The sequence below is a fragment of the Caldicoprobacter faecalis genome (assembly GCF_900115765.1).
Lineage (GTDB): Bacteria > Bacillota > Clostridia > Caldicoprobacterales > Caldicoprobacteraceae > Caldicoprobacter > Caldicoprobacter oshimai.
This window is the reverse complement of the sequence record NZ_FOXR01000016.1, coordinates 1-46913: the sequence shown is the minus strand read 5'-3', so window position 1 is coordinate 46913 and position 46913 is coordinate 1. Positions and strand designations below refer to the sequence as shown.

The window sequence follows — 46913 nt, the reverse complement described above, 5'->3', positions numbered from 1 at the left end:
TGGTAGTTGATTAGGAATTTAGCATGTCGTGTGGATTTGTAGGTATTCATTCTAAACCAACCTTCTTAATTCCAAGATTTGGTTTAATTATATCATACTTGGTTCTCAGTTTCAACCCTTGCATTCATCCCCGCCCTACAAGGACGAGGCTTTCTGCAGAATTCTTGTAATTCAAAGACGTATCAACTTCCTGACGGAACGTATAAATGGGTAGGTTATGCTGATAACATTCATTACCGGGACCAAAATGGTTATTATCAAGACATTAATAATACAATCATTACGGAAAATAAAAAAATAGGTGACGTGGATTATATATATAAAAATGCCTCTAACTCATATACTGTAAGATTTTCTAATAATGCTGCTGATAATTATTTTGTAATAATGGAGTATCAAGGTAAAACATTGGCTTTTGGTTTGAAGGATAGCAATGCTACAAATGCAGTTAAATTGGAAAAGATTGACAGTGTTGATAGCAAAATATTATCGAATACAGTTGATGCGCAAAGTTGTATTGCTTATAAGGATGTATATCAAGATATTGACTTGATATACGAATCAAAAACATACGGGCTAAAAGAGTATATTGTTCTGAAACGACCGACAGGTAAAAATGAGTTTTATTTCAATATTAAAATGGATGGACTAAAAGTAAAAGAAGAAAATGGTAGTATAGTTTTTGTTGATAAGGATGATAACGCTATATTTTATATTGAACAACCATTTGCCATTGATAATAACGAAGTGATAACTGAAGATGTGAAATATACTATTGTGGAAAGCAATGGAGCCTATCAAATAAAAAGTACTATTGATAAGGCTTATTTAACCGATGCAAGCAGAGCTTATCCAATAGTCATTGATCCATCGGTTATGATCACGGGCGCCTTAACGACATATGATTCTTATGTAAGTTCTAAATATCCTGATACCAACTACTATTTGAATTATTATTTAAGAACGGGCAGGGATAGTGATTATTATATAAGAAGGACATATATAAAATTTGACCTGCCTACTAATATACCTGCTGAGTATGTAACAAGTGCGTATCTTAGGATGGAAAAATACAGCGGTGCGACTCCAAGTATCAAGGCATACAGGGTGACGGGATATTGGGAATCCAGTACAATAACATGGAACAATCAACCAAGTTATACAACCACATACGCCTCTCCAACTGCTTACAACGATAGTGGTAATTGGTGAAGGATGACCGTTACAGACATAGTAAAGAGATGGTTTAACGGGACATATAGCAAGTATGGTTTCATGGTCAGGGATGATACGGAATCGGGAACGACGCAGTGGACAACTTTCTATTCATCCGATGCTTCTTCGCCACATAAGCCAGAGCTTCATATTAATTTTACTGGTTACGGCAGCCGACCATATGAATACGAAACATTTCCATATTTCAACTGTGCAAATTATGCATTAGATTATTACGATGAATGGGGTTTATCTTTTGGCATAACACTAGAAGGATTAAATTCTTGTTCGAATGAAGCTGATTTATGGACATATACTAAGAACTGCGTTAGTTCATGGTTGCAGAACCACATGAGTGGAAAGTATAATAGCTTATCAAGTTATCAATCCTATATAAGTGGGGGTAAATGGAGAGTAGTATTGCGAATGGGGTATGAAGATAGGAATGGCAACGGTATTGTTGATATTGATAATAGAGACCCATCTAAAGACTGTTATGATTTTCATTGGTGGTATCAAACAGATACAGGGCAGTGGGCTGAAAAAATGGGAGCATCGCCTTCAAATTTGGTGAGTGGTACTAATGCAAATACTAATCCATATAATGTGAACTGGCCTAATTCTTACTTTGGTTTTGCTCATTTCTATGATAGCAGCTGCGTATACTACGCAATCTGGGAATAAAAAGAAAGGTGGGATAATTTCATGAGCAAAAAAATGATTATAACTATAACTGTAAGTGCAGTGTTACTGGTGATTGGAGCCGGCGTAACCTATGCTTACTTGTCTGATATATTAGAAAGGCAGCCGGAGCCAAAGGGCGGTTACACTTTGGACTTCTTGAAACAGTATGTGGCTGAAAATCTGGCCGAAGATAACAGCGGTATTTCTGACAGCATTCCGTGCTATAAGGAAGAGGATTTGTTTTTTGGGACAGGTAGAATCTTTCCTTTGGGAGCAGATTCGGGATACAGTAAAGGCTTTAGCTTCAGAACGAATTTTTTTGAAAGAATAGTAAAAATGTTTCCAGAGCCGCTAGTGAGAGAAATAGGCGACTATATCTATCTTGTCTATGACACAGATAATAATACCCGATTGTATCTGTTTTTCTCAAAGAAAAAAAGTCAAGGCATGTTAACTGATGGTTACCCTGTAATCATGAAAAAAAAGCTTGCTTATAAAGATTTTTCCCAATTACAACCGGGTGATAATTTGCAGAAGGTGGAACAGATTGACCCTGTTATACCGTTGTACAGGAGAGTTTTCGATGAAGCAACGGATCACGTGCTTAAGCTGAATAAGGAAATGGGAATATATCTGACCTCTGTGCACCTGCTTGCAGACGGTATACTCAAGATTGAATACGACAGGACCGATGACAGGGAGTATGTTATCACAAATATTGTATATAATGAGGATTTTATTCTTAATGGATTAGACGGGCAAACATGCTATAGAATATACGAAATGGACTATGTGGATTAAATAAAGTTATATAAATGCCAAAACAGGAATAATAACAATAATGATTGAGGGTAAAAACAATACAAGGTAGAGTGTAACACAAATTGTGGGGCAACATAAAACAGAGTGCAGTGCCTAGCAATCCAGCGAAGGGAGCAATTACAACCTACTATGCAAGAGATAGAGCAGGACGCTGAATTTATCATTCAGCTCCTGCTCTTTTTTTGTCATATCCTTTGCTGCAATGCAATAAATTAATAGCAAGGTGTTATAAGCGAGGTGCTGTAGCGTGAGGGTCATATACGTATCCAGAATACAGGCCATACGTACGCTTGTGGTGCTTGTACTGGTTATAATCTCCATAATATACACTCAGACCACACAGTATGACGTCATAAGCGTGTTTTTAAACACCAAGCGTGAACTGCCGATATATTCTGTGGAGACCGATGAGAAGAAGATCGCCATATCCTTTGACGCAGCCTGGGGGGCTGAATATACTGACGAAATATTGGATATATTGAAGAAGAGGAACATCAAGGCCACGTTTTTTCTTGTGGGGTTCTGGGTTGACAAGTACCCCGAAAAGGTGAAGAGGATTGCATCGGAAGGCCATGAGATAGGCAATCATTCTACCACCCACCCGCATATGTCACAGCTAAGCAGCCAGCAAATTCGGATGGAAATTGAGACTACGCAGAAGAAGATAGAGGAGCTGGCAGGTGAGCGGGCGGTTAAGCTTTTTAGGCCGCCTTTTGGGGACTACAACGACAGGCTTATCCTGACGTGCAGAGAGATGGGATACTACACCATACAGTGGGATGTGGACTCGCTTGACTGGAAGGAGTACGGTGTGGAGCACATGTTCAATCAGGTGACCAAGAAGGTGCGTAACGGCTCGATCGTTCTGTTCCACAATAACGCCAAATACATCGTACAGGCGCTGCCTTTGATTTTGGACCACCTTCTCAAGGAAGGCTATACCATCGTCCCGGTATCGGAGCTCATTTACAAGGACAATTATTACATAGATCACACGGGCCGCCAGAGAAAAGTAGGCACATGAAGGGCGAATAAAATGTCCATCAGTTGAATAGCTATAATTTAGATAATGTACTGTTACCGGATTGAAGGTCGAAACGTTACGAATGAAATGATTCTAGGAAGGGAGAGGGATAAAATGGTGGAACACACTTCAGAGAACAACCAGGTTTTGGTGGCCGGCAAAGTAGACTCCCCGCCCACCTTTGCCCACGAGATATACGGCGAAGGTTTCTATAACTTCACTCTGGCGGTGCCCAGGTTGAGCGGATACATAGACCTTTTGCCTGTTACAGTTTCCGAAAGGCTAATCGATATAGGCAAACTTTCGGTGGGTACCGAAGTGGTTGTAAAGGGGCAGTTCCGGTCATATAACAAATACCTCGACGGGAAAAACAGGTTGATACTTACGGTGTTTGCCAAGGACATAGCCATGAAGGACGAAGAGATAAAAAATCCAAACCAGATTTATCTTGATGGGTATATATGTAAACCACCTGTCTATAGGACCACGCCGCTTAACCGGGAGATAGCCGATGTTTTGCTGGCCGTCAACAGGCCCTACAATAAATCTGATTATATTCCTGTTATAATGTGGGGGAGGAATGCGCGGTTTTCACAGAATCTGGCGGTTGGCCAGCGCATCAGGATATGGGGCAGGATCCAGAGCCGGCCTTACCAGAAAAAGCTGCCCAGCGGTGAAATACAGGACAGGATAGCCTATGAGGTGTCGGTTTCAAAACTTCAACTGGTAAACGGGTGAAATAAAGTGTCTTCGGACACTTTATTTCTTTTCTGAGCTTACATGTTGTGCTAAAATAAAAAAGAAGAACCCTTATTGTTCGGGTTCTTCTTGAGCGTTGCTTGTAGGAGCGGGTATAAGCAACCGTTGACCGGGGTAAATCAGGTCAGGACGAGGAATGTTGTTGAGACGGATCAAGGCATCCAGCGGCACGTTAAACTTTTCCGCGATGCTGTAGAGGGTATCTCCAGGCCGTACGATATATACCTTACCGCCCGGTGGTGGCGTTGGAGGCTCGACGCCTGGTATGAATATCCTTTGGCCGGGATAAATGATGTATGGAGGCGGGATCTGGTTTACCCTTATGAGTTCGGTCAGCGATATGTTGTATCTCTGCGCAATCCTGTACAGCGTATCACCAGGCTGCACGATGTAGTAGAATCCTTCTTCGGGTGGAACAGGCCCTTTGGGAATTTCCAGCAGCTGTCCTGGATAGATCAGGTTGGGATTGGGAATGTTGTTTACGGCGAGAATGGCTTCTACCGTGGTGTTGAATTTCCGTGCGATCTTGTAGAGGGTATCGCCTGGCTGTACTATGTACGTCATCAACTTTCCCTCCTTTAGGCGCTGTATTATTATATCTATATGCGGTATGGCGGGAATATGTTACTGTTTTTTTGTGAAATATGAGTGTCTGAAGCTCCTGCCTCTTTTCTGTAAGACGGAGCATGGGCTGTATACGTGACGCGTGATGGTGCACTACGATAATGGTGTTGTGACATTGATGGAAATGTCACTGAACCTGAGGCTGTTCCGAATACCGCCTGTTGGGGTGGGACAGCCTTAAATGGCGGACTACAAATACCCCAACCTTCTAAACTGGTGCGGCTGTTGCACCGTTTAGATGAACGGGCCAGGGAAATGGAATATCGTTCTAAAATCAAGGATGAACTGGTTGACCAGCTGTTTAAGGCCATATTGAGCCTTGAGACCATGGAGGAGTGTTATCGCTTTTTTGAGGACCTGTGTACCGTGAACGAGATCAAATCCCTGGCACAGAGGTTGGAGGTGGCCAGGATGCTCAAAGAGAAGAAGACCTACAGCGAAATAGCTGAAAAGACGGGGGCCAGTACCGCTACCATAAGCCGGGTAAACAGGTTTTTGCTTTACGGATCCGATGGATACAATATCGTGCTGGACAGGATATCCAAAAAGCAATCATGATGAAAAGCGGGTGAAGGTTTTATGTCAGAGGATATGAAAAGCAGATTTCGTGCGCTGAGGGACAGGATAATCGAGCTGCAGTACAGGCATTTGAACGATATGCAGAGGAAGGCGGTGCTGACCACACAGGGGCCTCTGCTGGTGCTGGCAGGTGCCGGTTCGGGCAAAACGACGGTGCTGGTAAACAGGATTGCACACCTGCTTAAGTTCGGCTGTGCTTACGGGAGCGATTATGTGCCAAGAGATTTGACGCCCCAGGATATTGCTTCTATGGAGGAATACATAGCCCGGTGCCAGGACAGCGGTGCAGTAATTCCACTGCCCGAGCGCATTTTTGCGCTGCTGCGCTACCGGGTTGCCTTTCCGGGCAGCATACTGGCCATTACCTTTACAAATAAAGCGGCAAAAGAAATGAAGGAAAGAATAGTTCAGCTGGTGGGGGAAGCGGCCTATGACATATGGGTCAGCACCTTTCATTCCGCCTGTGTCAGAATACTTAGGCGGGAGATCGATAAGATAGGGTACTCTCGAAATTTCGTGATATACGACGACTCCGACCAGTTGACGGTGGTCAAGGATTGCATCAAGGAACTTAACCTTAACGAGAAATACTATGATCCCAAGGAGATCAGAAATTTGATAAGCCGCCTCAAGGACCAGATGAAAGGGCCAAGAGAATACGTGGACGAGGTGAGGGGTCAATTCAGGGAAGAGAATATAGGCCGCATATATCAGCTTTACGAGGCTAAGCTCAAAAAGAACAACGCCCTGGATTTCGGCGATCTCATAAACAAGACCATTGAGCTGTTTCGCTTGAGGCCGGATGTACTGGATTACTACCAGAAGAAATTCCAGTACATACTGGTTGACGAATATCAGGACACCAATATGGCCCAGTACATCCTCATAAAGATGCTTTCGGAGTTTCATGGGAATGTCTGTGCGGTGGGAGATGATGACCAGGCAATTTACGGCTGGCGTGGCGCCGATATAAGAAACATACTGGAATTCGAGAGGGATTTCCCCAGTGCCGCCGTCATCAAGCTGGAGGAGAATTACCGCTCATCCCAGACCATACTGGATGCGGCCAACAGCGTCATTCAGAACAATAGAGGGCGAAAGCCCAAGCGGCTGTGGACCCAGCGCAAGCATGGCGACAAGGTGCGTATATACCAGGCATATGACGAGCACGACGAGGCTGAGTTCATATGTCGCCAGATCAAGGATTTGATGCAGCAAGAGGGACGCAGGGCGGGGGAGTTTGCGGTGCTGTACCGCGTGAACGCGCAGTCCCGCGTGCTGGAAGAGGCCATGATAAAGTACGGTATCCCCTACCGGATATACAAGGGATTGCGGTTTTACGACCGCAAGGAGATAAAGGATATAATTGCATACCTGCGCGTCATTGTAAACCCGGCCGATGACGTTAGCTTGAAGCGCATAATAAACGTTCCCAAAAGGGGTATAGGGCCTGCGACGATAGAAGCGCTTGAGGGAGCGGCGGCAGAGATGGAGGAAAGCATATTTGGCGTTGCCATAGATTTGGATAAGAATGGAGTGCTCTCGGGCAGGGCCGCTGCCAGCGTTAAATCGTTTGTCGACCTCATAATGCGGCTTATAGCCTTGAAGGATACCATGGGCATAGTGGATTTTGTCCACACGGTGCTGGAAGAGACGGGATACCGTAGCGAGCTGGAAAGAGAAGGCACAATGGATGCCCTGGCCCGTTTGGAGAATATAAAGGAGTTTATCTCGGCTGCCAGGGAATTTGAAGAGGCCAACCAGGGGGCTGACCTGGTGGACTTCCTGGAAAACATCGCGCTGGTGTCCGACGTTGACGAGGTAGGAGAGGATGAATCGGCTGTGGTGCTCATGACGCTCCACAGCGCCAAGGGACTGGAGTTCCCGGTGGTCTTTATGGCTGGATTGGAGGAGGGGCTGTTTCCACTTGCAAGGGCGGTGGACAATCCTGATGAGCTGGAAGAGGAGCGCAGGTTGTGTTACGTGGGCCTTACCCGGGCAAAACAACGGTTGTATCTTTCCTATGCCCGGAACAGGACCCTCTACGGCGGTTCGATGCTAAGCATGCCCTCGCGGTTTATAAGCGAGATTCCTGAAGAGCTGGTGGAGCCGGCAATAGGAGGATATGCATTCGAATTTGGCGATTCTGGTGTCAAAAAGGGTACAAGCGTTGACCCGATTGTCAGCTTTAACCTGCCCGGGAAGGTGACAAAGGAGAAAACTGGTCCATCTCCTAGGTTTGCGCTGGGGGACAAGGTTCTCCATCAGAGGTTTGGTGTGGGCACCGTAGTTGCCATGGACGGTGAGGGTGCCGACCTTCGAATTCAGATCGCTTTTGAGCAGGGTGGCATTAAAAAATTTATGGCCAACTTGGCCCCCCTTAAAAAGCTTTAATGGTAAGACGAAATAATTTTAGCTTTAAGATGGTGTGGTGGTGTACATGGATATCAAGCAAGCAAGGGAAGAGATTGAAAAGCTCAGGGAAGAGATAAGGAAGCACGACTATTACTATTATGTCCTTGACCAGCCGGTGATATCGGATGAAGAGTATGATGCCCTGATGAGGCGCCTGATGTGGCTGGAGCAGGTCTTTCCTGAGCTTGCGACCCCCGACTCGCCCACTCAGAGGGTGGGTGGACAACCTTCAAAGGCGTTTGGCACGGTGCAGCACAGGGTACCCATGCTCAGCCTGGCCAACGCTTTCAGCGAAGGGGAGCTTAAAGACTTTGACCGCCGAGTGAGAAATGCTGTGGGTGACGACGTTGAATATGTAGTCGAATACAAGATAGACGGGCTGTCAGTTGCCCTGTGGTATGAAAACGGGGTGTTTGTACGCGGGGCTACACGAGGGGATGGATACACGGGCGAGGATGTAACCGAAAACTTAAAGACCATAAGGAGCGTTCCGCTAAAGCTCAACAAGCCCTTTACCCTTGAGGTAAGGGGTGAGGTCTTTATGTCTAAAAAGGATTTCGAGGTCCTAAATGAGCAGCGGCGCGAGCAGGGGCAGCCTCTATTTGCCAATCCGAGGAATGCCGCGGCAGGGTCTTTAAGACAGCTTGACCCCCGTGTGACGGCTTCTAGGCCTTTGGACATCTTCATATTTAACCTTCAGTACATACAGGATAGTCAAATGCCGGAAACCCACTGCGATGCCCTTGAGCTGCTGCGCGAGATAGGGTTCAAGGTCTCCCCTGTTTTATGCCGTTCACGGCATATAGATGATGTCATCGACATGTGCCTTGAGTGGCATGAAAAGAGGCATTCGCTGTGGTTTGACATCGATGGCCTCGTGATAAAGGTCAACAATTTGAGGCAGAGGGATATGCTGGGGGCCACCACCAAAAATCCTAGATGGGCTATTGCCTACAAGTTCCCCGCCGAGCAAAAGGAGACGGTGATACGCGATATAATCGTGCAGGTGGGAAGAACGGGCGTTTTGACCCCTACTGCGGTGTTTGACCCGGTGCCGGTGGGAGGTTCTATAGTCTCGCGGGCCACCCTTCACAACGAAGATTACATAAAGGAAAAGGATATACGTATCGGGGATACGGTGGTCATCCGAAAGGCTGGGGATGTGATACCCGAGGTGGTGGAGGTCAAGAAGGAAAAGAGGACCGGGAACGAAAAACCCTTCGTAATGCCCAAGCGCTGCCCGGTATGCGGTGCCGACGTCATACGCCTTGAGGGCGAAGCAGCCACCAGGTGTACCGGAAATGCATGCCCGGCCCAGATTAAACGCCTGGTAATCCATTTTGCCTCCAGGGATGCCATGGATATACAGGGCATGGGCCCGGCTGTAGTGAATCAACTGCTTGATAGAGGGATTATCAAGGATGTGGCCGACCTGTACTATTTGAAGTACGAGGATTTAATCGGAATCGAGAGGATGGGAGACAAATCGGTCAGGAACCTTTTAGAGGCCATTGAGCAGAGCAAAGATAGGGGACTTGCACGGCTGCTGTTTGGCTTGGGCATTCCGCTGGTGGGTGCAAGAGCGGCCCAACTGATAGCGCAGCACTTTGGCCATATCGATAGAATAATGAAGGCAAAGAAGGAAGAATTTCTGGAGATTGAGGAGATAGGAAACAAGATCGCTGAAAGCATAGTGGCTTTCTTCAAGGAGGAACAAAATGTCAGGATTATAGAGAAGCTCGAGGCAGCTGGAGTATTGATGGAGCAGCCGGGTTTGTCGCTTCGCGATGAGTCGCTAAAAGGGTTGACTTTTGTTTTAACCGGTACTTTAAGCAGCTATACCCGCGAGGAGGCCACACGGCTCATTGAAGAGAGAGGTGGCAAAGTCTCAAGCAGCGTTAGCAAAAAGACCAGTTACGTGGTAGTGGGCGAAAATCCTGGCAGTAAGCTGGAAAAGGCGCGTGCTCTGGGCATTACTATACTCAATGAGGAGGAGTTCAAACAGCTGCTGAACATAAAATAGGTCTAATTTACTATTCTCGAACCATTGATTTTTTGGCAGATTTATGTTTAAATATGAGATAACAATGGTAAATTTGTCATTTCTTGTTTCAATCTGCAATAATTAAATTTAATGAGGGGAAGGGGGTGAAGTGTTGGGTAGACGGGTTTTGGCGTGTCTGCTGGTTGTACTCATGCTATCAGCACTACTCCCACAGCAAACTTTGGGGGCTACTCTGTTGAGGCGAGGCAGCCGCGGCGCAGCGGTCCAGCAGCTTCAGCAGCAGCTCATTAAGCTGGGTTTTTTGCAGGGTAGTGCTGATGGTATTTTTGGGCCTCAAACCGAAGCCGCCGTGAGAAGCTTTCAAAAAGCCTACGGTCTGAAACAGGATGGCATAGCCGGCCCTGCAACGCTGGGCAAGCTGGCAGAGGTTTTATCCGGTTCTACAGGAAACAGTGGGTCATCATCTGCACCTGCACCAGAGCCGCCGTCGCGAAGCGAAAGCTCAAGCGCCCCAATCACCACGACGTTGAGGCTTGGCAGCAGGGGAAGCCAGGTTGCGACGCTGCAGAGGCGGCTGAACGAGCTAGGATACAACTGCGGCGCAGTGGATGGTATATTTGGTTCAAGGACGCGTCAGGCGGTGATGGCCTTTCAGAGGGACAACGGCCTGGCAGTGGACGGCATAGTAGGGCCCAAGACTATTGCAAAGCTGTTTGCAGTAAATAATCCGCCACAGAATCAAAATCCTGAGCCTTCTGCACCGCCGTCTAATGATGAGCAAACCAGCGGAGGCAGCGAAAATGGCAACCAGAATGCTACTCCGCCAATCACCACGATGTTGAGGCTTGGCAGCAGGGGAAGCCAGGTTGCGACGCTGCAGAGGCGGCTGAACGAGCTAGGATACAACTGCGGCGCAGTGGATGGTATATTTGGTTCAAGGACGCGTCAGGCGGTGATGGCCTTTCAGAGGGACAACGGCCTGGCAGTGGACGGCATAGTAGGGCCCAAGACCATTGCAAAGCTGTTTCCGACAGAGCCACCACAGAATCCGCAACCGCAACCTGAGCCAAAGCCAGAGCCGCAACCACAGCCGGAACCACAACCGAAGCCTGAACCTGGGTTTACGCAGTTCCACGGTACACCGGGGGCGTTGGCCGGCAAGGTCATATTTGTGGATGCCGGGCACGGCGGGACCGATCCAGGTGCCACTAGAAAGCATGAAGGCTATGGCTTGGTGAGAGAAAAAGATTTGGTTCTTGATATGGCTTTGAGGCTCAAACGGATACTGGAAGAAGCCGGTGCCACTGTGATACTTACCAGGCCTGATGATAGGTATTATTCCTTGTTTTACCGGTCGGCCTTGGTAAACACCCATATTCTTCAGACCGAGCTGGCTGCAGTGAAGAAGGATAGGGATGCGGCTTTACAGGCTAAACAGGCTAAGGGAGAGGAGTTGGCCCAAAAAGAGCATGAAAAGACGCAAAAAGAAGCCGAGGTTGTCAGGTATCAAGAAGAATTAGCGTCTGCAAAGGATAAGCTTTCACAGTATGAAGCACAACTGGGCGAACTTCAAACCGAGTTGCAGCAGGCTATAAAGGATTTAGAAGATAAACAAAAGGCCTACGATGAGCAGTACGCGAAATACCAGCCGAAAGAGAAGGAGCTGAAGGATGCAGAAAAGCGACTGGGAGACCTAAGAATGCAAAGAGATGCACGTAAGCGGGAATACGACGCCATCACGATCGACATATCCAAGCTCAGCGAAGACATCATCAAACTGGAGACTGAATTGGCTGGCTTAGAGATGGAGGAGGAGAAGAAAACAGCTTTGCTCGACCAGTTCAATCAAGTAAAGACGGATCTAGAAGCGGTTGACGCAGCTCTAAAAGAAGGTAAACCTGTAGACGAAATACAGAGCGCAATAGAAACGCTCGGTGAAGATATTGACAGCCTGGCAAGGGAGTTGACTGGGTTACTAGCTAAGTTGGACATAGATGAGGCCGAGGAGGAGGCTTTACTTGACCAGCTCGATCAAATTATCAATACGGATCTGCAAGGAGTGGAGGACGCTCTAGAGCAGAAGAAATCCTTGAAGGCTCAGCTGGATCAGCTGGACGTGCAGATTTCGCCCTTGGAAGAACAAGTAGCCCAAATGCAGGAAGAGCTGGACAAACTAGCCGAAGAACTAAAACTGAATGAGCTCAAAGCTGCCGTGGAAGATGCCCAGGCAAAAGTGAATGAAATTAATGCTGATTTGAAGGATGTTGAAGAAAAGATCAATGCATTGAAAGCTGATATAGACAACCTCCAAAAGGCTAAAAAGGATGCTGAAGATGCAATAACACGACTTGGAAATGAGATTGTTGTTCTTGAAGCGGAGATTGAAGCTCTAAAGAAAGACATAGAAGCTAAGGACGAGCAGATTGAGACGCTAGAGACCAGGATCCAGCAGTTTAAGGTGTATTTGGACAATCCTGGTCTCAAAGATAGAGTGGATATATACGCAGGGCAGGAGGTAAACGACAAGAGGTACGCAACTCCCGAGCTGGTTGAGGTGTTTGACCTTACGCGCCAGAAATACCAGGATAACTATCTGTTTATTTCCCTGCACTGCAATTCCACGACGGCCAGCGATCAGACTTCAAGTTCGGGCATCAGCGTATTTTACAGGGATAACGGACCATACGCCTATAACGGTACATACGGCGTCAATGTAGAGTACTACAAGGGGTACAATGCCGCAGAAAGGGAGAAGTTTGCCAAGACTTTACTGCAGCAGCTCAATGCTACTACCAATTTCTCCAAGAAATATACCGTCCCATACAAAGCCGATTTCAGCGTGCTCAGGGAAAATAACGTGATCTCGGTGCTGGTGGAGGTAGGCTTTATCAACAACCCCAATGACAGGGCATTGTTGATCAATGAGCAGACCCGTGAGAACGTGGCTGCCGGCATATACAAGGGAATTGTGGAGTATTATAAGAGGTAGTTTATGAGAGCGGGCTTGATAAAGGCCCGCTCCTTTTTTATTGAAAAATATATGCACAAGAAGGCTCCATCTTCTACAACACGGAATTGCTAAAGATGTGATGCAATGTTTACCAGGTGATGACAATACGCAAAACTTAGAAAAATTATACAGGTTTCTCCAAAAATGTGTACAACTACAGTCTTTGCTCTGGTAGAACATACTTTTTCGGGATATGATAGAAGGATTTCACAGGCAAACGTAGAAAATTTAAATAGGCTTTCATAGGCTTAAGGAGCGCTGTTATGTTGTACTTTTAAAAGCAAATGCATGCAGGCAGGTTGGCCAAAATATGATTTGAATAAGGCGACAAAATATAGTAAAATATTGTAACATAGGCACGATAAAATTTGGGGAAAGGGTGTATGGCTGTGGGGATTACTGTCAAGGATGTGGAGTATCTGGCCGAAGCTGCTAAGTTTGAGTTTACCGAAGAACAAAAGCAGAAATTTGCACAGGCGTTGAGCGATATCATAAATGCCGTGGACAGGTTGGCTGAAGTTGATACAGAAGGTGTACAGCCAACCATTCACGTGCTTTCAGTTAAAAACATCTTTCGTGAGGACGTAGTTTTGCCCTCGATGGATAGAGATATCCTGCTCAAGAACGCGGCCGATGTACAAGACGGCTGCTACCGCGTTCCAAAGGTTGTGGAATAAATTTGGCGAAAAACTCTTTGGGGATATGGAGGGTGAAAAATGGAACTCTACAAGCTCACTGTACACGAGGCTGCTGACCTCATAAACAAAAGAGAGGTTACCTCCCAACAGATTGTTCAGTCTACGCTTCAGCAAATCAATGAGGTGGACAAGGATGTCAAAGCCTTTATCACGCTAGCTGATGAACGTGCTCTGGAAGAGTCCAGGCAGCTGGACGCCTCTGTGGCAGATGAAGAGGGCTTGTCTGTGCTTGCGGGCATTCCGTTTGGTGTGGAGGATAATATATGCACCGAAGGCGTCAGGACCACCTGTGCCTCCAAGATGTTGGAAAACTTCGTTCCACCCTATAGCGCTACGGTGGTTAGCAGAATAGCCCAGCAAAAGGGCATTTTGATGGGGAAGCTTAACACCGATGAGTTTTCGATGGGACTAACTACTGAGTCCTCGTATTTTCATGAGACACGAAACCCCTGGGATCTAAACCGCATTGCGGGAGGAGCCAGCGCAGGCGCTGCTGCCGCCGTGGCAGCCGATGAGGTATTTTATGCGCTGGCCACCGATACTGGAGGTTCGCTTAGAAGAGCAGCGGCTTTTTGCGGCGTGGTGGGGTTGAAGCCTACATACGGAATGGTTTCTCGCTATGGAGTGATATCCTCAGGCTCTTCAATGGATCAGGTAGGTCCTGTTGCCAAGGATGTTAAGGATTGCGCGATCGTATTTCAGGCCATTGCGGGAAGGGATATGGCCGATCCCATGACCGCCAAAGCGATGACCTCAAATTATGTTCAAGCGCTGGCGGATGACGTAAATGGTTTGCGCATAGGGCTGCTCAGGGAGTGTTTCGACCAAGGTGTAGATAAGGATGTTAAAGATGCTGTTTTAAATGCTGTCAAGAGCCTTGAAGGGCTTGGCGCCCATGTGGAGGAGGTATCGCTGCCTAGCATAGAGCATGCACCTGCTGCTTATTGTGTCATCCTATCGGCTGAGGCCAGCTCTAACCTCGGACGTTACGATGGGATTAAATACGGTTACAGGGTGGAGAGGTGTCAGGACCTGGATGAGCTGTATAAGAAAACTAGAACGCAGGGGTTTGGTGATGAGGTCAAATTAAGGGTGATGCTGGGGACCTACGCCTTGAGTGCCGGAAACTATGAGCGCTATTATCTGCAGGCGTTAAAGATAAGGACCATAATAAAGAACGAATTTGAAAAGGCTTTTGAAAAGTTCGACATCATAGTGCTGCCTACCTGTCCCACCACCGCTTTGAGATTTGGCGATAAGGTGGACAACGCTCTTGCAATATTCCTTGCGGATAAATATACAGCGCCGGCCAGCATTGCTGGGCTACCGGCCATCACAGTGCCCTGTGGCTTTGACACCAAGGGTCTGCCCATTGGTATGCAGTTTATAGGTAAGGCATTCGACGAGAGCACCCTGTTTAGGGCAGCGTTCACCTTTGAACAAAACACCGATTATCACATCAAACGCCCGGCCATCGACTGGAGGTGATATAGCCATGAAATACGAAGTGGTTATTGGTCTGGAGGTACACGCAGAACTTTCAACGCAATCAAAGGCTTTTTGTGGCTGCAGCACAAAATTCGGTGCTGCCCCCAACACCCAGTGCTGCCCTGTCTGCATCGGCATGCCCGGGGTACTCCCCGTCATAAACAAAAAGGCGCTGGAGTATACCATTAAGGCGGGTCTGGCTTTAAACTGCAGAATAGCACGGTATACCAAGATGGATAGAAAGAATTATTTCTATCCTGACCTACCCAGAGCGTGCCAGATATCCCAGTATGATGTGCCAGTGTGCCAGAATGGATATTTGGATATAGTGGTCAATGGGCAGACGAGGCGTATAGGCATAAACCGGATTCATCTTGAGGAAGACGCAGGAAAGCTGCTTCACGACCAGTATGCTGATAGTACACTTGTGGATCTCAACAGGAGCGGCGTTCCGCTAATCGAGATAGTTACAGAGCCTGATTTAAGGTCTGCCGAAGAGGCAAAGGTATTCCTGGAGACTTTGAGGTCCATCCTCCGATATATAGATGTATCCGATTGCAAGATGGAAGAGGGTTCGCTGCGCTGCGACGTCAACATTTCGGTAAGGCCGGAAGGGCAGAAGGAGTTTGGCGTGCGTACCGAGATGAAGAATTTGAACTCCTTCCGGGCGGTTTACAGGGCAATAGAGTACGAAGCCAATAGGCAGATATCCATACTGGAGGAAGGCGGGACAGTGCTCAGGGAGACGCGCCGCTGGGATGACAGCGCTGGAAAGAGCTTCTCTATGCGCGCAAAAGAACATGCACAGGATTACAGGTATTTCCCCGAGCCAGATCTTCCACCTATTGAGATAGATGACGAATGGGTGGAAGAGATAAGAAAGCAAATTCCGGAACTGCCTGCCCAGAAGCAGCGCAGATATGTGGAAGAGTTTGGGTTACCTGAATATGACGCCGGCATCCTGACCTCATCAAGGGATCTGGCTGACTATTTCGAAAGATGTGTCAAGCTGTATGAAAATCCCAAGACCATAAGTAACTGGCTTATGGGCGACTTCTTGAGGTTGGTCAACGAGAAAAATATAGAGATATCCGATGTACCTGTGACTCCTGAAAACCTGGTTAAGCTGTTCAAGTTGATCGACTCCAAGGTTATAAGCGGGCCGATAGCCAAAACGGTGTTTGAAGAGATGTTTGATACCGGAAAGGATCCCGAAGCCATTGTTGAGGAGAAAGGCCTCAAACAGATAACCGACAGGGATGAGCTGGTGAAGGTCATAAAGAAAGTTCTGGCGGAGAATCCCAAGTCGGTTGAGGATTACAAGAACGGCAAGAAAAAAGCCCTAGGCTTTTTGGTTGGACAGACCATGAAGGCCACCAAAGGCAAAGCCAATCCACAGCTTGTCAACGAGATACTCCTGGAGGAACTGGAAAAATAAATAAAGGGCGGTCAATTGACCGTCCTTTATTTATTTATGATGAAAGGTACTTTTGGGCTATTGTAAGATGGCCATAACCACTGGTAAAATAAAAACTGTTTGACTTTCGATTAAATAGTGGTACAATATTATAAGCAATATTTAAAGCAATCATGTGCTAAACGGAGGAAAGACGTGAATATAGGTAAAATATCAAATGAATTCTTAAAAAATCAGATTATTTCGAAGTTAACAATTAAACGCAAAGATGTGCTTTTGGGACCGGGTATAGGCAGGGACTGCAGCATATTGGATTTTGGTGAGGAGTTGTGCATAATTTCAAGTGACCCGATAACTGGGGCGTCCAGCCAAATGGGATACATAGGGGTTCACATATGTTGCAACGATATAGTGACCACCGGCGCTGAAGTGGTGGGAGTGACGCTCACCATTTTGGCTCCACCGGATGCTCAGGCTGCAGAGATTGAGCAGGTGGTGGTGGATGCCGAACGTGCAGCCCGGGAGCTTGATATAGATATTCTGGGCGGCCATACAGAGGTTACAGACGCTGTATCCAAAATGGTGTTGTGCCTCACAGCCATTGGCAGAGTTAGGAAGGAAAAGGTAGTCTCATTTGCAAGCGCTCAAGCCGGAGACGATATAGTGGTTACCAAAAAAGCAGGCATGGAGGGCACAGCCATTTTAGCGCATGACAGAGAGGACCTGCTGTTGCGCCATTTTCCTGAGGAGCTGGTTCAAAGTGCCAAGGATTTTATAAACCACATCAGCGTCATAAAAGAAGGCAGGATTGCCAGCTCCTTTGGCGTACACGGGATGCACGATGCAACCGAAGGCGGTGTGCTTGGCGCTATATGGGAAATCAGCGAGGCTATGGGGAAAGGGGTTGAAATAGATGTAAGGCGGATACCCGTAGCTGCTGAGACCAGAGCTATTTGCCGTTTCTTCAATATAGACCCTTTAAAGCTTATCTCGAGCGGCTGTATGGTGATAGTGACGCCGAAAGGGGAGAAACTGGTTGAGCTTCTCAACGCAAACGGCATCGAGGCTGCTGTTGTGGGCAAGGTTATCGATGACAGCGCTAAATGGCTGGTGACCGGGGAGGAGCGCGCCCCTCTTGAACCCCCCGATGCTGATCAGCTATATAAAGCGCTGCGTTTTACATAAATCTTCTTCAAAGCGGAGTAGAAAGTCGGTTTTTAACGGATGTAATTTGTGTTATAATACTGATTGAACCTGCTATGGCTGTATTATACCGCACCAAGCGTCTAAATTTCAAAAATTGGTCTTATAAATCCGTCATAATTTGGGAATTTCATGATTATAATACAAAACGAAGAAATGGAGACGGTAAGCTATGATCTACAGCATGACGGGGTTTGGCAGAGGCAAGATAGAAGAACAGGGCAGAGAGATGTCTATAGAAGTGAAGACATTGAACCACCGTTTTCTGGACATTTATGTCAAACTGCCACGTACTCTGTCGTTCCTTGAAGAGGATATAAGGAGCATGGTTCAGCAGCATCTGTCAAGAGGGAGGGTGGAAGTAACCGTAAATTATTCGAACCAGCGAAGCGATGTGGTGGACGTACAGGTCAACCAACCTCTTGTGGATGCTTATCTTGTATGCTTTAATAAACTGGCGCAGGAGCGTAACCTACCCAATGACATCTCTGTATCGTCGTTGCTCAATATACCAGATGCTTTTGTCGTCAACGAAGTGGAAGAAGACCAGGAAGCGCTAAGGCAGATGGTAAGGGCTCTGATGGAACAGGTACTCCAGGAAGTAAAGGAGATGCGCAGAAAAGAAGGAGAAAATTTAAAGAGCGATCTGCTGGAGCGCTTAAAAAAAGTGGAATCAATGTTAACCTGTATCGAGCAGCGAGCTCCTCAAGTTGTCGATGAGTACCGTGAAAAGCTAAGAAACCGACTCAAAGACCTCCTTCAGGGTTCACACCTGGACGAGAATCGCTTTAATATGGAAGTGGTGTACTTTGCCGAAAGGTGCAACATAACCGAGGAGATAGTAAGGCTCTTCAGCCATCTTGAACAGTTCAGGAAGGCTCTGGAATCTACCGAGCCTATAGGTAGGCGGCTTGATTTCTTGGTCCAGGAGATGATCCGGGAGGTCAACACCATCGGCTCTAAAGCAAATGATTTGACCATCGTTAACCTTGTGGTTGATATAAAGAGCGAGATCGAGAAGATAAGGGAACAGGTTCAAAATATCGAGTAAAGCTGAAAAGGAGAGTGGGGTATGAGTATTAAATTGGTCAACATTGGGTTTGGAAATATCGTTTCGGCTAATCGTCTTGTAGCAATTGTCAGTCCCGAATCGGCGCCTATAAAGAGGATCATACAGGAGGCGCGCGAGAGGGGGATGCTGATTGATGCCACCTATGGCAGAAGGACCAGAGCGGTCATAATCACCGACAGCGACCACGTTATATTGTCTGCCGTTCAACCTGAGACGGTAGCCCATCGCGTTAATGCCAAAGATAGTACCCCTTCCACCTCGACACTATCTGACGAAGAACAGGAGGAGTAAAGATAAGCAGTGAAGTTTACCATGTTCAATAAAGGGCTGTTAATTGTGGTATCGGGTCCTTCGGGTGCTGGAAAAGGTACTATCTGCAGCGCGTACATTGAGAGAAATCCCCATGCCATACTTTCAGTGTCGGTGACTACACGAAAACCCCGTGTGGGAGAAAAGGAAGGGGTTAACTATTTTTTTAGGGACCGGGAAACTTTTCTCAGAATGGTAGAGAATGGTGAGTTTTTGGAGTATGCCGAGGTTTACGGCAATTACTACGGTACCCCCAAAAAATTCGTCGAGGAGAAGCTGGCTGCCGGCAGGGATGTTATACTGGAAATCGATATACAGGGGGCACTGCAGGTAAAGGAGCGCTTCCCCGAGGCGGTGTTTGTATTCATAATTCCTCCTTCCATGGAGGAACTCAAGAGGCGCATTGTCAAGCGTGGAACGGAGGATGCAGAGACCATCTACAGGAGATTTCGGAGCGCCTATGAGGAGCTGAACTATATCTCCCGATATAATTACGTTATCATAAATGACACGGTGGAGAGCGCCGTGGCCAAGCTGGAGGCCATTGTACTGGCTGAAAAATGCCGTGTTGATAGGAACAAAGAGCTGTATTTAGAACTGACAGGGAGGGGTTGAGAATGCTTTATCCGTCGCTGAATGACCTCATGAAGAGGGTTGATAGCCGTTATACCCTTGCTGTGGCGGTGGCAAAGCGCGCAAGGCAGCTGGTTGCAGGGGCAAAGCCTTTGATTTCGACACAGTCCAGCAAGCCTGTCACCATTGCAACCGAGGAAATAAATGAAGGCAAGGTACTATACAAACGGACAAAAGAAGGTATAAAGTGAGATGGATGGTGTAAAGGGTAAGAAAATCGTCATTGGTATAACGGGCGGGATCGCTGCATACAAGGCAGCCGAGGTTGTAAGTTCCCTTGTCAAAAAGGGAGCGCAGGTAAAGGTCATCATGACGGCACATGCCATGGAGTTTATAAAACCTCTTACGCTGGAAACCCTGTCGGGCAATCCGGTTTACTATGACATGTTTTCCAGGCCTGGGGCCTGGGAGATTGACCATATATCCCTTGCAAAGTGGGCCGACCTGCTGGTGGTGGTGCCTGCCACCGCCAATATTTTGGGTAAAGTGGCCCACGGTATAGCCGATGACCTTTTATCCACCACTATCATGGCCACCAGAGCGCAGGTCATATTTGCCCCTGCCATGAACACCAATATGTACACCAATCCCATCGTTCAGGAGAATATAAGCTTTTTAAAGAGGAAGGGGTATATGTTCATCCCGCCGGCTGCCGGACGATTGGCTTGTGGCGACTATGGCGAGGGAAAGCTGGCCGACATCCAGGATATACTTGAAACAATAGAGAATTATTTCTCGAGAAAGAGCGATTTAAAAGGTGTAAAGATACTGGTGACCGCCGGGCCTACAAGAGAATATCTGGATCCTGTCAGGTTTATCAGCAATCCTTCATCGGGCAAGATGGGTTATGCCATTGCCGCCGCATGTGCTGAAAGGGGTGCCGAGGTGGAGTTGGTATCGGGGCCTGTATCCATTGCACCACCGCCTGGAGTAAAGCTTTACAGGGTTGAGACGGCACAGGAGATGTTCGAAAAGGTAATGGAAATCTTTCTGTCCTGTCATATGGTTTTTAAGGCTGCGGCGGTAGGTGATTATCGTCCTGAAACGTATTGCCCCACCAAGATAAAAAAGGACAGCGATAAGCTAATCTTGACGCTGGTAAAGAATCCGGATATATTGAAAGAGCTGGGCAAACGCAAAGGAAAATGTATACTTGTTGGGTTTGCAGCCGAAACGGAGAATATCGAGGAATATGCCACCAAGAAGATGCGGGAGAAAAACCTTGACTTCATAGTGGCAAACGACGTGACCCGGCAGGGGGCGGGTTTTGAGAAAAACACAAATGAGGGCTTATTGATTACCCGCGAAGGTGAGGTCATTGCCATACCCCAAATGGACAAAAAGGAGTTTGCCCACAGGATAATTGATGAGATTATAAAGAGATGTCCTGCTTTGTGCCAGGGGGCAAACTGAGCTGAAGGGTACCTTGCTTGTACCCTTTTTGTTTAATTGCTCCAATAGTTACTTGTTGCAATATTGCTCGCTGACTTGTTAAAGATGATTTGAAGGGTTTATAATATCAAGCTGCCTTGTTCGATATGCGGCATACGGTTCAGATGAGGGGGAGTTTGGTGGAAAGCGGCGTCGTCTATGCCGGTGTGATAATTGATCAGGCACATCCCTCGCTTGACAGGGTATTCCATTATATCATACCCACGGAATTAAAAGGAAAAGTTCAAATAGGGATAAGGGTACAGGTGCCGTTTGGCGTGTCAAACAGGATGGTGGAAGGCTACGTAGTCAGGCTGGATACTGCAGCTGATGTGCCAAATGATAAGATCAAGGCGATAGACAGGGTGCTGGATGATTATCCCGTGATCCCTCAGTCAATGATCCCGCTTATAAGCTGGATGAAGGAAGAGTACCACTGCCTTTCGATAGAAGCCATCAGGTGCATGACTCCTCCGGGGCTCAGGGCTAATATCAAAAAGAAGACACAGAGGCTGGTCTATTTGAACGATCAGGGGGATGTGGTGGAGGAGCGCATCAATTATATAGCCAGGAAGTCCTCATATATGGCCGATGTACTGAGGCTGTTGGTCCAACAAGATGGCATACCGCTTGAAGAGGTAAGGGCAGTTACTGGAGCGCCGTTATCCAGCATAAAAAACCTGGAAAAGCGTGGTTGGATTCGTATCGAACAACAGGAGGTGTACCGCAACCCCTGGAATTATGAGCCGGATATAGGGGTACAGCCCAAGGTGTTAACTGCCGAACAGAGATTGGCTATTGAAACGCTGGAAGCGGCGCTTACCCGAGGCTACGGCAAGTTCATGCTTCAAGGCGTGACAGGTAGCGGCAAGACTGAGGTGTATATACAGGCTGCGCAAAAGGCCGTATCGTTGAACAAGCAAGTAATCGTGCTGGTGCCCGAGATATCCTTGACCCCTCAGACGGTGGAGCGATTCAAAAGCCATTTTGGCGAGCGGGTGGCCATATTGCACAGCGGCTTATCCCTGGGCGAGCGATACGACGAATGGCGCAGAATTAGAAGCCAGAAGGTTGATGTTGTGGTTGGAGCTCGTTCAGCTGTTTTTGCCCCCCTTGAGCGGTTGGGCCTTATCATCGTGGATGAAGCCCATGAGGACAGCTATAAGTCGGATATGCAGCCCAGGTACCATGCGGTGGGGGTTGCCCACAAGAGATGCGAGCTGGAAGGAGCGGTGCTTCTGCTGGGCAGTGCTACGCCCTCCCTTACTGATTATTACCTGGCAGAGAAGGGGACTTATAAAATGATAAAGATGAAGTACAGGGTAGATCATCGGCCTCTGCCGCCGGTGGAGATTGTGGACATGCGCAAGGAGATAGAGCTGGGCAACCGCAGCATACTGAGCGGTTCGCTTTACCGTGCCTTGGCCGATGTGTTGCAAAAGGGCGAACAGGCCATACTGCTGCTCAACCGCAGGGGCTATGCACAGTTCGTCTCGTGTCGCTCGTGCGGATTTGTGGTAAAGTGCCACAACTGCGATATATCGCTGACCTACCATGCTTATGATAAAACGCTCAAGTGTCACTACTGTGGGGCGAACTATCCATATCCCCGCGTATGCCCAGCCTGCGGTAGCAAATACATCAAGCATTTCGGGATTGGAACCCAGCGGGCCGAGGAGGAGATTAAGAAGCTGTTTCCTCAAGCTCGCGTGATAAGGATGGATATGGATACCACATCAACCAAGGGGGCACACCAGCGAATTTTGAGAGCCTTTGGAGAGGGAAGGTATGACATCTTGCTGGGTACGCAGATGATCGCCAAGGGGCTGGATTTCCCAAGGGTGACGCTTGTGGGGGTAATCGCGGCCGATACTTCACTGCACCTGCCCGATTACCGAAGCAGTGAAAAGACTTTTCAGCTGATAACGCAGGTGGCCGGGCGTGCCGGCCGGGGGCCACGAGGCGGAAGGGTCATCATCCAGACATATCAGCCGCAGCATTATGCTATACAGTTTGCAGCAAGGCACGATTACGTCGGATTTTACAGCAGGGAAATAGAGATACGCAGGCAGTTTTTGTATCCCCCATTTTCACACATCATTAGGATATTGATGATGGGTGAGAAAGAAGATGACCTCATAAGGCTGGCTGTTGACACTAGGGATTGGTTGAAACAAAAGGTTGAGGGCAGCCCTGTGTTAAAACAAGGGCTGATTGATATAGGAGCGTATTCAGCGCCTCTGGAGAGGATCAACAACAGGTACCGCTGGCAGGTGCTTGTGCGCATTAGGCCTGACGACATATACAAGCAGGCATATCATCGGCTCATGGATGAGTGTCTGGAAAGGCTGATGGGCGTTAAGGAAACCACGATTGTAGATTTTTATCCTGTGAGTCTGCTATAGAAAGGGATGATCAGCGTTGGCGATAAGAAGGATTATGATATACGGTAAGGATGATGTATTGCGCAAGAAAGCCAAGCCCGTAGCAAAGATTGATGAGAGAATTCTGGAGCTGCTGGATGATATGGCTGAGACCATGAGGCACGCTGATGGGGTGGGCCTGGCAGCGCCACAGGTGGGGATACTGCGAAGAGTGGTGGTAATCGATGTGGGCGAGGGATTGATAGAGCTCATCAATCCTGAGATTGTTGAGGCTTCCGGACAGCAAAGGGGTGCAGAAGGGTGCCTGAGCATCCCGGGGGTGAGAGGTGAGGTAATACGTCCTGAAAGGGTTAAAGTAAAGGCGCTAAACAGAAAAGGGGAATCCATTGAAATTACAGGGACTGGATTGCTTGCCCGGGCGTTGTGCCATGAGATAGACCATCTGGACGGTATACTGTTTATCGATAAAGTGGTTCCGGGCACGCTGGTGGAGGGATAACGGTGCTGAAGATAGTGTTCATGGGCACTCCAGAGTTTGCCATACCATCGCTGGAAGCTATTGTCAGCAGCGGCCATCAGATAATAGGAGTGGTTACCCAACCAGATAAGCCCAAGGGCCGGGGGAAGAAGTTGGCCCCTCCGCCCGTCAAGGAATGGGCGGTTGCTAGGAATATACCGGTCTATCAGCCCGAAAAGGTAAAGGATCCGGAGTTTATTGAGGTGTTAAAGGGGCTGGCGCCCGACCTTATTGTGACCGCTGCCTACGGACAGATACTGCCCAAAGAGATACTCGATATCCCGCCTTTGGGATGCATAAATGTCCATGCGTCTTTGCTGCCCAAGTACCGCGGTGCTTCGCCCATTCAACAGGCATTGATAGACGGTGAGACCGAGACGGGCATAACCATAATGTATATGGATGTGGGCATGGATACCGGCGATATAATATTTCAGAAGAGCACCCCAATATATCCCGATGAGCAGGCCGATGAATTGCATGACCGGTTGGCCGTGCTGGGCGGAGAGGCGCTGGCAGAGGTGCTAAAGTTGTTTGAAAAGGGGCGACCCGCTGGACGTCCACAGGAGCAAGAGAAGGCCACCTACTGTAAAAAGATAGATAAATCCATGGGTAATATCGATTGGACACAGAGCGCTGTCCGCATCAAAAACCTGGTGAGGGGGTTGACGCCCTGGCCTGGAACCTTTACTTTTCTTGGGGACCAGCGCATAAAAGTATGGAAGGTACAGGAATGGGAATACTCTAATCTGGGAACCCATACCCCGGGGCAGGTGGTGGCGGCCGACCAGCGGCATGGATTGGTGGTGGCCTGTGGTGAGGGCTTTTTGCGGCTTGTCAGGATACAGGGTGAAGGCAAAAAGGTCATGGAGGATGTCGAGTTCTTGAGGGGTAACCCCATACCGGTGGGTGCTATCTTTCGAAGTGAGCCATCTTCCGAAGTGCCCCCATCGTGTGAAGGGAAAAAGTAATAAAAACGACAAACAAATTTGCAGTTTAAATTGAGTAGCTTTATTAGTACGCTGAACACGTGTTACTCTATTTTAAAATTGGTTAGATGAGCAAATAAGGGTTAACAGTATTGTAAGATTTTGCTGTGTAAATCCTTGTTTAAAAATCTGTAAGTTTAAACGAGGTAGTATAAAGTAGTATAAATATTGCTTAAGGAGAAAATTGTGGAGCGAATATTATGAAAACAAAAATCGATGCTGCAAGGGATACTGCTTTGCGAATATTGAAAGAGGTAAACCATAATGGGAAATACGCCAATATAAGTTTGAAGCACCATTTGAGGAGAGCCAGGTTGTCGGACAGGGATGCCGCCTTTGTGACCCAGCTGGTTTATGGCACTCTGGAGCGGCAGATCACCATTGACTGGATCTTGAACAAGTTCTGCAGTTTGAAGCGGGCCAATCCCTGGGCAATAAACATATTGAGGATGGGCTGCTACCAGATCATGTATATGGATCGGGTGCCCGACTTTGCGGTTTGCGATGAATCGGTCAAGCTGTGCAGGAAGTACTGCAATAAGGCTCTGGCGGGTTTTGTAAACGGCGTGCTCAGGAACATCGTAAGGCACAAGCAGGACATTTCGTTCCCATCAAAGGAAGAAGATCCGGTGTTCAACCTATCGCTTACTTACAGTTATCCCGTGTGGCTGGTAAAAAAGTGGGTTGACGATTATGGCATAGCGGTGGCAGAGACCATGGTAATGCCTGCCGGAAGTCACGGAGATTACGTCACAATAAGGGTCAACAGAAACAGAATAACAAAGGACGAGCTTAAGGAGCGGTTTATCCGGCAGGGCATACAGTGTGAAGATGGCCTGTATATAAAGGATGAGGCTTTAAGGCTCTGTTCTGCTGGCGATATTGAGAACAACCGCCTCTATGCGGAAGGCTTTTTTACGGTACAGGGCGAGAGCTCCATGCTGGTTGTTCGCGTTCTTGATCCCCAAAAGGGCGAGCTTATTATAGATGCGTGCAGCGCCCCAGGCGGTAAGGCCACCCATATGGCCGAGCTGATGGGGAATGAGGGGCGTATACTGGCATGGGATGTCCACCCTCAAAGGGTCGAATTGATAAGGCTCAATGCCAAGAGGCTGGGGGCTACCATTGTCGAGCCGCAGCAGCAGGATGCCCGGGAGTTTCAGGCATGTCTTGAGGGGCAGGCTGATCGAGTGCTCATTGATGCCCCGTGCAGCGGATGGGGGGTCATATACAAGAAGCCCGATATAAAGAACAGCATAAAGCGGGAAGACCTTGATGAGCTTTATGAGCTTCAAAGCCAGATCATTTCTACCTGTTCACGTTATGTAAAGCCGGGAGGCATACTTGTTTACAGCACGTGTACCATGAATGTGGATGAAAACCAGAGGGTTATTGAGAAATTTTTGGAGCGCAATCCCCACTTTGTATTGGATGATTTTACGTATTTATTACCGGAGGGCTTAAAAGATTCGGTTGTTCAGCCGGGAATGATTCAGCTCATCCCTTCCAGGGATGGAATAGACGGCTTTTTCATTACTAGGCTAAAAAGGATGAGGTGACCATGAGAGAAAAGCAGGATATTTTGAGCTTATCGCTGGAGGAAATACAACAGGCGGTACAGGAATTGGGACAACCCCATTATCGTGCTCAGCAGATACTTCAGTGGCTTCACAGGGGCATAAAGAGCTTCGACGATATGACCGATTTGCCGAAGGCTTTTCGCGAGCTCCTGGCAGAACGGTTTTACATAGTAAAGTTGCAGATGCTGGACAAGCGCACATCAAGTGCTGGAGATGCTACAAAATATTTGTTTTTACTGCAGGACCGTAATATAATTGAAAGTGTTGTAATGCGCTATAAGTACGGCAACTCCCTGTGTTTGTCCACGCAGGTGGGGTGCAGGATGGGATGTAAGTTCTGCGCTTCCACCATTGGTGGGTTGGTTCGCAACCTCTCTGCCGGGGAGATGCTGGCGCAGGTCATAGAGGTGAACAAGGACCTCGAAAAAGGTGGAGAACGTAAAGTGGGCAATATAGTGCTCATGGGTATTGGGGAGCCTCTTGACAATTATGATAACACCGTTAAATTTATTAAAATGATGCATTACCCAATGGGGCTCAACATGAGCTATCGCAGGATTACGCTGTCCACCTGCGGGCTTGTGCCCAAGATGATGGATTTGGCCGAAGAAGGGCTTCCAATTACCCTTTCGATTTCCCTTCATGCACCAAACGATGAGCTTAGAAAGTTGATCATGCCGGTTGCGTCGGCCTATTCGATTGACGAGATACTCAAAGCCAGCAGATATTACTTTAAAAAGACCGGCAGGAGGGTAACGTTTGAGTATGCCTTGATCAGCGATTTGAATGATCGTGAGAGGGATGCCATTGAATTGGCCCGAAGGCTCAAAGGTTTTCCGTGCCATGTCAATATCATCCCCTTGAACAACGTCAGGGGGCTGGGGTACAAGAGGAGTTCACAGGCTACTGTAGAAAGATTTGTTTCACTGCTGAAATCGCAAGGGATTGCCGTTACCAAGCGCAGGGAGCTGGGGCTGGATATTGAAGGTGCCTGCGGTCAGCTCAGAAGGAGCTATCTTGAGCGGGTTGAAACCCGTCAGGACGAGAGGTGAGGGGGACGTGAGGTTGGTATTTAGCGCTTATAGCCATCCGGGCAAGGTGAGAAAGAACAACGAAGACTATTTTTTCATCCCCACGGGTGGAACTCAAGCGAAGAATTTGATGATGGTGGCCGATGGGATGGGTGGCCACAATGCAGGGGATGTGGCCAGCCGCATGGTGGTCGAGGCTATAGTGGAGTACTATGTTGAAAATTCGCACAGGGTTACGTCGCTGGAGCGAGCCAAGGACTTCATATTGAACTCCATCCAGCAGGCCAATACAAAGGTGTATAATCAGTCCCAAACCCACCCTATGTATAAGGGTATGGGGACGACCCTTACCCTTGCCTATTTTTTTAACCATAGAGTATGTATAGGGCATGTCGGGGACAGCCGGGCCTATTTGATACGGGATAGGGCGATAACCAAAATTACGCGCGACCATTCGCTGGTTCAGGAGTTGCTGGAGGAAGGTAAGATAACCCAAGAAGAGATGAACAATCACCCTCAAAAGAACATCATCACCCGTGCGCTTGGTACAGCAAGCCAGGTTAACGCCGATTATTACGAAATAGAGCTTAAAGACAATGATATAATACTTCTGTGCACTGATGGTTTGAGCAACCATGTGGACTTGAACCAAAATGTTGAGCTGTTTTACTCTATCGAATCGCTGGACGAGATCGCTTCGATTTTGGGCAAAAAGGCGCTGGATGATGGAGGCGTTGACAACGTCACTATAGTCATGGCCAAATACTCCTGTGCGACGGAAAAGAGGTGAAGCCTTTGCTGGGACGGATTTTGGGTGGAAGGTATGAGCTGGAAGAGAAGATCGGCAGCGGGGGTATGGCCATCGTCTACAAAGCTAAATGCCATCTGCTGAAAAGGCACGTAGCCGTAAAGGTGCTAAGGCCTGAGCTGGTAGAAGACGAGGAATTTGTGGCACGTTTTAAAAGGGAGTCTCAGGCAGCGGCCAGCCTTTCCCATCCCAATATAGTTAATATCTATGATGTTGGAGAGGAGAACGGGATATATTATATAGTCATGGAATATATCAAAGGGAAAACGCTGAAGGAATACATCCGTGAGAAAGGAAAGCTGGATTGGGAGGAGGCTGTGCGTATTGCCATCCAAATATGCTCTGCACTCAAACACGCCCACAAAAACGGCATTATACATCGCGATATAAAGCCTCAAAACATACTCGTTAGCGAGGACGGCACTATAAAAGTTACGGATTTTGGCATAGCACGAGCTGCTACTTCTGCTACCGTCACCATGGCAGGGGCCAATGTCATGGGGTCGGTACACTATTTTTCGCCCGAACAGGCCCGCGGAGGGCATGTGGACGCCAAATCTGACCTTTATTCTCTGGGCATAGTGCTGTATGAGATGGTGACAGGTACGGTGCCGTTTGAAGGAGATACCGCCGTTTCGGTGGCGCTCAAGCATATTCAGGAAAAGGTAAAGCCCCCTGGAGAGCTCAACCCTGATATCCCCAAAAGCCTTCAGGATGTCATAGAGAAGGCGATAGAAAAAGACCAGAGTAAACGCTACCAAACCGCCGGTGAAATGATAAAAGACCTGCAGAGAGTGCTAAAAGAGCCCAACGGCAGTTTCGTCGTTCGCGGTAGCGACAACAGCGATATGCCCACGCAGGTCTTCAGGCCGATTAACGTTGATAGGGAACAACTTGAAGGTTCGGCTGAGAAAAAGAAGCGACCCATATGGTTGAAGCTGCTATTTATCACTCTTCCTTTGCTTGTTATACTGGCACTGTTCTTCTATATAGGCAGCCAGATATACAAGAATCATTTTGTGGTAGAAGAGGTTGAGGTACCCAGGGTGGTAGGGCTGAATGAGCAGGATGCTAAAAGGATATTACAGGAGCACAATCTGACCATGAAAGTCGTCGAGAGGAGAAACAGCAGCCAGGAAGAGGGAATCATACTGTATCAAGAGCCGGCCGAGGGCATAAAGGTGAAACCTCACTCTACGGTAAATGTGGTGGTCAGCCTGGGACCCAGGACCATCAAAGTGCCGAATGTAATCGGTTTTTCACAGCGTGATGCCGAAATAGCTCTGGAGAATGCCGGGCTCAAGGTAGGGCCTCCGGAGTACGTTGAAAGCGATATGCCAGCTGATACGGTGGTCAGGCAGAGCATAGAGCCCAATACCGAGGTGGTGGAAAACACCGAGATTGTGCTGGTTATAAGCAAGAAGCCGGAGAAGGAGCTGGTTGAGGTACAGGAATATGTTGGGCTAAAAGAGGAAATTGCCAGGGAACTCATAGAGGGTATTGGGCTTAAGGTAGGCAAGGTTACCAAGGATTATAACCAGGAATATCCCGAGGGGGTTGTATACAGGCAGAATCCACAGGCAGGTGATGTGGTAGAGCCTGGCCGAGAAGTCGATCTGTGGGTAAGTTTAGGGCCGGTGCCCTCTTATCCCAAGGTGCTGGAAATTGACCTCAGCCAGTATGGCGAAAATCAAGAGAATGACGGCGATAGGCGCATAAAGGTTACGATAAAACGGGCCGATGATGGCCAGGTTGTATACGATGCCGAGCATGTGCTATCTGAAGGTACTATATCCATAAATCTTGAAGGTTCGGGCGTTGTACGCTACATTATATATATAGATGATCAGCCAGTGAAGGAGATTACAGTCGATTTTACAAAAAAGGAAGATGCTGATTGATGGAGAGAGGGATTATAGTCAGGGGAGTAGGTGGATTCTATGATGTCTATTTGAATGGGAATGTCCTGCGGTGTATCCCCAGGGGCAAGTTCCGTAAAGAGGGGATTACCCCTGTGGTTGGGGATGTGGTGGAGGTCAACACAAGGGATGCTGTGATAGAATCCGTACTGCCACGAAAAAATCAGTTCAAGCGCCCATGTGTGGCCAATATTGACAATCTTGGGATTGTTATGTCGGTTAAGCATCCGGATCCGGATTTGCTGTTGGTGGATAAGCTCATATTGGCGGCCCGGGTCAACTCCGTAAAGCCTTTTGTAGTGATAAACAAGATAGACCTGGCGGAGTGCGAATCTGAGGTGAAGGCCATTGAAGAGGAGTACCGCCTTTCGGGCTGTCCTATTTTTTGCATATCGTGCAAGGATGGTACCGGGATTGAGGAACTCAAACAGGGGCTGTACAGCGGTATCACCACCTTTGCCGGGCAGTCGGGAGTGGGCAAGTCATCGTTAATTAATCAGCTTTATCCGCATGTATCGCGTGAGGTAGGAGATATAAGCAACAAGACCAAGAGGGGCAAGCATACCACTCGCAGCGTAGAGCTCCTCATACTGCCTGATGGCAAGATGCTGGTTGACACCCCTGGTTTCAGCGCGCTGGATGTGGATCTCATGCAGCCCGAGGAGGTTCAGCTTTACTACGACGAGTTTATTCCATATGCTGAAAGGTGCAGGTTCCCCAAGTGCATACACTACAGGGAGCCCCATTGTGGAGTGAAGGAGGCCGTACAGCGGGGAGAGATTCCTGGGCAGCGTTATGAACGCTACATCCGGATCATAGAGGACATAAATGAAAAGAGGAGGGAGCGGTGGTGATAAAGATTGCCCCCTCAATCCTTTCAGCTGATTTTTCCAAGTTGGGTGAGGAGGTCAAAAGGCTGGACAAGGGGGGTGCTGACATCGTACACATCGACGTTATGGACGGCCATTTTGTGCCCAACATCACCATAGGTCCTCTGGTGGTCAAGGCCATACGCCCTTACACCAGGCTGCCTTTTGATGTCCATCTCATGATGGACAATCCCATGGAGTTTGTGGATGCTTATGTGGAGGCCGGCGCGGATAGCATCACCGTACATGCCGAGGTGCTACCCCATCTGCACAGGGCAATACACTACATAAAAGGCCTAGGCGTAAAGGCCGCTGTGGCGTTAAATCCGTCTACGCCGCTCAATGTCCTGGAATACGTTTTGGGGGATGTAGATATGGTGCTCTTGATGACGGTGAATCCAGGCTTTGGCGGTCAAAAGTTTATCACAGCCATGATGGACAAGATCAGGAAACTGGCGGATATGCGGAGCACATATGGCGCTGATTTTTGCATACAGGTGGATGGTGGCATTGGACTGCACAATATAAGGGATGTGGTAAAGGCGGGAGCAGAGGTTATAGTAGCCGGCTCTGCGGTTTTTGGCGCCCAGGACATAAAGGGCATTATAGAGGCTATGAGGCAAGAGGCGAAACTATGAAGGTGCTAATAATTGCCAACGGAGAGATAAAGGATATACAAAAGGTAAAGGCCATGCTGCCGCAAGTGGATTACGTTATATGTGCCGATGGAGGGGTAAGGCACGCGCGGGAGCTGGGAGTCGTCCCTGATCTGATGGTGGGGGATTTCGACTCGCTGCCTGATGAGGTGTTGCAGGAGTATAGCATGGCCGGGATCCCGATTAAACGGTATCCTATGGACAAGGATAAGACTGATATGCAGATAGCGGTTGATACGGCCATAGAGATGGGAGCCAGCCAGGTGTTTTTAGTGGGCACATTTGGGAGCCGATGGGACCATTCCTATGCCAACATGCTTATGCTGTACAGGCTTGCCAGACGGGGTATAAAAGCTCAGATTTTGGACTCACATAACGTTGTGATGGTTTCTAGTGGGAAAGTAGAGATAGAGGGGGAAATAGGGCAGACGCTGTCGTTGCTACCCCTGGGCGGCGATGTCCGGATTTTGCGCACTGACGGGCTGAAATATCCCATAGTGGACGGCATTTTGCCCCTGGATTTCCCCTACGGGGTAAGCAATGTATTGGTAAAACCCAGGGCAGAGGTACACGTCGGCTCGGGATGGGTAATGGTGGTCATAGCAAGGGATTGAGTTTATAAGTCACCTGCCTGCTGTATCCAGCATATAATGTTTATCGAGGGAAAGAAGCGTTAAATTCTCATGCAGGCGGGGAAGTGACCAGGATTGATGGTGAGATTTTCTCCTAAAAAGAGGGGCAATACAGCCAGGATTGTTTTAGGCGTGCTCTTAATCGTCGCAGGTATACTTCTGATAATAATATGGGTACCGCTGTGGATGTGGGTGTTTTTGTTAGGGTTCGTGATGATAGCCATAGGCGTCATCCTCTTGAGGAAGTGAGGTGATGGGCATGACCAGGATATACGTTATAAAACTACCCAAGTTGCTGGGGAAATTCATAAGAAGGCTGAGGAAAATGAGGGCCGGTTGAAAAGCTGCTGTTGATTACTTACGATTGCTCAAGGTCATAAAAGAGAATATTCTCGCAAAAAATTAAAAAAACGTGCTTAATCGCACGTTTTTTTAGTGTGAACGTTTATGCGCTCTGAAACGCAATAAACCTGATTAAAGCGCCCTTTGTACTTTTCCCGACTTAAGGCACTTGGTGCAAACCCTGATGGTCTTGGGAGTCCCATTGACGAGGGCTTTCACTTTTTGAAGGTTTGGAACCCATACGCGGTTGGTCTTGCGGTTGGAATGGCTGACTGCTTTTCCGTACAATAACCCCTTCTTGCATATGTCACAGCTTCTTGACATGGACTGAACACCTCCTCCTTTATATCCACTGCCGTTGCTTAAAAACAATAATATTGTATCATTAAGCTGGTGGTTTTGCAAGAAAATAAACCGCCGAAAATTTAAATGTTATTGCATGATTTGCCGTCATATTATAGAATGGTAGTAGAATTTTCGTTGGTGAAGGTGTTTAAGAAGGGAGGCACAACAATGGCTGCTAGAAAAAGAAATTCGTTGGGGGAGATCATCATTTCGGACGAAGTGCTGGCAACACTGGCGGGAATATCGGCTATGGAGTGCTATGGAATTGTGGGAATGGCTGCCAAGCGTCCAACTGACGGCCTGGTGGAACTGCTGGGGTTGGAAAATCTGTCCAGAGGTGTGAAGGTTTACACACAGGACAATGAGGTTTACATAAATTTATATATCATTGTCGAATACGGGATTTCCATAGCTACTGTGGCTAAAAATGTTATGGAAACAGTGAAGTATAACATAGAAAACTTTACCGGTATGAGCGTAAAACGGGTGGATATCAACGTAGAAGGCGTTAGAGTGTGATTTACCCTGACTGAAGGAGGTACAAGGAGTTGAAGTGCGAATTCATTGATGCAGCGAAACTGAAAGAGATGATACTGTCTGCCACTCAGTTTCTGGATAAGCACAAGCAGGCTGTAAACGCTCTGAACGTGTTTCCGGTTCCCGACGGCGATACGGGCACAAATATGTCGCTTACCATGCTGGCGGCGGCAAAGGAGGTACAGGGCGCCCGCTCCGATAGCATGGCCGAAGTGGTAAACGCTCTGGCCAGCGGTGCGCTGAAGGGGGCAAGAGGGAATTCAGGGGTCATATTGTCTCAGCTGTTCAGAGGATTTGCCAGGGCATTGCAGGGCCGCAAAGAAATTACCACCAGCGACTATGCCGAGGCCATGCAAGCGGGAGTGGATACCGCATACAAAGCTGTCATGAAGCCGGTTGAGGGTACCATGCTTACGGTTGCCCGGGTTACGGCGGAGGAAGCGAGGAAGATTGCCAGAAACCAAAAGGATTTCAATGAGTTTTATAAAGAGATCATAAAGGTGGCCAAGAAGGTCCTTGATAAAACCCCTGAAATGCTTCCGGTACTGAAGCAGGCGGGCGTTGTGGATGCAGGCGGGATGGGGCTTCTGTATATCATGATAGGCGCTAGCCATGCACTTAAAGGGACTTTTGAGCCGGACAGCATAATGATGGCTACTGGGAGCTATTCCGCAGCGCCAAAGCTTGAGGTACAGCCCCAGGAAGATATAGAATATGGATACTGTACTGAATTCCTCATAAAGAATCTGTATCCTTATGTGGAAGAAGGGGACGAGGAGAATTTAAGGGAAAGGTTGACCAAGCTGGGAGATTCTGTGCTGGTCATACGCGATGATGACATAATCAAGGTTCACGTGCACACCAACATGCCCGGCAAGGTGTTGCAGCTGGGATTGAGGTACGGGGAGCTGTCCAGCATAAAAATAGACAATATGAGAGAGCAGCACAGGCACATGAATGAAATTGGCAGTGAGGAGCCTGCACCGCGGGATGATGCCCTGGAAAAGCAGTTTGGGGTAATTGCGGTGGCCATGGGCGAGGGGATTTCTTCCATATTCAAGGATTTGGCAGTCGATTTCGTGGTTGAAGGTGGACAAACCATGAATCCCAGCATAGACGATTTGCTGAAGGCTATCGAGAAGGTTAAGGCAAAGGAGATATTCATTCTCCCTAACAACGGCAATATAATCTTGTCGGCCTCCCAGGCACAGCAAATAAGCGATAAAAAGATCTATGTTATACCCAGCAAGTCCATTCCCCAGGGCATAGCGGCCGTGCTGGCGTTCAATCCCGATGTGGATGCCGAGACCAATGTACAGCGCATGACGGCGGCATTAAGCTCGGTGAAGACCGGACAGGTGACATATGCCGTACGCGATTCGAATTTCGATGGTATGAGCATACAAAAAGGTGATATTTTGGGCCTGATTGATGGGAAGATAAGCGTTGTGGGTAAGGATATAAACGAAGTTGCCAGAGGTCTTATAGATAATATGATGGATGACGATAGCGAGATAATCACCCTGTATTACGGGGAGCAGGTGAGCGCACAGGATGCTGAAGCGATAGCGGATTTTGTGTCGAGCCGCTATCCGGACGTCGAGGTGGAAGTCCATTTTGGCGGCCAACCATTGTATTATTACATCATATCGGTAGAGTGAGCGGATTGAGGCCGATTCAAACGATGAGCCGGAGGAGCACCTTCCGGCTTTTCGTTTTATTCTTCGATTTATAACACAACAGTAATTGCAAAGCCGACGTTTTGTGAGGAGCAGGATACAGGTTGTAGCCAGACGGTTTTAATAAAAGCTAGATCGTTTAAAAATGCTCAAAATATTGTGGTATAATTTTTCTATGCATGTTTTAATCTTCAATTGCTGAGCGATGTTTTTACCATGATGAGGTGCAAACGGTTTATGAGCATATTGAAGCAGGATGTACAGTTTATAAAAGGCGTGGGCCCCAAAAAGGCCGCCCGTTTAAACAAGCTGGGCATAAAGACTGTGGAAGATGCGCTGCAGCATTTTCCCAGGGATTACGAAATATGGCGCGGTATAAAGAAAGTGGCCAACGCTGTGGATGGGGAAGATGCGTCCTTTGTGGTGACCTTTGTCGGGAATGCAAACACTCAAAAGCCCAGGAAGGGCTTGACCATAACCACATGGCGTGCAAAAGACGATACCGGCTATCTGTGGTGCGTATGGTTTAATCAGCCTTACCGCAGCAATATGTACAGCACTGATAAGCTGTATTTTGTTCGTGGAAGGGTAGAATACAGGTATGGGATGGTGCAGCTTCAGAACCCCATTGTTGAGGAGTATGTCCCTGAAAAACATGATGGCAGCAAAATACTGCCCATTTATCCGCTCACCGAGGGGATTACGCAGAAAGACATGCGCAATTTGATGGCAGAGGCTTTGAAGAGAGTAGAAGGAAGCTTGAATGACGAGTTTCCGGCAGATTTGCGAAAGAGGTTTAAGCTGGCCGAAAAGAATTTTGCTATGCGCCATATACACTTTCCTCAATCCCTTCAGGCGCTGGAAGAGGCCAGGCGCAGACTGGTGTTCGAAGAGCTGTTCTTTATGAAGATGGCGCTACACCTGATTCGCGAGAAGAATCATAGCAACAACCGTGGGTTGAGCTTTGAGTGGGATCACAAGGCTTTTGAAGAGTTTGTACAGAGGCTGCCCTTTCCCCTGACCAACGCGCAGAAGAGGGTGGTGGACGAAATACTGCGGGATTTGAAGAGCGGAAGAGTGATGAATCGGCTGGTACAGGGGGATGTGGGTTCCGGCAAGACGGTGGTGGCGGCCCTGGCTTTGTACTGTGCCGTGCTCAGCGGATATCAGGGAGCCATGATGGTCCCAACAGAAATACTGGCCAGGCAGCACTATGCAACCCTCAAAGAGCTGTTTGATGGTACCGGTGTAAAGGTGGAGTGCCTTGTGGGTGGGATGAAGAATGTCGAGAAGGAGAGCATAAGATTCAGGCTGGCCACAGGGGACATAGATATCCTTGTTGGAACCCATGCGGTGATTGAGGATGGGGTCAATTTCAAAAATCTGGGCCTGGTTATAACCGACGAACAGCACCGGTTTGGGGTGCGGCAAAGAGCTGCACTGCAGCAGAAAGGCCAATCGCCCCATATGCTTGTGATGTCCGCCACTCCTATACCCAGGACCCTTGCACTGATGTTTTATGGCGATTTGGACGTCTCGGTAATCGATGAGCTGCCACCTGGCAGAAAGCCTGTTAAGACCTATCATGTACCTCCATCCATGAAAGACAGGGTTTTGGAATTCATCAAGCGTCAGGTGGCAGAAGGACGCCAAGCATACATGGTGTGCCCTCTGGTGGAGGAGTCGGATGCTATAGATTCGCAGTCAGCGATTGAACTGTTTGAAACATTAAGGCGAGGGGAGCTGGCCGATTTGAGGCTGGGGCTTTTGCACGGACGTATGAAACCTGCTGAAAAGGAGAGCGTAATGGAGGCCTTTGCAGCCGGTCAGATCGACGTGTTGATTTCGACGACGGTGATAGAGGTAGGAGTAAACGTGCCCAATGCAACCGTCATGGTAATTGAGAACGCCGAGAGGTTTGGCCTGGCTCAGCTGCATCAGCTGAGGGGACGGGTTGGCCGCGGTGAGCACCAGTCTTACTGCATCCTGATTGCCGATGCCAAGACCAAGGAGATTTATGAGCGAATGAAGGTCATGACTAAATCCAACGATGGGTTTGAAATAGCGGAGAAGGACCTACAGCTCAGGGGGCCGGGCGATTTCCTCGGGGTTAAGCAGCATGGCCTGCCCGAATTTAAAATTGCCAACCTCGTGAGGGATATAGGTATATTAAAGCAGGTTGACCTGGCTGTAAGGCAGGTTTTGCAGCAAAGAGATAATCCAGCCTATAAAGCCCTGATTGAATATACGATGGATAAGTTTAATGAACAGCTGAATGAGATAACATTCAATTAAAAAATCGTAAATACTATAAAGATAGCCTTGTTACCCCTGAGTGGACGTTTACAAGGGGTCAGCTTTACCGCTTTAAAGAATGAAAAAATATAAATGGAAACGCTAATATACAGTTGCTATATATTACTAGAGTAAAAATCGTTGTATTGGTTAAATTAATAATACCACTATAAATCAGGAGGTGAAATAGACGTGGCCAGGAATAATAAGAAGTTGGTTCCCGAGGCTAGGCAGGCTCTTGACAACATGAAGTTTGAGATAGCCAGCCAGCTGGGAGTTAATCTAAAGCAGGGGTACAATGGGGACTTGACTGCTAAAGAGGCTGGTTATATCGGTGGGTATATGGTGAAGAGGATGATCGAGCAGGCCGAGAGGCAGCTCAGCGGTAGATAACATGAATGATAAAAGGGAACGGCTCAAAGCCGTTCCCTTTTATCATTTTTGGTAGCTGCTAAAACCTGCATCTGCGAGCACCAGTTAAAGTGGTCAGCATGGGGAAAAGCATTTTAAATGTGCTGTTTTCCTTTTTCAGTTGTGCTGTGATCGCAGGCCAAAGTTGCTGCATAAAACAAAAAAGCTGGTGACCTTTAAGCCACCAGCGCTGGGAGAGGAGAAATTGAAGGAAGAGCTCTATGGGGGATGTTACACTTCTATTATTGCACGCTGTGGCTAAAAATATACATCCGTTTGCATAGGAAAATTAGACTGTTTTTTAAAGATTGCTTGTCCGGTATAGTAAATTATGCTAGAATGAATAATAAAAAAAATTAGGTACCATGGAGGAAATTGGCTTGAGGATCATAGCGGGGTGCTGGAAGGGGAGAAGGCTGCTGGCGGTAAAGGGCATGCATACCCGGCCCACATCTGACAGGGTAAAGGAGGCCATATTCAACATACTGCAGCAGTACATTGCCGACAGCAACGTGCTAGACCTGTTTGCCGGGACGGGCAATCTGGGCCTAGAGGCTTTAAGCAGGGGCTGTTCAAGAGTGGTATTTGTGGAGAAGGACCCGCGCGTCATCGACGTGCTCAATAAAAACCGTGCCAATCTCGGATGCCTTGAACAATCGATGGTCATACGGGACGATGTGTTTCACGCAATCAAGCGCCTTTCCGGTCGGGAAAGGTTTGACATAATATTTGCTGATCCCCCTTATAGTAGAGGGTTGGAAGCCCCGCTTCTGGATGCCATTGCCGACAGCGATATACTGTGTCAGGATGGCATAGTTGTACTTGAGCATTCCAGCGGGGACCATCAACCTGATAGAGTTGGGAGTTTGATTAAACTGCAGGACAGGCGTTACGGTGATACAGAGATAAGCCTTTATAAAAAGGAGTGAATGGCGTCATGAAGGTGGCTGTTTATCCAGGCAGCTTCGATCCTATAACCAACGGACATATGGATATCATAAAAAGGGCTAGTAAGATATTTGATAAGCTGATTGTGGCTGTTGCGCGCAACCCCAACAAGGTGGCGACATTTACAGTGGCCGAGAGGATGGAGCTAATAAAAAAAGCGGTGAGCGACTTGCCCAACGTGGAAGTTGACCATTTCGAAGGATTGCTGGTTGATTTCATGAGGAAGAAAAACGCCCGCGTCATCATAAAGGGATTGAGGGCAGTATCCGATTTTGAATACGAGTTTCAGATGGCCCTCATGAACAGAAAGCTGGACCCCAACATAGAAACCTTGTTCATGATGACCAGCTATAAATACTCCTATTTGAGCTCCAGCGTCGTCAAGGAGATCGGCAGGCTGGGGGGCTGTATAGGCGAACTGGTGCCGGAAGTTATTCTGCCTGATATACAAAAGAAATTGATTAACTCATGAGGGGGAGTAGGAGAGATGAATATCTTCAACCTTCTGGATATTTTGGAGGATGAGCTGGAGAATGGCAAGCCTGTGCCCCTCCTGGGCAAAGTAATGGTGGACCGCGATAAATGCCTGGATATCATCAGGGATATTCGCCTTAGCTTGCCGGAAGCACTGGAACAGGCAGAGATGATAACCAAGGAACGCCAGAGAATACTGGCCGAAGCGCAGAAGGAAGCCGAAACCCTTCTCAAAGAAACCGAACAGCACATCAAAGCCCTTGTGGACGAGCACGAGATTACGCAGGTGGCCTATCAGCAGTCAAGGGAGATCATCGAAAATGCACAGGATAGCGCCAAGAAGATACGGCTGGGCGCAAGGGAATATGCCGATGAGATACTGCAGGAGGTGGAACGCTACCTTGCACAGCAGCTGGAAGTCATAAGGCAGAACCGCGAGGAGCTAAAGGGGAGCAAGAAGTGAGGGCGCTATGGGCGTTTTGAGTGTCTGGATGGATTGAGGCGTACCATGATAAGGGAAATTAAGGCGGTCAGAGACAGAATCAAGATGCAATACACAACCAGCTGCCATGCGCTTTGTAGCTGAGCAGAGAATGATGTATTCGGTTGTGGCGAAAATTGGTGGAATACGCCCAGTTCGGGTTGCGGCCATATTTTCATAATCGTCCAGGCCAGGATGGAAGCCAGGATTCCATGGAGAAATTTGGCCATGATGTACAGGCCAATGGAGGTGCCGCTTTTGCTTAAAAAGCCCATTACCTGGAAGTGAATGGAAAATCCGCTCCAGCTGATTACAAATGCGCTCAGAATTATTTTTTGGGATAGTGGAGCAGCGGCCTGGGATATCAGCTTGCACCCGGTGGTCATCTCGAATATTCCGCCCATCAGGCCGGGGAGCAGTTGGGGCTTTATTCCCAAAGGCAGGAGGAGAGGTGCCAGCATTCGGGACACATTGCTTATGAAGCCCGTTTTTAACAAAATATTGATGACTACCGAAAATAGGACGATAAATCCCCCTATATACAAAAGCGCATTCATGGAATTGCGGACGGCATCGCCCAGCATTTCTCCAAAGGTTCTGCTGTCCTTTTTTCTTGCGGCCAGCAGGGCCGCAAAAGCCGCCTTAATACCAGGGGGGTTATCTATTTTTTTGGCTTTTTTATGGCCGGATGGCATGTAAAAGCGAAATATGAGGCCTACTATAATGGAAGCGATATAGTGGCTTGCTGCGATGACCTTGCCGGCTGCAGAACTGTTGAGCATTCCTATGCCCACCGCGCCCAGCATGAAGAGCGGGCCGGAGGTGCTGCAAAAGGCCATTATCCTTTGGGCTTCGTGGACGGTTATGCTGCCTCTCTCGAGGAAAGAGGAGGTCAGCTTTGCTCCTACGGGATAGCCCGAGGTGATGCTCATAGCCCATATAAACGAGCTTTCACCCGGGCAGCGAAACAAGGGTCTCATGACAGGCCTGAGTAGGATGGCAAAAAAGTCCACCAGCCCGATACCCATCATTATTTCGGAGGTGATGAAGAAAGGAAGCAGTGCCGGGAAGACGTTTCTCAGCCAGGTGTCCAGGCCAGTCAAGGCCGCCTGGAACGATTGGCGCGGAAAGGCGATTATAAAACAGGCGACCAGGAGACATAACATCACCAATGTTATCGATTGTAGCTTTATCAAGGCGTATCTTTTATGCATTTTTCCTCCCATAATAAGGCATATAAAGAGTGCGCTTCAGTATAATTCATATTGTGGAGGTAGTAAGTTTATGAAGAAAAAGGTGAAGATAGGGTTGGCTTTGGGCTCGGGGGCTGCTAGAGGTTTGGCTCACATTGGTGTATTGCAGGTGCTTGAGGAAAACGGGATCGTCCCTGACTACATAGCCGGAACCAGCATTGGGGCCATTGTGGGAGCTTTGTATGCCGCCGGTGTTTCTCCAAAGATGATGGAGGGCCTGGCACAAAACCTGGACATAAAGAAGTATTATGATGTCACTGTTCCGCGTTACGGCTTTGTAAAGGGACAGAGGATTGAAGAGCTCATCAAGCTGCTTACCCGCGATAAGGAGTTTAGCGAACTTAACATTCCTCTTACCGTCACGGCCGTCGACCTTAAGACCTGCAGGTTGATAGAGCTTAATGAGGGCAAGGTATACAGGGCTGTGCGGGCCAGTATATCCATACCTGGAATATTTACCCCGGTAGAGCAGGGAGATTATATCTTGGTGGATGGGGGGCTGTTGGCACGGGTGCCGGTGGATACCGTAAAGCGTATGGGAGCCGATGTGGTCATAGGGGTGGACGTAGGATTTCAAGGGCAGCATCGCCCGCCTGTAAACATCCTGGAAGTGATTCTGCAGTCGCTGGAGGTAATGGAGCTGGAGATTTTGAAGAACAATGTCGAAAAAGGGGATGTGATAATCTATCCTGATGTCTCGGATATACATCCCTTTTATTTCGACAAGGTGGAGGAATGCGTACAGGAGGGCAGAAAAGCGACCCTGGAAGCTATGGACCGCATAAAAAATCTCATAGAAACCTACCAGCATTAGACGATCCTGATCTTCTCGGTAAAGTCCCTGTTTCCCCTTCTGTAGCGTGGGTCGGGTATGCCAAGGCTGTATAAATTGGTAGCCAAAACGTCTATATCGAACATTTCACGGGCTACGGGGCTCTCGAGTATCCGATGATAATGGGCTGCCTTGGTTATTATGGGCACCCTGGCGTTTTGTTTTAATTGCTTTAGAAGCGGTATGGCTCTTTTTGAGAAACCCAGAATTCGCAAGTATTGGGGCCCACCGGCGCGCCGAAATCTTTCCACTCTTTCTCTTGTTATACCCAGCAATGCATGAATGAGTATGCGCTGCAGGCGCGTGTATACGTATCTCCTGGTCTTGGCAAGGGCCATGAATTCATCCAGGGTGGCGGCTTTAAGGGCGCATTCCTTTATGCGGTTTTCAAGGCCTTCATCTACATCCATCAGGTGTTTGATCTCTTCCAGGGGCATTGAGCGGATTTTTCCCAGCAAGAGCTGTTCAAGGGAACTGTTGGTGACCGGCCCTTTCCCTGATTCCACAGCGCACTTTAATATTTTAAAGGATGCCTGAGGCATTGCACGGGAAATGCTATCCCAGCATTTTTGCCTCAGGAGCTCATTCCTTATGGCCGTTGCGCTGGATACCTCACCGCTCATCTCTTGAGCGTTGTACGGTGCGCCTATCCGCTGGATGGTAACCGGAATTATGCTGCTGTTGGTTCTGTAGAGCGCCTTCAGGTATTCTATTGCCAGTATGGAGTTTGAACTGTTAATTATTTTTTCCCACTGGCTTTCTGAAAAGCCGAGCCCGCTTCTTTTTGCATGCTCTTTGATTGCCCTGTGCCTGGCCTGAGGGAAGGACAGCCCTTGATCCAGGTATTGTTTTAACAGAGCTTTAAAGGGTGGTGGTTCATCGGCCAGTATCCTGGCTATTTCTGCAAGGGGTTGTATCTGCCCTATTTCGCTGCCAAAGCTGATGTGGGTTACCACCCCTGTATGGTTGAGAAGCTGGACGCCGCCATAGGCAAACAGTTCTGCCGTTTGAGATGAATATGCGGCCGGCAGCTCCACTACTATATCGACGCCGTTTTTGAGCGCCATCTCAGCCCTTTCCCACTTATCGATTATGGCCGCTTCGCCCCTTTGTGTGAAGTGGCCCGACATGGCCACTATGGTGTAATCGGGATCAATGAGCTCTAAAGAGCTTTTAAGGTGATACATATGCCCATTGTGGAACGGATTGTATTCGGCGATAATCCCTAATACTTTCACAATAACCCCTCGCTTTGGAGATGATATATTATTATATCTTGGAGTCGGCACAATGTAAAATTTAAAAAACTATTGATTTGCCGGTCATTTGAGTTAGAATAGATAATGGTTGTTTTAAGCTGAAAAAATATATACAGAAAATTCTGAAATTATATTTTATGAAGGATTTTAATGTTTTATGTAGAATATAGAATGGGTTGGCTTTTTGTGTGTGATTAGCAAAAAATAAATCTTTTGCTGAAAGGGGAATATCTATGGGTGTAATGGAATCTATTATTAGCAAGGCCAAGTCGTGCAAAAAGCGCATAGTCCTTCCTGAAAGCAATGACGACAGGACGCTTAAGGCAGCAGAAATAGTGATGAGGGAGGGCATAGCCGATATAATCCTGCTGGGCAAAAAAGAGGAGATTTATAAAAACGCAGCAGGATTGGATATAGCGGCTGCTACAATTATAGAGCCAGAGGGCTCGGATAAATTTGACCTTTACGTCGATCAGCTGGTAGAGCTGCGCAAACACAAAGGGATGACCCCGGATAAAGCCAGGGAGCTTATAAAGAACCCGTTGTACTATGGTTCTATGATGGTCAAGCTGGGCGATGCTGATGGAATGGTGGCGGGTGCGGTGCACAGCACGCCGGATGTATGGAGGCCGGTTTTGCAGATCATAAAGACCATGCCGGGGATATCGGTGGCATCCAGCTGTTTCCTCATTGAGGTACCCGATTGCCCATACGGTGAAAACGGAGTGTTCATCTATGCCGACTGCGGCCTGAATCCTAATCCTACGGCCCAGGAGCTGGCGGCTATTGCTGTATCTGCAGCCAGGACCGCTAAAGTGCTGGTGGGTATGGAACCACGGATAGCCATGCTGTCCTTCTCAACAAAGGGGAGCGCCGAGCATGAATCGGTTGACAAGGTAAGAGAGGCCACGCGGATAGCCAAAGAGATGATGCCTGACCTGCTCATAGACGGCGAGCTGCAGGTTGATGCTGCTCTGGATGTGGAAGTGGCCAAGAAGAAATGTCCTGGCAGTCCGGTAGGGGGCAGGGCAAATGTGTTGATATTCCCTGACCTTAACGCCGGCAATATTGCGTACAAGCTCACCCAGAGGCTGGCCAAGGCCATGGCGCTGGGACCGCTGAGCCAGGGGCTGGCAAAGCCGGTAAACGACCTGTCAAGGGGCTGCAGCGCCGAGGATATCGTCAACGTGGTGGCCATTACGGCTGTTGAGGCCCAACAACAGTGAAGGGGAGGGACGCGGGATGAAGGTGCTGGTCATCAATGCCGGTAGTTCCTCGCTGAAGTATCAGCTTATCGATATGGCCGATGAAACGGTTTTGGCCAAAGGCAATGCCGAGCGAATAGGGATAGACAACTCTGTGTTGTCACATACACCGGCTGGGAAGGAAAAGGTTGAGATAAGGACCGACATCAAGGACCACGTGCAGGCCGTGAGAATGGTCATAGATGCGCTGGTGCACCCCGAATACGGGGTGATCAAGGACATGTCCGAGATTTCGGCGGTAGGGCACAGGGTTGTTCATGGCGGCGAGAAGTTTTCGGGTTCGGTGGTAATAGATGACGACGTAATGGAAGCGATAAGAGCAAACAGCGAACTGGCACCCCTTCACAATCCTGCCAATATAACCGGCATAGAGGCATGCAAAAGCGTTATGCCCAATACGCCCATGGTGGCCGTTTTTGATACGGCATTCCATCAGACCATGCCCAGGGAATCCTACATATATGCCATTCCATACAGCGCTTATGAAAAATACGGCATAAGGCGCTACGGATTCCACGGCACTTCGCACAAGTATGTATCGCTAAAGGCTGCTAAGCTTATGGGTAGACCGATAGAGGAGCTGAAGATAGTTACGTGCCATTTGGGCAACGGGTCCAGCATCACTGCTGTTAAAAACGGCAAGTCGGTGGACACCAGCATGGGATTTACTCCCTTGGAAGGTTTGCCCATGGGTACCCGCTGCGGCACAATTGACCCGGCCATCATCATGTTTTTGATGGAAAAGGAAAATATGACTTACCAGCAGATCAACCATTATTTGAACAAGGAATCGGGGGTACTGGGCATATCGGGCGTGAGCAGCGATTTCAGAGACTTGGAAGCGGCTGCTCGAGAGGGGAATGAGCGGGCAAAGCTGGCCTTGGACATATTCGCCTACTCCATCAAGAAGTACATTGGTGCATACGCCGCGGCTATGGGTGGGTTGGACTGCGTAGTCTTTACGGCAGGCATAGGCGAAAACAATCCTTACATCCGCCAGAAAGCCTGTGAAGGTTTGGAGTTTCTTGGCATAAAGATTGATGAGGAAAAGAATCAACGTATGGTTGGTAGAATGGGGCGAGAAGGCGAAATATCCACTACCGACTCAAAGGTCAAAGTATTGGTGGTCCCAACCAATGAAGAGCTGATGATAGCAAGGGAGACTGTAGAATTGGTTGGTTGATGCGGGATTTCATGGGTGCACAGCAAAGCCAGGAAGGCCATCGTTTATTTTAGAGCAATTGAGTACCGCAATTGGTATTGTAATTAATTGCATAAATGGATATCAAGGGACTATCTTTGATATCCATTTATTTTTGGTTTGATTTGAAAAATATTGGCAAAATAGTTTACTGTGTTATATAATTAACATAAAGATTTTACTGCAAACTTAATTTGCTTAAATGTAGCTTGATAAAGTAACGCTTAATTTTTAATTTTTCGCTTACTGTCGTTTTTGCTTCAAAATTGCGGATTGCGTTTTGAGCAGCCAAATTTAACTTTACACTAAAATCACATATGGGATAAAAGCTGGCTTTACAATCTGACTATGGAGTAGATATGTAAAAAGAGGGTGAATTTTATGGAACATTTGCTATCTGTAAAGGGCCTTAAGAAATATTACGGCAAAGTAAAAGCGGTGGATGGAATCTCATTTGAGCTGTATCCAGGAGAAGTAGTGGGATTGATAGGGCCTAATGGTGCTGGTAAGAGCACTACGCTGAAAACCATAATGGGCCTTTTAAGAAAAACTGAAGGTGAGATAAGGGTATGCGGTTATGACCACAGAGATGTACAGGCTCGAATGCGGGTTCATATATCCCCGAGGCTCCCGATATATATCCCACCCTTACAAGAATTCTGCAGAAAGCCTCGTCCTTGTAGGGCGGGGATGAATGCAAGGGTTGAAACTGAGAACCAAGTGTGATATAATTAAACCAAATCTTGGAATTAAGAAGGTTGGTTTAGAATGAATACCTACAAATCCACACGACATGCTAAATTCCTAATCAACTACCA

General features: G+C 48.0%; 40 protein-coding genes and 3 pseudogenes. 39 read left to right on the top strand and 4 right to left on the bottom strand.

Annotation, left to right across the window (positions count from 1 at the left end; all coding sequences use genetic code 11):
• The first annotated feature begins 387 nt into the window (after positions 1 to 387).
• The 4 genes and pseudogenes from BM241_RS12215 (at position 388) to BM241_RS07400 (ending at position 4483) form a co-directional block, all read left to right on the top strand.
• Positions 388 to 1899 (top strand): annotated as a pseudogene (locus BM241_RS12215) (DNRLRE domain-containing protein).
• A gap of 21 nt (positions 1900 to 1920) precedes the next feature.
• Positions 1921 to 2700 carry a hypothetical protein gene (locus BM241_RS07410; protein ID WP_025747079.1) on the top strand — a complete coding sequence of 260 codons (780 nt, stop codon included), beginning with the start codon at positions 1921 to 1923 and terminating at the stop codon, positions 2698 to 2700.
• A gap of 268 nt (positions 2701 to 2968) precedes the next feature.
• On the top strand, positions 2969 to 3745 hold the full coding sequence (locus BM241_RS07405; RefSeq protein WP_092282390.1) for a polysaccharide deacetylase family protein: 777 nt from the start codon (positions 2969 to 2971) through the stop codon (positions 3743 to 3745).
• A gap of 114 nt (positions 3746 to 3859) precedes the next feature.
• Positions 3860 to 4483: a single-stranded DNA-binding protein gene (locus tag BM241_RS07400; protein ID WP_035146038.1), complete on the top strand. Its 624-nt coding sequence runs from the start codon at positions 3860 to 3862 to the stop codon at positions 4481 to 4483.
• 261 nt (positions 4484 to 4744) lie between these two features.
• Here BM241_RS07400 and BM241_RS13295 read toward each other — a convergent pair.
• Positions 4745 to 5068 (bottom strand): annotated as a pseudogene (locus tag BM241_RS13295) (LysM peptidoglycan-binding domain-containing protein); the annotation flags it as partial.
• Between the two features lie 315 nt (positions 5069 to 5383).
• On the opposite strand from BM241_RS13295, the gene BM241_RS07390 reads away from it, so the two are divergent.
• From BM241_RS07390 to BM241_RS12460, 24 genes are all read left to right on the top strand, one after another.
• Entirely contained in the window at positions 5384 to 5686 is a 303-nt protein-coding gene (locus tag BM241_RS07390; RefSeq protein WP_025747077.1) for a YerC/YecD family TrpR-related protein, read from the top strand.
• A gap of 33 nt (positions 5687 to 5719) precedes the next feature.
• The gene (locus tag BM241_RS07385; protein ID WP_051456340.1) at positions 5720 to 8101 is read left to right on the top strand and encodes an ATP-dependent helicase; all 2382 of its coding nucleotides are present in this window, start codon (positions 5720 to 5722) and stop codon (positions 8099 to 8101) included.
• Between the two features lie 46 nt (positions 8102 to 8147).
• Positions 8148 to 10145: an NAD-dependent DNA ligase LigA gene (gene ligA / locus BM241_RS07380; RefSeq protein WP_025747075.1), complete on the top strand. Its 1998-nt coding sequence runs from the start codon at positions 8148 to 8150 to the stop codon at positions 10143 to 10145.
• Positions 10146 to 10278: 133 nt separating this feature from the next.
• On the top strand, positions 10279 to 13116 hold the full coding sequence (locus tag BM241_RS07375) for a peptidoglycan-binding protein (RefSeq protein WP_092282389.1): 2838 nt from the start codon (positions 10279 to 10281) through the stop codon (positions 13114 to 13116).
• Positions 13117 to 13520: 404 nt separating this feature from the next.
• A complete protein-coding gene (gatC, locus tag BM241_RS07370) occupies positions 13521 to 13814 on the top strand; it encodes an Asp-tRNA(Asn)/Glu-tRNA(Gln) amidotransferase subunit GatC (RefSeq protein ID WP_051456315.1) in 294 nt (97 codons plus the stop codon).
• Positions 13815 to 13853: 39 nt separating this feature from the next.
• A complete protein-coding gene (gene gatA / locus BM241_RS07365) occupies positions 13854 to 15323 on the top strand; it encodes an Asp-tRNA(Asn)/Glu-tRNA(Gln) amidotransferase subunit GatA (RefSeq protein ID WP_025747072.1) in 1470 nt (489 codons plus the stop codon).
• A gap of 7 nt (positions 15324 to 15330) precedes the next feature.
• Complete coding sequence (gene gatB, locus BM241_RS07360) at positions 15331 to 16761, top strand: Asp-tRNA(Asn)/Glu-tRNA(Gln) amidotransferase subunit GatB (protein ID WP_092282388.1); 1431 nt, start codon at positions 15331 to 15333, stop codon at positions 16759 to 16761.
• Between the two features lie 174 nt (positions 16762 to 16935).
• On the top strand, positions 16936 to 17925 hold the full coding sequence (locus BM241_RS07355; RefSeq protein ID WP_025747070.1) for an AIR synthase family protein: 990 nt from the start codon (positions 16936 to 16938) through the stop codon (positions 17923 to 17925).
• A gap of 190 nt (positions 17926 to 18115) precedes the next feature.
• Positions 18116 to 18994, top strand: coding sequence for a YicC/YloC family endoribonuclease (locus tag BM241_RS07350; protein WP_025747069.1), 879 nt, complete (start codon positions 18116 to 18118; stop codon positions 18992 to 18994).
• A gap of 21 nt (positions 18995 to 19015) precedes the next feature.
• On the top strand, positions 19016 to 19306 hold the full coding sequence (gene remA, locus BM241_RS07345) for an extracellular matrix/biofilm regulator RemA (RefSeq protein WP_025747068.1): 291 nt from the start codon (positions 19016 to 19018) through the stop codon (positions 19304 to 19306).
• 21 nt (positions 19307 to 19327) lie between these two features.
• Positions 19328 to 19939, top strand: coding sequence for a guanylate kinase (gene gmk, locus BM241_RS07340; protein WP_092282392.1), 612 nt, complete (start codon positions 19328 to 19330; stop codon positions 19937 to 19939).
• A 2-nt stretch (positions 19940 to 19941) separates the two neighbouring features.
• Positions 19942 to 20148 (top strand): DNA-directed RNA polymerase subunit omega, encoded by a 207-nt coding sequence (rpoZ, locus tag BM241_RS07335; RefSeq protein ID WP_092282387.1) that lies wholly within the window; start codon positions 19942 to 19944, stop codon positions 20146 to 20148.
• Position 20149: 1 nt separating this feature from the next.
• Positions 20150 to 21370 carry a bifunctional phosphopantothenoylcysteine decarboxylase/phosphopantothenate--cysteine ligase CoaBC gene (gene coaBC, locus BM241_RS07330; RefSeq protein ID WP_092282386.1) on the top strand — a complete coding sequence of 407 codons (1221 nt, stop codon included), beginning with the start codon at positions 20150 to 20152 and terminating at the stop codon, positions 21368 to 21370.
• 158 nt (positions 21371 to 21528) lie between these two features.
• On the top strand, positions 21529 to 23793 hold the full coding sequence (priA, locus tag BM241_RS07325) for a primosomal protein N' (RefSeq protein ID WP_025747064.1): 2265 nt from the start codon (positions 21529 to 21531) through the stop codon (positions 23791 to 23793).
• A gap of 16 nt (positions 23794 to 23809) precedes the next feature.
• A complete protein-coding gene (def, locus tag BM241_RS07320; RefSeq protein ID WP_025747063.1) occupies positions 23810 to 24271 on the top strand; it encodes a peptide deformylase in 462 nt (153 codons plus the stop codon).
• Between the two features lie 5 nt (positions 24272 to 24276).
• Entirely contained in the window at positions 24277 to 25260 is a 984-nt protein-coding gene (gene fmt, locus BM241_RS07315) for a methionyl-tRNA formyltransferase (protein ID WP_092282391.1), read from the top strand.
• A gap of 218 nt (positions 25261 to 25478) precedes the next feature.
• Positions 25479 to 26837, top strand: a complete 1359-nt coding sequence (gene rsmB / locus BM241_RS07310; protein ID WP_092282385.1) for a 16S rRNA (cytosine(967)-C(5))-methyltransferase RsmB — start codon at positions 25479 to 25481, stop codon at positions 26835 to 26837.
• Positions 26838 to 26839: 2 nt separating this feature from the next.
• Positions 26840 to 27910: a dual-specificity RNA methyltransferase RlmN gene (gene rlmN, locus BM241_RS07305; RefSeq protein ID WP_092282384.1), complete on the top strand. Its 1071-nt coding sequence runs from the start codon at positions 26840 to 26842 to the stop codon at positions 27908 to 27910.
• Positions 27876 to 28679, top strand: a complete 804-nt coding sequence (locus BM241_RS07300; protein WP_177206120.1) for a Stp1/IreP family PP2C-type Ser/Thr phosphatase — start codon at positions 27876 to 27878, stop codon at positions 28677 to 28679. The genes rlmN and BM241_RS07300 overlap by 35 nt, the downstream gene beginning before the upstream one ends.
• 5 nt (positions 28680 to 28684) lie before the next feature.
• Positions 28685 to 30598, top strand: a complete 1914-nt coding sequence (pknB, locus tag BM241_RS07295; RefSeq protein WP_025747059.1) for a Stk1 family PASTA domain-containing Ser/Thr kinase — start codon at positions 28685 to 28687, stop codon at positions 30596 to 30598.
• Complete coding sequence (gene rsgA / locus BM241_RS07290) at positions 30598 to 31470, top strand: ribosome small subunit-dependent GTPase A (protein WP_025747058.1); 873 nt, start codon at positions 30598 to 30600, stop codon at positions 31468 to 31470. Before pknB ends, rsgA begins: the two co-directional genes overlap by 1 nt.
• On the top strand, positions 31467 to 32123 hold the full coding sequence (rpe, locus tag BM241_RS07285; protein WP_025747057.1) for a ribulose-phosphate 3-epimerase: 657 nt from the start codon (positions 31467 to 31469) through the stop codon (positions 32121 to 32123). Before rsgA ends, rpe begins: the two co-directional genes overlap by 4 nt.
• Complete coding sequence (locus BM241_RS07280; protein WP_025747056.1) at positions 32120 to 32755, top strand: thiamine diphosphokinase; 636 nt, start codon at positions 32120 to 32122, stop codon at positions 32753 to 32755. The genes rpe and BM241_RS07280 overlap by 4 nt, the downstream gene beginning before the upstream one ends.
• A gap of 93 nt (positions 32756 to 32848) precedes the next feature.
• Positions 32849 to 33022, top strand: coding sequence for a hypothetical protein (locus tag BM241_RS12460; RefSeq protein WP_169729713.1), 174 nt, complete (start codon positions 32849 to 32851; stop codon positions 33020 to 33022).
• Positions 33023 to 33247: 225 nt separating this feature from the next.
• Here BM241_RS12460 and rpmB read toward each other — a convergent pair whose 3' ends face one another.
• Positions 33248 to 33439 carry a 50S ribosomal protein L28 gene (gene rpmB, locus BM241_RS07275; protein ID WP_025747055.1) on the bottom strand — a complete coding sequence of 64 codons (192 nt, stop codon included), beginning with the start codon at positions 33437 to 33439 and terminating at the stop codon, positions 33248 to 33250.
• Between the two features lie 189 nt (positions 33440 to 33628).
• On the opposite strand from rpmB, the gene BM241_RS07270 reads away from it, so the two are divergent.
• The 7 genes from BM241_RS07270 (at position 33629) to BM241_RS07240 (ending at position 40267) form a co-directional block, all read left to right on the top strand.
• Positions 33629 to 33979 (top strand): Asp23/Gls24 family envelope stress response protein, encoded by a 351-nt coding sequence (locus BM241_RS07270; protein WP_025747054.1) that lies wholly within the window; start codon positions 33629 to 33631, stop codon positions 33977 to 33979.
• Positions 33980 to 34008: 29 nt separating this feature from the next.
• Entirely contained in the window at positions 34009 to 35658 is a 1650-nt protein-coding gene (locus BM241_RS07265) for a DAK2 domain-containing protein (protein ID WP_025747053.1), read from the top strand.
• 234 nt (positions 35659 to 35892) lie between these two features.
• Positions 35893 to 37971 (top strand): ATP-dependent DNA helicase RecG, encoded by a 2079-nt coding sequence (recG, locus tag BM241_RS07260; protein WP_242948310.1) that lies wholly within the window; start codon positions 35893 to 35895, stop codon positions 37969 to 37971.
• A gap of 192 nt (positions 37972 to 38163) precedes the next feature.
• On the top strand, positions 38164 to 38364 hold the full coding sequence (locus tag BM241_RS07255) for an alpha/beta-type small acid-soluble spore protein (protein ID WP_025747051.1): 201 nt from the start codon (positions 38164 to 38166) through the stop codon (positions 38362 to 38364).
• Between the two features lie 398 nt (positions 38365 to 38762).
• Complete coding sequence (rsmD, locus tag BM241_RS07250) at positions 38763 to 39311, top strand: 16S rRNA (guanine(966)-N(2))-methyltransferase RsmD (RefSeq protein ID WP_177206119.1); 549 nt, start codon at positions 38763 to 38765, stop codon at positions 39309 to 39311.
• Between the two features lie 8 nt (positions 39312 to 39319).
• Positions 39320 to 39802, top strand: coding sequence for a pantetheine-phosphate adenylyltransferase (gene coaD, locus BM241_RS07245; RefSeq protein ID WP_025747049.1), 483 nt, complete (start codon positions 39320 to 39322; stop codon positions 39800 to 39802).
• Between the two features lie 15 nt (positions 39803 to 39817).
• Positions 39818 to 40267, top strand: coding sequence for an ATPase (locus tag BM241_RS07240; protein ID WP_092282379.1), 450 nt, complete (start codon positions 39818 to 39820; stop codon positions 40265 to 40267).
• Between the two features lie 5 nt (positions 40268 to 40272).
• Here the strand turns inward: BM241_RS07240 and ylbJ are convergent, their stop codons facing one another.
• Positions 40273 to 41499 carry a sporulation integral membrane protein YlbJ gene (gene ylbJ / locus BM241_RS07235; protein WP_025747047.1) on the bottom strand — a complete coding sequence of 409 codons (1227 nt, stop codon included), beginning with the start codon at positions 41497 to 41499 and terminating at the stop codon, positions 40273 to 40275.
• Positions 41500 to 41569: 70 nt separating this feature from the next.
• On the opposite strand from ylbJ, the gene BM241_RS07230 reads away from it, so the two are divergent.
• Positions 41570 to 42352 carry a patatin-like phospholipase family protein gene (locus tag BM241_RS07230; RefSeq protein ID WP_025747046.1) on the top strand — a complete coding sequence of 261 codons (783 nt, stop codon included), beginning with the start codon at positions 41570 to 41572 and terminating at the stop codon, positions 42350 to 42352.
• Here the strand turns inward: BM241_RS07230 and BM241_RS07225 are convergent.
• Positions 42349 to 43608: a nucleotidyltransferase gene (locus BM241_RS07225; protein ID WP_025747045.1), complete on the bottom strand. Its 1260-nt coding sequence runs from the start codon at positions 43606 to 43608 to the stop codon at positions 42349 to 42351. The two genes, BM241_RS07230 and BM241_RS07225, sit on opposite strands and share 4 nt — an antisense overlap.
• 254 nt (positions 43609 to 43862) lie before the next feature.
• On the opposite strand from BM241_RS07225, the gene pta reads away from it, so the two are divergent.
• From pta to BM241_RS07210, 3 genes and pseudogenes are all read left to right on the top strand, one after another.
• Positions 43863 to 44855 (top strand): phosphate acetyltransferase, encoded by a 993-nt coding sequence (gene pta / locus BM241_RS07220; RefSeq protein WP_025747044.1) that lies wholly within the window; start codon positions 43863 to 43865, stop codon positions 44853 to 44855.
• Between the two features lie 16 nt (positions 44856 to 44871).
• Positions 44872 to 46077 carry an acetate/propionate family kinase gene (locus tag BM241_RS07215; RefSeq protein WP_025747043.1) on the top strand — a complete coding sequence of 402 codons (1206 nt, stop codon included), beginning with the start codon at positions 44872 to 44874 and terminating at the stop codon, positions 46075 to 46077.
• A 399-nt stretch (positions 46078 to 46476) separates the two neighbouring features.
• Positions 46477 to 46748 (top strand): annotated as a pseudogene (locus tag BM241_RS07210) (ATP-binding cassette domain-containing protein); the annotation flags it as partial.
• Between the last annotated feature and the right edge of the window lie 165 nt (positions 46749 to 46913).

Coding starts and splice junctions, on each gene's coding strand:
- BM241_RS07410 (WP_025747079.1), top strand. CDS start 1,921: ATGAGCAAAAAAATGATTATAACTATAACTGTAAGTGCAGTGTTACTG.
- BM241_RS07400 (WP_035146038.1), top strand. CDS start 3,860: ATGGTGGAACACACTTCAGAGAACAACCAGGTTTTGGTGGCCGGCAAA.
- BM241_RS07390 (WP_025747077.1), top strand. CDS start 5,384: ATGGAATATCGTTCTAAAATCAAGGATGAACTGGTTGACCAGCTGTTT.
- BM241_RS07385 (WP_051456340.1), top strand. CDS start 5,720: ATGAAAAGCAGATTTCGTGCGCTGAGGGACAGGATAATCGAGCTGCAG.
- ligA (WP_025747075.1), top strand. CDS start 8,148: ATGGATATCAAGCAAGCAAGGGAAGAGATTGAAAAGCTCAGGGAAGAG.
- gatC (WP_051456315.1), top strand. CDS start 13,521: ATGGCTGTGGGGATTACTGTCAAGGATGTGGAGTATCTGGCCGAAGCT.
- gatA (WP_025747072.1), top strand. CDS start 13,854: ATGGAACTCTACAAGCTCACTGTACACGAGGCTGCTGACCTCATAAAC.
- gatB (WP_092282388.1), top strand. CDS start 15,331: ATGAAATACGAAGTGGTTATTGGTCTGGAGGTACACGCAGAACTTTCA.
- BM241_RS07350 (WP_025747069.1), top strand. CDS start 18,116: ATGATCTACAGCATGACGGGGTTTGGCAGAGGCAAGATAGAAGAACAG.
- remA (WP_025747068.1), top strand. CDS start 19,016: ATGAGTATTAAATTGGTCAACATTGGGTTTGGAAATATCGTTTCGGCT.
- gmk (WP_092282392.1), top strand. CDS start 19,328: ATGTTCAATAAAGGGCTGTTAATTGTGGTATCGGGTCCTTCGGGTGCT.
- rpoZ (WP_092282387.1), top strand. CDS start 19,942: ATGCTTTATCCGTCGCTGAATGACCTCATGAAGAGGGTTGATAGCCGT.
- coaBC (WP_092282386.1), top strand. CDS start 20,150: ATGGATGGTGTAAAGGGTAAGAAAATCGTCATTGGTATAACGGGCGGG.
- rsmB (WP_092282385.1), top strand. CDS start 25,479: ATGAAAACAAAAATCGATGCTGCAAGGGATACTGCTTTGCGAATATTG.
- rlmN (WP_092282384.1), top strand. CDS start 26,840: ATGAGAGAAAAGCAGGATATTTTGAGCTTATCGCTGGAGGAAATACAA.
- rsgA (WP_025747058.1), top strand. CDS start 30,598: ATGGAGAGAGGGATTATAGTCAGGGGAGTAGGTGGATTCTATGATGTC.
- BM241_RS07280 (WP_025747056.1), top strand. CDS start 32,120: ATGAAGGTGCTAATAATTGCCAACGGAGAGATAAAGGATATACAAAAG.
- rpmB (WP_025747055.1), bottom strand. CDS start 33,439: ATGTCAAGAAGCTGTGACATATGCAAGAAGGGGTTATTGTACGGAAAA.
- BM241_RS07270 (WP_025747054.1), top strand. CDS start 33,629: ATGGCTGCTAGAAAAAGAAATTCGTTGGGGGAGATCATCATTTCGGAC.
- recG (WP_242948310.1), top strand. CDS start 35,893: ATGATGAGGTGCAAACGGTTTATGAGCATATTGAAGCAGGATGTACAG.
- coaD (WP_025747049.1), top strand. CDS start 39,320: ATGAAGGTGGCTGTTTATCCAGGCAGCTTCGATCCTATAACCAACGGA.
- BM241_RS07240 (WP_092282379.1), top strand. CDS start 39,818: ATGAATATCTTCAACCTTCTGGATATTTTGGAGGATGAGCTGGAGAAT.
- ylbJ (WP_025747047.1), bottom strand. CDS start 41,499: ATGCATAAAAGATACGCCTTGATAAAGCTACAATCGATAACATTGGTG.
- BM241_RS07230 (WP_025747046.1), top strand. CDS start 41,570: ATGAAGAAAAAGGTGAAGATAGGGTTGGCTTTGGGCTCGGGGGCTGCT.
- pta (WP_025747044.1), top strand. CDS start 43,863: ATGGGTGTAATGGAATCTATTATTAGCAAGGCCAAGTCGTGCAAAAAG.
- BM241_RS07215 (WP_025747043.1), top strand. CDS start 44,872: ATGAAGGTGCTGGTCATCAATGCCGGTAGTTCCTCGCTGAAGTATCAG.